Below are 56,369 nucleotides of genomic sequence, written 5' to 3' on the forward strand. Positions count from 1 at the left end.
TGGCCGTCGGGGAGGCGGTGCGAGGGGCAGCCGTAAGAGGCTGACGTGGGGGCGGCCGTCAGAGGCTGACGCCCACCGTCACCGGCTCGTTGACCAGCGTGATCCCGAACGCCTCGCGGACCCCGGCGACCACCTCGCGGGCGAGGGCGAGCAGGTCCTCCGTGGTCGCGTCGCCGCGGTTGGTGAGGGCGAGGGTGTGCTTGGTGGAGATGCGGGCCGGTCCGGTGCCGTAGCCCTTGGTGAAGCCCGCCTTGTCGATCAGCCAGGCCGCGGAGGTCTTGGTGTGCCCCTCCCCCGCCGGGTACGCGGGCGGCTCCGCGCCGTCGCCCAGCCGCTCCCGCACGCGCGCGTGGAAGGCGGCGAACTGCGCGTCCGTGAGGATCGGGTTGGTGAAGAACGAGCCGGCGGACCAGGTGTCGTGGTCCTCGGGGTCGAGGACCATGCCCTTGCCCGCGCGCAGCTTCAGCACCGTCTCGCGGGCGTCCGCGAGCGGCACCCGGTCGCCGGGCTCGACGCCGAGGGCGCGGGCCGTCTCGGCGTACTTGATCGGCGCGGAGAGGCCGTCGGCGTCCTCCAGCCGGAAGCGGACGCGCAGCACGACATAGCGCTCGGGGTCGGACTTGAAGCGGCTGTGGCGGTAGCTGAAGGCGCACTCCTCGTTCGCCAGCGTCACCGTCTCGCCGTTCCGCCGGTCGTAGGCGATCACCTCGGTGATCGTCGAGGACACCTCCTGGCCGTACGCCCCCACGTTCTGGATCGGCGTCGCGCCCGCCGAGCCGGGGATGCCGGCGAGGCATTCGATGCCCGCGAGGCCGGCCTCCACGGTGCGGGCGACCGCGTCGGTCCAGACCTCGCCCGCGGCCAGCTCCAGGCTGGTGCCGTCGAGTGTGAGGCCGCGCGTGGCGATGCGCAGGGCGGTGCCGTCGAAGCCCTTGTCGCCGATGACCAGGTTGGAGCCGCCGCCGATCAGCAGCAGGGGCGTCCCGGTGGCGTCGGCCTCGCGGACGGCGGCGATCACCTCGGCGTCGGTCTCCGCGGTGACCAGGCGGGTGGCGGGGCCGCCCAGCCGGAAGGTGGTCAGCGGGGCGAGGGGGGCGTCGTGGAGTTCCAGCACGGGCTCAAGACTACGAGACGGCACTGACAGCCCCGGCGCGTGTCCGGCATCCGCCTCACGCGCGCGCGTACGGCCCCGCCGGGATGGGCGGGGCCGTACGCGCGCGTGCGTCTCAGGTCAGGCGACGGGACGCTTCGGTCCAGTCGAGCGGGAGTTCGTCACCGGGCACCGCCCAAGTCGCGAACTTCACGTCCTTCATCTCGGCGGCGAGGCTCCGGGAGGTCGGGCCGTGGGTGCCGGAGCGGGCGAAGTTCTTGAGGGCGGCGGGCGACTCCCAGGCGGAGAGCGTCCAGAAGGTCCGCTTCAGCGGCTCGGCCTTCAGGGTGGCCCCGTAGGCGCCGGGCGCGCGGCTCACCTGCCGCCACACTCCCGGCGTACGGAGGAGGAACTTGAGCGCTCCCCACAGGGTGCGGGTCTCGAAGCGGGAGGCGAAGACGTGGGCCTCGGCGCCCTGCGGCGCGGTGCCGGCCACGGTCCAGGGAAGGGTGGGCATGCCGGACTCCTCTCGGCGGGTCAGCGGGACGCGGTCTGGAGGGTCTTGGCCGGGGCGGATTCGGCCGGGGCGGCCGCCTGCGGGACGGCCCGGCGGCGGGACGGCACCAGCAGCGCCGCGACACCGGCCAGCGCCACCGCGCCCGCGCCGACGGCGACCGCGGGCCGCAGTCCGTCGACGAAGGCCTGCGCGGACTCGTAGCCGCCCTGGGCGGTGAAGACGGACGACATGACCGCGATGCCGAGCGCCCCGCCGACCTCGCGCAGCGCGTTGTTGGCGCCGGAGGCGATGCCCTGCTCCTTGACGGCCACGCTGGACATGACCAGGGCGGAGGCGGGGGCGAAGTACAGGGCCATGCCGATGCCGCCGAGGATCAGTCCGGGCAGCTGGGAGGCGTAGGACGCGTCGGCGGTCGCCACGGCGGCGAGGTAGCCGAGGCCGGCCGCCTGGAGGAAGAGTCCGACGGCGACGATCGGGCGGCCGCCGATCCGGTCGGAGAGGACGCCGGCGATCGGCGCGACCACCATCGGCATGGCGGTCCACGGCAGCATCCGCAGCCCGGCCTCGGTGGGCGAGTAGCCGAGCACGCCCTGCATGTACTGGCTGAGCAGGAAGATCGAGCCGAACATGCCCAGGAACATCAGCAGGCCGGCCGCGTTGATGCCGGCGAAGGCGCGGGAGCGGAACAGCCGCATCGGCAGCATGGGGTTGCGGGCGCGGATGCCGTGCGCGACGAACGCGGCGAGCAGGACGGCGCCCCCGACCAGGGCGGCCAGGACGGGCGCGCCGCTCCAGCCGTCGACCGGACCGCGCACCAGCCCGTAGACGATCCCGAAGAGTCCGCCGCTGGCCAGCAGGGTGCCGGGGATGTCGAGCGGGGTGCCGGCGCCGTACGACTCGGACAGGCGCAGGCGGGCCAGCGGGATCAGCGCGATGCCGAGCGGCACGTTCAGCCAGAAGATCCACTGCCAGGAGATGTGCTCGGTGAGGGTGCCGCCGATCAGCGGTCCGGAGGCGACCGCGAGCCCGTTGACGGCTCCCCAGATGCCGTACGCCATCCCGCGCTTCTCGGCGGGGACGGCGGCCGTCAGCAGGGTCAGCGTCAGCGGCATCATGACGGCCGCTCCGACGCCCTGCACCGCGCGGGCGGCGATCAGGGAGTCGATGCCGGGCGCCAGGGCCGCGGCGGCGGACGCTGCGGTGAAGACGGCGAGACCGGCGACGAAGAGCCGGCGGCGGCCGAAGCGGTCGCCGAGTGCCGCACCGGACATCAGGAGCACGGCGAAGGTGAGCGTGTAGGCGCTCACAGTCCACTCCAGATCGTGCAGCGCGCCGCCGAGGTCCTGGCGGATGGAGGGCAGTGCGGTGGTGACGACGAGGTTGTCGAGAGCCGCCATGAATCCGGCGACCCCGGTGATCAGGAGGGCCCAGAGGGCTCCCCCGCGCGGTGCGGTCTGCTGTGACATCGCTCCCCCAAGCGTGATGTGAGCATGTGCTGTGACATTGGTTAGTTATTGCTGACTAACTTTCGCGGGCATGAAACGGCACCGCAGAGACGGGCGACGCCCCTAGTCGGTCGCTTCCTTGACCTTGGCGGAGTCGTAGAACCCCTCCCACACCCGGTGTCCGGGCGGAAAGCCCATCGCCGTGAGGGTGTTGACGAGCATTCCGTACGCCAGGAAGGTGGTGGTCTCGCTGACGTCCGCCCCCAGGGGCAGATGCACGGTGTCCCACAGCTCCATCCAGCCGCGGCGGACCATCTCGCCGAACTCGTGGTCCCCGGCCGCCTCGGCGGCGGCCACCGCGACATAGGTCTGCAACTGCATCCGCAGCCGCTCCGGCTCCTCGGCGAGCAGCCGGGTGTACGCCTCGGCCATGGCGTGCAGGGCCTCTTCGCCCTTCAGGTCGCCCGCAGCGTCCCCGAAGAGCCGGCACATGTCCTCCAGGCAGCGCTGGGCCGCCGCGAGGAAGATCGCCTTCTTGCCGGGGAAAAGCCGGAAGAGGTACGGCTGCGAGACACCCACACGCTTGGCGATCGCCTCGGTGGAGGTGCCGTGGTAGCCGCTCCGCGCGAACTCGGTGATCGCCGCGCGGATGACGCTTTCGCGCCGCTCTTCTGCGCTCATCCTGGCCATGCAATGAAGTTAGTGCCCAATCACTAACTTCGTCAAGGGGATGGCACGGGTAAGGAGCGCACGAGTGAGGGGCGCCCCACGGGTAAGGGGCGCCCGTCCTGGCGAGCGCCCCTTACACCGTCACACCTGCCTACCCGGGTGGTCAGGCCAGCCGTACGACCGCGCGCGACATGCCGAGCACCTTCTGCCCGGCGCTGGTCGCGGTCAGGTCGACGCGCACCGTGTTGTCGTCGAGCTTGGCGGCGACCTTGCCGCTGACCTCGATGGTCGCGCCCTGGTCGTCGTTCGGGACGACGACGGGCTTGGTGAAGCGGACGCCGTACTCGACGACCGCGCCCGGGTCGCCGACCCAGTCGGTGACCACGCGGATCGCCTCGGCCATGGTGAACATGCCGTGCGCGATCACGTCCGGCAGGCCGACCTCCTTGGCGAACTTCTCGTTCCAGTGGATCGGGTTGAAGTCGCCGGAGGCGCCCGCGTACTGCACGAGTGTGGCGCGGGTCACCGGGAAGGTCCGCGCGGGCAGTTCGGTGCCGACCTCGACGTCGGCGTACGCGATGGTCGCGGTCATCTTGCTCACGCCTCCTCGGCCGCGCGGGCCACGAGCTTGGTCCAGGCGGTCACGACGTGCTCACCGGCCTCGTCGTGGACCTCGCCGCGGATGTCCAGGATGTCGTTGCCCGCCATCGACTTGATCGACTCGATGGTCGAGGTGACGGACAGCCGGTCGCCGGCGCGCACCGGGCGGCTGTAGGCGAACTTCTGGTCGCCGTGCACCACGCGGCTGTAGTCCAGGCCCAGCTGGGGGTCGGCGACGACCTGTCCCGCGGCCTTGAAAGTGATGGCGAACACAAAGGTCGGCGGGGCGATCACATCGGGGTGGCCGAGCGCCTTGGCGGCCTCCTGGTCCGTGTAGGCCGGGTTGGCGTCTCCCACCGCCTCCGCGAACTCCCGGATCTTCTCTCGGCCCACCTCGTAGGGCTCGGTGGGCGGGTAGGTCCGCCCCACGAAGGACTGGTCGAGCGCCATGGCTCGGCACCTCCTGGTGTCTGCTGTGGTTGACCGGTGAAACGGATCGGCCCGGGCGGCCGAAAACGCCACGAGGCCGCCCCCCGGAACTGCGGGGGCGGCCTCGTGAACGAGCCTTTTTATCGCGTCTCGCGGTGCGCGGTGTGCGCGTTGCAACGCGGGCAGTGCTTCTTCATCTCCAGACGATCCGGGTTGTTACGCCGGTTCTTCTTGGTGATGTAGTTCCGCTCCTTGCACTCCACGCAGGCCAGCGTGATCTTCGGGCGGACGTCGGTGGCAGCCACGTGAGTGCTCCTAAGACGAACGGGTGGACTAATTCAACGCAAGAAAGAGTAGCCGATCGAAGGACCGACCCCGCAATCGGCTACTGTCAGTAGCGGTGACCGGACTTGAACCGGTGACACAGCGATTATGAGCCGCTTGCTCTACCGACTGAGCTACACCGCTGCGATGCGATCGGGCCCCGCCTTGCGGCGGGAACCTCTCACATCAGAGCCCCAAAACGGAATCGAACCGTTGACCTTCTCCTTACCATGGAGACGCTCTGCCGACTGAGCTATTGGGGCGAGCGATGAAGACATTACACGGTTGCCCGCCGTTCGCCCAAATCCGTTTCCGGACCCCCGCCCGGGGGCATGCCGCAGGCCTCCCCGAGGCCCCGCGCGGCGCTCCCGTCCGAGGGACCACACCGGTACGACTATTGCGCTCCTCCCTGCCCGAGCAGGGCCGCCGTCCTACGCTCGACTCACTCTGTGTGATCTTGTGCCGCCCCGGGCACAGCCCTCGAGCCACTGGAGCGCGATGCCCGACAGCCAGCCGCAGCCGCCCCGTTCGTCGTCGTCCCCCCTGGACTCCCCGGGACCGGCCGACGGGGCCCTGCTGCTGTGCGGGGCGCGGCTGACCGACGGCCGCACGGTCGACGTACGGCTGAGCGGCGGGCGTATCGAGGCGGTCGGCACGGCCGGCAGCCTGGGCGGCACGCGCGTGTGTGGCGCCCGCGTGGACCTGGACGGGTATCTGCTGGTGCCGGCCCCCGCCGAGCCGCACGCCCACGCGGACACCGCGCTCTCCGCCGACGGCGGCGGACCGGTCTCCCACGACCCCCGGGACGTCCAGCGCCGGGCCACGGAGGCCGCTCTGCTGCAACTCGGGCACGGGGCGACCGCGCTGCGGGCACACGTCCGCGTGGGGGACGTCCAGGGGCTGGGCTCGCTCGGTGCGGTGCTGGGCGCGCGGCGTGCGCTGCGGGGATTCGCCGAGCTGACGACAGTGGCGATGCCCCGGGTGCTGACCGGGGTGGCCGGGGCGGACGGGCTCGCCATGCTGCGCGACGCCATGAAAATGGGCGCCTCCGTGGTCGGCGGCTGTCCCGACGCGGACCCCGACCCCACGGGCTATGTGGAGGCCGTCCTGGAGGTCGCCTCGGAGCACGGCTGCCCCGTCGACCTGCACACCGACGCCACGGACCCGGCGCGCCTGGCCCGGCTGGCCGCCATGGCGGGCGGCCTGCGCCCCGGCGTGACCATCGGGCCGTGCGCCGGTCTCGCGCGCCTCCCCGCCCACCTGGCCTCCCGCACGGCGGACCAGCTCGCCGCGGCGGGAGTGACGGTCGTGTGCCTGCCCCAGGGCGGCTGCGGGGGCGTGGACGGGCGCGGCACGGCGCCGGTACGGCTGCTGCGCTCCGCCGGCGTACGGGTCGCCGCCGGGAGCGGCGCGCTGCGGGACGTGTCCAACCCCGTCGGCCGCGGGGACCCCCTGGAGGCGGCCTACCTCCTGGCCTCCCGCCACGGCCTGACCCCCGAGGACGCCTACGACGCCGTCAGCGCGTCCGCGCGCGCGGCGCTGGGCCTGCCCGCGGTCCGCGTGGAGGCCGGTTTCCCGGCGGAGCTCCTGGCGCTGCGCGGCGAACGGCTGGCCGCCGCCCTCTCGCTGGCGTACAGCCGCATCGTGGTGCACCAGGGGCGCGTGGTGGCGCGGACGAGCGCGGTGCGGGAGTACCGCGACTCGGCGGCGGCCGCGGAGCTGGGGCTGCCGCGGCAGGGGCGGGGGGAGCTTTCCTGAGCTGCGGGGCCCGAGGTCGGGATGTGAGCCGACGCGGCGCGCGGCTTACACCCCGGGGCGCGCACCGGCGCGCGCGGCGCCCGCACCGGCGCTCACCGCACACAGCACGCCCCCCTCATCCGGCGTAGCCAGGTCGTGCGGCGCGGGCGGCCGTTCGGGCGTACGGTCGAAGGCATGCGCATTGTCATCGCTGGTGGTCATGGACAGATCGCGCTGCGGCTGGAGCGGCTGCTCGCCGCGCGCGGCTACGAGGCGGCGGGCATCATCCGCCGCGAGGAACAGGGCGACGACCTGCGGGAGGCAGGCGCCGAACCGGTGCTGCTGGACCTGGAGTCGGCCGCGGTCGAGGAGGTCGCGGCGCATCTGCAGGGCGCGGACGCGGCGGTGTTCGCGGCGGGTGCCGGACCCGGCAGCGGGGCGGCCCGCAAGGAAACCGTGGACAAGGGCGCGGCGGTGCTGTTCGCGGACGCCGCGGTCCGCGCGCGCGTACGGCGCTTCCTGGTCGTGTCCTCGATGGGCGCGAATCCCCGGCACGAGGGCAACGAGGTCTTCGACGTCTACCTGCGCGCCAAGGGCGAGGCCGACGCGTACGTCCGGGGTCTGGACGCCCTGGACTGGACGATCCTGCGCCCCGGTTCGCTGACGAACGACGCCGGCACCGGTCTCGTCCGCCTGGAGGCGCACACGGGCCGTGGCACGATCCCGCGCGACGACGTGGCCGCCGTGCTGGCCGAGTTGCTGGAGACCTCCGCGACGGCCGGTCTGACGCTCGAACTGGTCAGCGGGTCCACGCCGGTGTCGGTGGCGGTGAAGTCGGTCGCCGGGGAGTGAGCGTGCCGCCGGGCCGGCTGGTCAGAACAGCGGCAGCTGGCCCGGAATCTCAGGCACGACGTAGCCGTCCAACGACGGCTGGACGGCCCCCAGTTGCGCATGCCTGCGCGACCCGGGGCAGGAGACCAGTCGCCCGTTCTCGCGGGCGCCGGGCGGGTCATGCCGGGCGAACCGCCCGGCGACGACGGCGATCTCACGGCGGCACTCGGGGCAGGTTCTGCGACGGGAGGACATGGCACCAGTGTGCCGAAACGAAGAGACCCCCTTCCTCTGCGTTTCCGCAGAGGAAGGGGGTCTTCCCCAGTGTGGCGGCGCCAGGATTCGAACCTGGGAAGGCTGAGCCGGCAGATTTACAGTCTGCTCCCTTTGGCCGCTCGGGCACACCGCCGGGGTTGCTGCCGTTCGAACCGCTTTTCGGCGGTGCTCCCTGGCAACGACGTAAACAATACCCGATGAGCGGGGGTGCTTCGCCACCCGATTGATCGGCACCTGGGGGACGGGGGGTGGCTAGGCTTGTCCGGATGCGGCCCGGCACCTCGCGGGGCCCGGCCGCCGACCCGCGTACGCCGCTACGCACCCCGATTCGCACCCGATACAAGGAGCCACAGGACATGGCCGACTCCAGTTTCGACATCGTCTCGAAGGTCGAGCGGCAGGAGGTCGACAACGCCCTCAACCAGGCCGCCAAGGAGATCTCGCAGCGCTACGACTTCAAGGGCGTGGGCGCCTCGATCTCGTGGTCCGGTGACAAGATCCTCATGGAGGCGAACTCCGAGGACCGGGTGAAGGCTGTCCTCGACGTCTTCCAGTCCAAGCTGATCAAGCGCGGGATCTCGCTGAAGGCGCTGGACGCGGGTGAGCCGCAGCTCTCCGGCAAGGAGTACAAGATCTTCGCGTCGATCCAGGAGGGCATCTCCCAGGAGAACGCGAAGAAGGTCGCCAAGATCATCCGCGACGAGGGCCCGAAGGGCGTGAAGGCCCAGGTCCAGGGTGACGAGCTGCGGGTCAGCTCGAAGAGCCGCGACGACCTCCAGGCCGTCATCGCCCTGCTGAAGGGCAAGGACTTCGACTTCGCACTGCAGTTCGTGAACTACCGGTAGGTCGCGGAGACCGGCAGATGTCGGGAGGGCGGGCGTCCGGTGCCCGCCCTCTCCCGTGTGCGGGGGCGTCCGGCCCGGTCAGTAGGGTGCAGCCATGACGACGCCCGCCTCCGCACTGCGACGCACGCTCGGCGTCGGTGACGCCGTGGTCATCGGGCTCGGCTCGATGGTGGGAGCCGGGATCTTCGCCGCGCTCGCGCCGGCGGCCCGCGCGGCCGGCACGGGGCTGCTGCTCGGGCTCGCGGTGGCCGCCGTGGTCGCCTACTGCAACGCCATGTCGTCGGCGCGGCTGGCGGCCCGCTATCCCGCCTCCGGCGGCACCTACGTGTACGGACGGGAGCGGCTGGGGCCCTTCTGGGGCTATCTGGCGGGCTGGGCCTTCGTGGTCGGCAAGACGGCCTCCTGCGCGGCCATGGCGCTCACCGTGGGGGCGTATGTCTGGCCGGGGCAGGCCCACGCGGTGGCGGTGGCGGCCGTGGTGGCGCTGACCGCGGTGAACTACGGCGGCGTGCAGAAGTCCGCCTGGCTCACGCGGGCGATCGTGGCCGTGGTGCTGGCCGTGCTCGCCGCCGTGGTGGTGGTGTGCCTGGGGTCGGCCGAGTCCGATGCCGGGCGGCTGGACATCGGCGTCTCCGGCGGCGCGGGCGGGGTGCTTCAGGCGGCCGGCCTGCTGTTCTTTGCCTTCGCGGGCTACGCGCGGATCGCCACCCTCGGCGAGGAGGTACGCGATCCGGCCCGCACCATTCCCCGCGCGATCCCCCTGGCGCTCGGCATCGCTCTCGCGGTGTACGCGTGCGTGGCGGTCGCCGTGCTGTCCGTGCTGGGGTCCGGCGGGCTGGGGGCGGCGACCGCTCCGCTGGCCGACGCCGTCCGCGCGGCCGGGATGCCGGGGCTGGTGCCGGTCGTGCGCGTCGGGGCCGCCGTGGCGGCTCTGGGCTCGCTGCTCGCCCTGATCCTGGGTGTCTCCCGGACCACGCTGGCCATGGCGCGGGACCGGCATCTGCCGGGCGTCCTGGCGGCCGTCCATCCGCGCTTCCAGGTGCCGCACCGGGCCGAGCTGGCCGTGGGCGCGGTGGTCGCCGTCCTGGCCGCCACGGTGGACGTCCGGGGCGCGATCGGCTTCTCGTCGTTCGGCGTGCTGGCGTACTACGCCGTGGCCAACGCCTCGGCCTGGACGCTGGACGCCGCCGCGAAGGCCCGGCTGGTGCCGGCCGTGGGGCTGCTCGGGTGCGTCGTCCTGGCGTTCTCCCTGCCCGGTGCGTCGGTCGCGGTGGGCGCGGGAGTGCTGGCGGTGGGCGTGGCCGCGTACGGCGTACGGCGGCGGTGGGCCTCCGCGCGGTGACGCGCCGGGGCGGTCTCCGGTCGGCGGCTACCAGCCCGTCGACGCGAACGGACGGTCCGTCCGGACGATCTCACGGCCCAGGGGCACCAGCGACACGGGTATCAGCTTGAAATTGGCGATGCCGAACGGGATGCCGATGATCGTGAGGCAGAGCATGATGCCGGTGGCGATGTGGGCGAGGGCCAGCCACCAGCCCGCGAGGATCAGCCACAGGACGTTGCCGACGAGGGACGGGGCGCCGGCGCCGCGGCGCTCGACCGTGGTGTACCCGAAGGGCCACAGGGCGTAGATGCCGATGCGGAAGGCTGCTATGCCGAACGGGATGCCGATGATCGTGATGCACAGCAGCACGCCGGCCACGAGGTAGCCGAGACACAGCCAGAGGCCGCTCAGCACGAGCCAGATGACGTTCAGGATCGTCTTCACCGGTGGGGACCTGCCATCTGTTCGAGGCGGCGGATGCGCTCCGCCATTGGCGGGTGGGTCGAGAACATCCTGGAGAACCCCTGGCCGGGCCGGAACGGGTTCGCGATCATCATGTGGCTCGCGGTCTCGATCCGGGGCTCGGGGGGCAGCGGAAGCTGCTTGGTGCCCGCCTCGAGCTTGCGCAGGGCGTTGGCGAGGGCCTGCGGGTCGCCGGTGAGCTGGGCGCCGGAGGCGTCCGCCTCGTACTCCCGGGAGCGGCTGATGGCCAGTTGGATGAGGGAGGCCGCGAGCGGTCCCAGGATCATGATCAGCAGCATGCCGAGGAGGCCGGGGCCGTCGTCGTCGTCCGAGCGGCCGATGGGGATCAGCCAGGCGAAGTTGACCAGGAACATGATCACCGAGGCGAGGGCGCCGGCGACCGACGAGATCAGGATGTCGCGGTTGTAGACATGGCTCAGTTCGTGGCCGATGACGCCGCGCAGCTCTCTTTCGTCGAGGAGGCGCAGGATGCCCTCGGTGCAGCACACGGCGGCGTTGCGCGGGTTGCGGCCGGTCGCGAAGGCGTTGGGCGCCTCCGTCGGGGAGATGTACAGGCGGGGCATGGGCTGGCGGGCCTGGGTGGAGAGCTCGCGGACCATGCGGTACAGCCCCGGCGCCTCGAACTCGCTGACCGGGCGGGCGCGCATCGCGCGGAGGGCCAGCTTGTCGCTGTTCCAGTACGCGTACGCGTTGGTGCCGAGCGCGACCAGGACGGCGACGACGAGCCCGGTACGGCCGAAGAAGCTGCCGATGACGATGATGAGTGCGGACAGTCCCCCGAGGAGTACTGCGGTCCTGAGCCCGTTGTGCCGGCGGTGCACGGTACGCCCTCCAAGTGGTGCGGCAGGGGAACCCTTTGCTTGCTGTGATCTCTCGTCTCACCGGAGTCGTGGTGTCACGTCCAGTGGACCCTCCCGTACTGGTCAACGCCAGGCGGGGAGCACTAGTTCCCTTGTGCGTGCGGGGGCGCGGCGGGGCCGTCCGGGTGACGGCGGCCCGGACGGCCCTGGAGGTGGACGGCGTGGGAAAAGGCGGGTGCCGGTTGCTAGAAGAGACCGGTGTCCGTGAAGCGCAGCACCAGCTGCGGGGCGCCGGACAGGGCGATGCCGAGGACGGCGGTGACGGCGATCGCGGCGGTGACGGGCGCGGGGACGCGGTACCGCGCGGGCGCCCCCTCGGGGGCGCGGAAGAGCAGGGCCGTCCACTGAAGGTAGTAGAACAGCGCGATCACGACGTTCACGGCCATGACCACGGCCAGCCAGCCCAGGCCCGCGTCGACGGCCACAGAGAAGACGGTGACCTTCGCGAAGAGGCCGATGATGCCCGGCGGCAGTCCTGCGAGGCACAGCAGGAAGAAGGCCAGGAGGAGGGCGGTCACCGGGTTCGCGGCGTACAGGCCGCGGTAGTCGGCCACACGGTTCAGGTTCTTCGTACGACCCACCAGTGCGGCCACCGCGAAGGCGCCGAGGTTCACCACGCCGTACATGAGCGCGTAGGCGATCGTGGAGCCGATGGACCGCTCGGCGTCCTCGGACCACGCGGCCGCGGCGATCGGCACCAGGAGGTAGCCGGCCTGGCCGACGGAGGACCAGGCGAGCAGGCGGACCGCGCTGTACGCGCGCGTGGACTGCTGCCTCAGGGCGCCGACGTTGCCGACGGTCATGGTGAGGGCGGCGAGCGCGGCGAGCGCCGGGCCCCAGACGTCGGCGTACGACGGGAGGGCGATGACGGTGACGAGGATCAGCCCGGAGAAGCCGACCGCCTTGCCGACCACCGACAGATAGGCGGCGACCGGCAGCGGGGCGCCCACATAGGTGTCGGGCACCCAGAAGTGGAAGGGCACGGCGGCCGTCTTGAAGGCGAAGCCGATCAGGGTGAGGACCACGCCGGTCTGGGCGAGGGTGTGCAGCTGTCCGTCGACGCCCTGGATGCGCTCGGCGATCTGGGTGAGGTAGAGGCTGCCGGTGGCGGCGTAGAGGAAGCTGATGCCCATCAGGCTGACCGCGGTGGCGGTGACCGAGGACAGGAAGAACTTCAGGGCCGCCTCGGAGGACCTGCGGTCGCCGTGCCGCAGGCCCACGAGGGCGAAGGCGGGCAGGGAGGCGACTTCGAGGGCGACGATCAGGGTCGCCAGGTCGCGGGAGGCCGGCAGGAGGGCGGCGCCGGCCGCGGAGGACAGCAGCAGGAACCAGAACTCCCCTTCGGGGAGTCCTCCGCGCGCGTCCTTCAGGCCGGTGACGGACAGCAGGGCGGCGACCAGGGCGCCGCCGAGGACCAGCAGCTGGAGGACGAGGGTGAAGCGGTCCGCCATGTAGCTGCACACGGCGGGATCGCCGGGCACGCAGAAGGTGGAGCGGTCGCCGTCCAGGAGGGGCAGCAGCATCAGCGTGGCGGCGGCCAGGCCGGCGACGGAGATCCAGCCGAGGAGCGGCTTGCGGTGCTTCTCCAGGAACAGGTCGGCGACGAGGACGACGAGGCCGACCACGGCCGCGATGGTGGGCGGCGCGATGGCGAGCCAGTCGACGGACTGGATCAGCGACTCGGCCGACGGCTGGGCCAGGGAGCTCATCGGGTGCCTCCTGCGAGGAGCTGCTGCACGGCCGGGTCGGTCAGGCCGAGGAGGGTCTTCGGCCAGAGTCCGGCGACGACGGTGAGGGCGACGAGCGGCGTCCAGGCCGCGAATTCGTACGTCTGTACGTCGGCGAGCTTCGGCGCGTCCTGCGGTGCGGCGCCCATGCAGACCCGGCGGACCACGACCAGCAGGTACGCGGCGGTGAGCAGGGTGCCGAACGCGGCGATCGCCATGAAGGTGAGGAAGGCGGGGCGGCTGAGTCCGTCGGCGGGGTCGAACGCGCCGAACAGCGCGAGCATCTCGCCCCAGAACCCGGCGAGGCCCGGCAGTCCGAGCGAGGCGACCGCGCCGAACGCGAGCAGCCCGCCCAGGCGCGGGGCCTTGCCGTACAGCGCGGCGCCGGTCTCCTCGGCGAGGGTGTCGAGGTCGGTGCTGCCGGTGCGCTCCTTCAGCGCGCCGACCAGGAAGAAGAGCAGGCCGGTGATGAGGCCGTGGGCGATGTTGGCGAACAGGGCGCCGTTCACGCCGGTCGGGGTCATCGTCGCGATGCCGAGCAGGACGAAGCCCATGTGGCCGACGGAGGAGTAGGCGATCAGCCGCTTCAGATCGCCCTTCGCGCCCCGCTTGGCGAGGGCCAGGCAGGCGAGCGATCCGTAGATGATCCCGACGACGGCGAAGGCGGCGAGGTACGGCGCGAAGGTGCGGAAGCCGTCCGGCGCGACCGGGAGGAGGATCCGGACGAAACCGTACGTACCCATCTTCAGCAGCACGCCCGCCAGCAGCACCGAGCCGACGGTCGGCGCGGCGGTGTGGGCGTCGGGCAGCCAGCTGTGCAGCGGCCACATCGGCGTCTTCACGGCGAGCCCGATCCCGATCGCCAGAACGGCGATGACCTGCACGGATGTGCTCAGCGACCGGCCGTTGTCAGTGGCGAGTGCCACCATGTCGAATGTGCCCGCTCGCAGGCCGATCAGGAGCAGGCCGAGCAGCATGACCACGGAGCCGAGCAGCGTGTAGAGGATGAACCTCCAGGCGGCCTCGGCCCGGCCCTCGCCGCCCCAGCGGGCGATGAGGAAGTACATCGGGATCAGGACCATCTCGAAGGCGAGGAAGAACAGCAGCAGGTCGAGGACGGCGAAGGTGGCGAGGGTGCCGGACTCCAGGACGAGCAGCAGGGCGACGAAGGCCTTCGGGGACGGGCCCGCGGGCATCTTGAAGTAGCTGTAGAGCGCGCAGAGGAAGGTCAGCAGCGCGGTCAGCACCAGAAGGGGGAGGGAGATGCCGTCGATGCCGAGGTGGATGCGCACGTCGAGTGCGGGGATCCAGCTGATGTCGGTGCCGGCCTGCATCTTCGACGGCTGGTCGTGGTCGAAGCCGAGCGCCAGGACGATCGCGGCGATGAGAACGGCACCGGTCACCGTCACGCCGTGCCGGAGCACGGCCTGCTCGGGTGACTTCCCCTTCAGTCCGGGCGGGGCGGGCAGGAGAGCGGCGGCGGCGCCGAGGAGCGGGCCGACGACGACGAACGCCAGAAGGAACTGCATCACGGACTCGCTGATATCGATCACGCCTGCTCACGCTCCCGTGGCGACGAGGACGGCGGCCACCACCAGGACGACGGTGCCGGCGAGCAGCGCGCTCACATAGGTCTGCACATTGCCGGTCTGGGCGCGCCGTACGGCGACGCCGAGCCAGCGGGGAAGAGCTCCCGCGCCGCGTACGTAGGTCTCGACGACCTCGCGGTCGAGGAACCGTACGAGGCTCGCGCCGGCCCGCACCGGGCGGACGAACAGCGCGGAGTACACGGCGTCGAGGTGGAAGCCGACGGCCGCGTGGCGGTGCAGCGGACCGAGCAGCAGCCGTCCGGGGTCGGCGGGGTCGGGGGCCTGGGCGACGTCGCCGTAAGCGGGCGCGTGGCTGGCGATCGCCTCCGCCTCGACCAGCCCGGCGTCGCCCTCCGGATGGGCGGCGACGGCACCGAGCGGGACGCGGGTGGCGAGTGCGCTGGTGTGCCGCCAGGCGGCGTAGGTGACGATGCCGCCGACCAGGGCCAGGCCCGTGCCGAGCACGGAGGTGGTCAGGGTCGGGCCGAGGTCGCCGCCGTCGAACCAGCCGGGGAAGGACTGGTACGCCAGTCCGCCCAGGGCGAGGGACGGGGCGGCGAGCACCCACAGCACGACGGTCATGGCGACGGGCTGCCGGCCGTGGTCGGGGGCCTCGGTGCCGTGGCCGCGGAAGGCGAGCAGCCACAGGCGCATCGCGTACGCGGCGGTGAGCAGCGCGGTCAGCAGGCCGACGACCAGGACGATCCAGCCCGCGGCGGCGGGCGCGTGCTCGGTGTGGCCGGCGGTGATGTGCTCGGCGGCGCCGAGGACGGACTCCTTGGAGAAGAAGCCGCTGAACGGCGGGATCGCGGCGAGCGCCAGGAGCGCCACGGTCATCGTCCAGTAGGCGTCAGGGACGCGGTCGCGCAGGTTCCCCATGCGGGACATGGCGGCCAGCGAGTTGGTGCCGGTGGCGTGGATGATCACGCCGGCGGCGAGGAACAGCAGCGCCTTGAAGGCACCGTGCGACAGGAGGTGGAAGACGGCGGCGCCGCGGTCGGCGACGGCGAGGGCGCCGGTCATGTAGCCGAGCTGGCCGATCGTCGAGTAGGCGAGGACGCGCTTGATGTCGTCCTGGGCGAGCGCGGCGAGCGCCGAGCCCGCCATGGTGACGGCGGCCATCACGGCGAGGACGACCATCGCGGCCTGCGAGGCCTCGAAGACCGGGAGGAGCCGGGCGATGAAGTAGACACCGGCGGCGACCATCGTCGCGGCGTGGATCAGCGCGGAGACGGGCGTCGGGCCGGCCATCGCGTCGGGAAGCCAGGTGTGCAGCGGGAACTGCGCCGACTTGCCGGCCACACCGGCCAGGAGCAGCAGGGCGATCAGCGTCGGATGGTCGATCCCGCCGTTCGCGACGGCGCCGAGGATCCGGGTGATCCGGAACGACCCGGCGTCGCCGGCCAGCGCGAACAGGCCGATCAGGAAGGGGACGTCGCCGAGCTTGGTGACCAGGAAGGCCTTGAGGGAGGCGGCGCGGGCCTCCGGGGTCTCCCAGTAGTGGCCGACCAGGAAGTAGGAGCAGATGCCCATGATCTCCCAGCCGACCAGCAGCACCATCAGGTCGCCCGAGTAGACGACGAGGAGCATCGCGGAGGTGAACAGGGAGACGAGCGCGGCGTACGAGGGGTAGCGCGGGTCGTCGCGCAGATAGCCCGTCGAGTAGGTCTGCACACAGGTCGCGACGAAGGCGACCAGGACGGCGACGAGCGCGGCGAAGCCGTCGATGTGCAGGGCGAGCTCGATCGGCACCGAGCCGGTGGGGGTCAGTTCCGTGGCGGCGTCGATGGCGTCGTCGCCGCCCTGGTGCACGGCGACGACCACGGCGAGGGCGAGCGCGGCGAGCGTCGGCAGGACCGCCACCGGGCGGACGAAGCCGGGGGCGGTGCGGCCCAGCGCGAGGCCCGCGGCGGCGCCCAGGAACGGCAGGAGGGGGACGAGTACGGCGAGGGTGGTCGTGGTCACGCGGTGGCCTCAGCCTTCTCGGCGCCCGTCTCGGTCGCGGGGGTGTCGGTCTCGTGGCCCTCGGGCTCGTGCCCCTCGGCGGTGTCGCGGAGCCTGTCGATGTCGGAGGTGCCGCGGTTGCGGTAGACGGCGAGGACGATCGCCAGGCCGATGCCGATCTCGGCGGCGGCGATGGCGATGGTGAACAGGGTCAGCGCCTGGCCGGAGTGCAGGGTCTCCTCGGCGGCCCGGCTGAGCCAGACGTCGAAGGCGACCAGGTTGAGGTTGACGGCGTTGAGCATCAGCTCGACCGACATCAGCACGAGGATCGCGTTGCGGCGGGCGAGGACGCCGTAGAGGCCGGTGCAGAAGAGGAGGGCGGAGAGGACGGCGGGATAGGCGAGGTGCATCAGCGGGCGCCTTCCTTCCCGTCGGCCGCGGGCGTGGCGTCGGCCTTCGCCTTGCGGGACAGGACGATCGCGCCGACCAGCGCGGCGAGGAGGAGGACGGACAGGGCCTCGAAGGGGAGCACCCAGTTCTGGAACAGGCTCTCACCGGTGACCCTGGTGGATCCGGCGGCGGGGCCGTCCAGGTCGATCCAGGTCGTCCGGAAGGCGTCGACCACGACCCAGATCAGGGCGGCGGCCGCGGCGACGGCCACGACGAGGGCGGCCCAGCGGTTGCCGGAGTCGGCGTCCGGTGAGCGGCCGATGGGGGCCTTGGTGAGCATCAGACCGAACAGGAGGAGGACGACGACGGAGCCGACGTAGATGAGGACCTGCACCCAGGCGATGAACTCGGCGGTGAGCAGGAGGTACTCGACGGCGAGGCCGCCGAGGGTCACCACCAGCCACAGGGCGGCGTGCACCAGCTGCCGGGTGGTGACGGTGACGAGGGCGGCGCCGAAGGTGACCAGGCCGACGAGGAGGAAGGCGATCTCGACGCCGTTCGGGGACAGGAAGCCGTTGGTTTCGGCTGCGAGGGTCATTCCTTGCCCTCCTGCTTCGGCCTCGGCTGGTCGGTCTGCTGCTTCGAGTCGCCCTGTGGGCGAGTGGGCCGCTCGGCGGCGCGGGCCTGCTCGTCGGCGTGGGCCTCGGTGGCCGGGGGCTGCTGCTGGGCGGCCAGCTTCTCCGCCGTCTTGCGGGCCGCGGCCAGCTCCTTCGGCTCCTCCGCGCCCGGGTCGAGGGCGGGCGGGGCCGGGACGGTCCACATCCACTCGCGGAGCTTGTCCCGCTCGTGGGTGAGGTCGCGGATGTCGGTCTCGGCGTACTCGAACTCCGGAGACCAGAACAGGGCGTCGAAAGGACAGACCTCGATGCAGATACCGCAGTACATGCAGAGCGAGAAGTCGATGGCGAAACGGTCGAGGACGTTGCGGCTGCGTTCGCGGCCGCCGGGGGTCGCCGCCGGGATCGTCTCCTTGTGGGAGTCGATGTAGATGCACCAGTCCGGGCACTCGCGGGCGCAGAGCATGCAGACCGTGCAGTTCTCCTCGAACAGGCCGATCACGCCGCGGGTGCGCGGCGGGAGGTCGGGCTGGACGTCCGGGTACTGCTCGGTGACGGACTTCCTCGTCATCGTGCGCAGGGTGACGGCCAGGCCCTTGGCCAGGCCGGAGCCGGGGAAGGGAGCCATAGCTACTGGATCACCACCTTGACGATGCCGGTGAGGGCGATCTGGGCGAGGGAGAGGGGGACGAGGAGGGTCCAGGAGAGCTTCTGGAGCTGGTCCTCGCGCAGCCGGGGGTAGGTGACGCGGAGCCAGATCACGATGAAGGCGAGGACGGCCGTCTTCAGCAGGGTCCAGACCCAGCCGAGGCCTTCGGCGCCCCACGGGCCGTGCCAGCCGCCCAGGAAGAGGACGGTGGTCAGGCCGCACAGGACCACGATCCCCGCGTACTCGGCGAGGAGGAAGAGGGCGAAGCGCAGGCCGGTGTACTCGGTGTACGCGCCGAAGATGATCTCGGAGTCGGCGACGGGCATGTCGAAGGGCGGGCGCTGGAGTTCCGCGAGGCCCGCCACGAAGAACACGATCGCGCCGACGATCTGCCAGGGCAGCCACCACCACTCGAACGCGTTCACGATGCCCGGCAGGGAGACCGTGCCGGCGGCCATCGCCACGGACGCGGCCGCGAGCAGCATCGGCAGCTCGTAGGCGAGGAGCTGGGCGGCGGTGCGCAGGCCGCCGAGGAGGGAGAACTTGTTGGCGCTGGCCCAGCCGGCCATGAGGGAGCCGAGGACACCGACGCCCATCACGGCGAGCACGAAGAAGACGCCCGCGTCGATCACCTCGCCGACGGCGCCTTCGCTGGGGCCGATCGGGATGGCGAGCAGGACGAGCAGGTACGGCAGGAGGGCGACCGCGGGGGCGAGCTGGAAGATACGGCGGTCCGCGCCCGCGGGGACCACGTCCTCCTTCTGCGCGAACTTGACCCCGTCCGCGACGAGCTGGGCCCAGCCGTGGAAGCCGCCGGCGTACATGGGTCCGAGGCGGCCCTGCATGTGGGCCATCACCTTGTGCTCGGTCTGGCCGATGAGCAGCGGGAAGGTGAGGAAGACGCCGAAGACGATCAGAAGTCGCAGGGCGACGTCGAGCACGTCGTTCACCGCGGGCCTCCTGAGGGGTCTTCGGGGGTGGGGGGGTCGGTCGGTTCAGTCGGTTCGGCCGGCTTGGCCGGCTTGGCTGGTTCGGTGGGCTCTGTGGGCTCTGTGGGCTGCTGCTCGTCCTGCGGCTGCGGCTGCGGCTCGTCGAACGCCGGGCGGGCGTGGTGCCACGGGGCGTCCGGGCTGCGGGGCGCGGCGGCGGGACGGGGCGTCGGGGCCTCCGGTGCAGGGCTCTCCTGCGCGGTGCTCTCAGGTGCAGGGGTCTCAGATGCCGGGGTCTCGCCGCGCTGGGAAGCGGAGCCCTCGCTCGCGCTGCGCGCGCGCCGGGCGCCCGGCGCCGTGGCGCGCTGGCTCGCCGAGCCCTCCGAAGCGCTCCGGGCGCGCCGCGGACCAGCAGCGGGCGTCTCCGGTGCCGCGGGCGTCTCCGGTGCCGTCGGCTCCGCCGACTCCTCGGCCGCCGCGCGCTGGGACGCCGAACCCTGGCTCACGCTCCGGGCCCGGCGCGGCCCGGTGGCGGCCGGCGCCTCGGTGCCGGGCCCCCCGGCACCCCCAGCCGCACCTGCGGCACCAGCCGCTGCCGCCGTCTGGCTCGCCGAGCCCTCCCCGGCCGTACGCGTACGGCGTACCGGACGCTCCCCGGCGGCGGCGCGGGCGGCGCCGCGGGCCGGGCGGGCGGGGGCGGGCGGGAGCTGGCCCTTCAGGGGGCCCCACTCGTTGGGGTCGGGGACGCCCGGTGGCAGCATCTGGCGGCGCTTCGGGCCGCCGTGCTCCGACTCCCCCGGCTCCTTGGCGCCCGGCCATGCCTTGGCGACGCGGGCGGCGAGGACGAAGTCCTTGCGGAGGGGGTGCCCCTCGAAGGTCTCGGGGAGGAGGAGGTGGTCCAGGGCGGGGTGGCCCTCGAAGGAGACGCCGAACATCTCGTGGGTCTCGCGCTCGTGCCAGGCCGCGCCCGCGTAGACGTCGACGGCGGAGGCGAGCACGGGCGCCGTGTGCGCCACCGTGGTCCGCAGCAGCAGGCGCCGTACCGGGGACAGCGCGACGACGTGCGCCGAGACGCGGAAGCCCGTGCCGGGTTCGTCGACCGCGCTCAGCCAGTCGAAGTAGGTGCAGCCCAGCTCGTCGCGGGCCGTGCGCAGCGCCTCGGTCCAGGAGGACGGCGGGACGTCGACGGTCAGGACCTCGTACGACTCCTCGGCGGTGGCCTCGGCTCCGAAGAGTTCCTCGGCGGGGGCGGGCAACCAGCCGACCGCGCTCATCGGGACTCCCCCTCGATGGCCGAGCCGGCCGGGGGCCGGACCAACCCGCTCTGGAGCGCAGCCGTGGACGGACGCGCAGGCGTGGTGCCGTACCGCTCCCCCAGCGACTCGCGGGCGATCTTCTCCTGGAGCTTGAGGATGCCCTGGAGCAGCGCCTCGGGGCGGGGCGGGCAGCCGGGGACGTAGACGTCGACCGGGATGATCTGGTCGACGCCCTTGGTGACGGAGTAGGAGTCCCAGTAGGGGCCGCCGCAGTTGCTGCACGCGCCGAAGGAGATGACGTACTTCGGCTCGGGCATCTGCTCGTAGAGCCGCTTGACGGCGGGGGCCATCTTGTCCGTGACCGTGCCGGACACGACCATGAGGTCGGCCTGGCGCGGGCCCGGCGCGAACGGGATCACGCCGAGGCGGATGAAGTCGTGGCGGGCCATCGACGCGGCGATGAACTCGATCGCACAGCAGGCGAGGCCGAAGTTGAAGACCCACAGCGAGTAGCGGCGGCCCCAGTTCAGGACCACCTTCATCGGCTCCGGGGCGAGGCGCGCGAGGGCGCCCAGGCGCTTCGGCTCCGGGAGCAGTACGGGCTCCGGGTGCGGAACAGGCTCCGGGTTCTGAGCGGGCTCTCGGGTCACGTCCATGCCAGGACGCCCTTCTTGTATGCGTACAGCAGGCCCACGGCGAGGAAGCCGAGGAAGAGGAACATCTCCACCAGGGTGGCGGCGCCGTAGCCGGGGTCGGCGAAGACGGTCGCCCAGGGGAAGAGGAAGATCGAGTCGACGGCGAAGATCACGTACAGGAAGGCGTAGACGTAGTAGCGGACCTGGGTGTGGGCCCAGCCCTCGCCGACGGGGTCGACGCCACACTCGTACGTCAGCAGCTTCTCGTGCGTGGGCACCACGGGGCGCAGCAGCCGGCCCGCCCCGAAGGCCACGGCGACGAACAGCACGCCGATGGCGGCGAGCAGCCCGACGACGGAATAGGACTGGAAGTAGTCCGCCGCGACGACCACAGCCGGTTCCACGGTCGGTTCCCTCACGTCCGTCCCCTCGCTCCCTGACCTCGACGCGACCTCGACGCTCTTCGAACAACCTAGAACAAATCCTGCACCTTGTTCGAACGGTGTTCGATCCTGAACGATCTGTACGCAGGCGAGTCTAGGGCCTGTTAAAGGGGCGGTAAGCAGCCCGTCACACGTTGAGATGCGGGGGTGGGGTTTTCCCCCGGCCGGGCTCGGCGGCGCACCTCATGGCGCGACCGGGCGCCGCCCGGCACGCTAGCCGATATGACCGAACACGACGACGACCACCGCCCGCCACGGGCCCGTCTCGCCTACGACGTTCACACCTGGAAGGAGATCGCGCATCTCCTGGCCAACCTGCCGATGTCCCTGCTGGGCTTCGTCTATGTGGCCACGGTGCTGTTCACCAGCGCTTTCCTGACCGTCACGGTGATCGGGTTCCCGCTGCTCGCGGCCGGTCTGATGGGTGCGCGGCAGATCGGCAAGGCGGAGCGGGCGCGGGCCCGGGCGCTACTCGGGGTGCGGATCGACGAGCCGAGCCCGCTGCCGCTGCGCAGCCGGAGCGCCAAGGGAAGCGGCGGGTTCTTCGCCCAGCTGTGGATGATGCTGAAGGACCCGGTCGGCTGGCGGACCGTGCTGTACGACTTCATCCGGCTGCCCTGGGGTGTCGTCACGTTCACCATCACGCTGACCTCGCTGTTCGTGCTGTGGCCGGTGCTGCCGTTCATCGCGCGGGGGCTGGCCAACGCCGACCGCGCGATGGTGCGCGGGCTGCTGTCGCCGTCCGACGAGCTGGAGCGGCGTATCGCCGAACTGGAGTCCGACCGGGGGGTCGTGGTGGACACCGCCGCGGCCGATCTGCGGCGCATCGAACGCGATCTGCACGACGGCGCGCAGGCCCGGCTGGTCGCGCTGGCCATGGGGCTGGGCCTGGCGAAGGAGAAGCTCCTGGAGGACCCGGACGCGGCGGCGGCGATGGTCGAGGAGGCGCACGGCGAGGTGAAGCTGGCGCTCCAGGAGCTACGGGACCTCGCGCGCGGGATCCACCCGGCGGTCCTCACCGACCGCGGCCTCGACGCGGCGCTCTCCGCGGTCGCCTCCCGCTGCACGGTGCCCGTGAAGGTGACCGTCGACCTGGCCGAGCGGCCCGCCGAGGCCATCGAGGGCATCGCCTACTTCACCGTCTCCGAGCTGCTGCAGAACATCAGCAAGCACAGCGGGGCTGCCTCCGCGTCCGTCGAGGTGTGGCGGTCGGCGGACCGGCTGCTCATCCAGGTCGGGGACAACGGCCGCGGCGGCGCGCGGCCGGACGGCGGGAGCGGTCTGCGCGGGCTGGCGGAGCGGCTGGACGCCGTGGACGGGCTGTTCGTCGTCGACTCCCCGGAGGGCGGGCCGACGCTGATCACGGCCGAGCTGCCGTGGCGGGACCGGCCGCAAGAAAGGTAGCCACACGCCACAGGAAGGTAGGGAAAACCCCCGTTCCAAAACGCCGACGGACTCCATGGTTCCCCCGGCCGCCGCCCAGCAGGGTGGAGGTACGACACGCGAAGACCGCTACGGGACGAGCAGAACGGGACGGCGCCGATGGCCACGGAGTACGGGCAGGGGTACGGATACGGACAGGAGGACCGGCGGCACCGCGGGACGTGGCTGCCGGCCGGGCTCCGGGCGCCGTTCGAGGCACGCACCTGGCGGGAGCTCGCGTATGTGCTGCTCGGCCTGCCGATCGGCGTGCTGCTCTTCACCTACGCCGTCACGATGCTCTCCCTCGGCGCGGGGCTGCTGGTGACCTTCCTCGGCGTTCCCGTGCTGGCGGCGGGCCTGGCCGGATGCCGGGGCCTCGGAGCGCTGGAGCGGACGCGGGCACGGGCGCTGCTCGGTGTTCGGGTGGCCGACCCGGAGCCGCTGCGGGCGCGGAGGAACGGCCTGATGGCGTGGATGGGGGCGGTGCTCAAGAGCGGCACGTCCTGGCGGCACCTGCTGTACGCGGTGCTGCACTTCCCGTGGGCGGTGTTCTCGTTCGTCGTCGCGGTGAGCTTCTGGGCGTACGGGTGGTCACTGCTGACGTATCCGCTGTGGTTCTGGGTCTTCCCGATGTACGCCGGGCAGGACGGGCTCCAGCTGTACGGCGACGAGACCCACCGGATCTATCTCGACAACCCGTTCGAGATCACCGTGACGGCGCTGATCGGGCTGCTGTTCACGCTGGCCACGCCGTGGATCGTACGGGGGCTGACGACGGTCGACCGGCTGCTGGTGCGCGGGTTGCTCGGGCCGTCGCGGCTGGCGTCGCGGGTCGTCGAGCTGGAGTCCGACCGGGGGGTCGTGGTGGACACCGCCGCGGCCGATCTGCGGCGCATCGAACGCGATCTGCACGACGGGGCACAGGCCCGGCTGGTCGCGCTGGCCATGGATCTGGGGCTGGCGAAGGAGAAGCTGGCGCGGGATCCGCAGGCGGCGGCGCGGATGGTGGACGAGGCGCACGGCGAGGTGAAGACGGCGCTCCGGGAGCTGCGGGCCCTGGCGCGCGGCATCCACCCGGCGATCCTCACCGACCGCGGCCTCGACGCGGCGCTCTCCGCGGTCGCCTCCCGCTGCGCGGTGCCGGTGCGGGTGGAGGTCGATCTGGCGTCGCGCCCCTCGCCGGCGATCGAGGGGATCGCGTACTTCACCGTCTCCGAGCTGCTGCAGAACGTCGGCAAGCACAGCGGGGCCCGGTCGGCGTCGGTGGATGTGTGGCGGTCGGCGAACCGGCTGATGGTCCAGGTCACCGACGACGGGGTGGGCGGGGCGGACGCGGCCGCCGGATCCGGCCTGGCGGGCCTCACGGAACGCCTCGACGCGGTGGACGGCATCCTGGTCGTGGACTCCCCGGCCGGCGGGCCGACCCGGGTGACGGCGGAACTGCCCTGGCGGGACTGAGAGATCTTCACGTCCGTATCCTCACCGCCCGCGCCGCCGGAAACTCCCCGCTCCACCCGCACTCCGCCCCGATTGCTGGAATGCTGGACCCGTACGGGATCACTGCGGGTCGGCTGGGGGGCCAAGGGCGTGGAGGACAGGGTGCGGGTGGTCATCGCCGAGGATTCGGTGCTGCTCAGGGAGGGGCTGACCCGGTTGCTGACCGACCGTGGGCACGAGGTCGTCGCCGGGGTCGCGGACGCCGACGCGTTGATCAAGACCATGGCCGAGCTGGACGCGGAGGGGGCGTTGCCCGACGTCGTCGTCGCCGACGTACGGATGCCGCCGACCCACACCGACGAGGGCGTGCGCGCGGCCGTGCAGTTGCGCAAGGCGCATCCGGGGCTCGGCGTGCTCGTGCTGTCGCAGTACGTGGAGGAGCGCTACGCCACGGAGCTGCTGGCCGGGTCCAGCCGCGGGGTGGGGTATCTGCTGAAGGACCGGGTCGCCGAGGTGCGCGAGTTCGTGGACGCGGTGGTGCGGGTGGCGCGGGGCGGCACGGCGCTCGACCCGGAGGTCGTGGCGCAGCTGCTCGGCCGCAGCCGCAAGCAGGACGTGCTCGCGGGGCTCACCCCGCGGGAGCGGGAGGTGCTGGGCCTGATGGCCGAGGGGCGCACCAACTCCGCCATCGCCCGGCAGCTGGTGGTCAGCGACGGGGCCGTCGAGAAGCACGTCAGCAACATCTTCCTGAAGCTGGGCCTGTCCCCGAGCGAGGGCGATCACCGGCGGGTACTCGCCGTACTGACGTACCTGAATTCCTGAACATCTGACACCCTGTCAGTAACTCGGCGGTCATCGGGGCCCGTGCCCCCGGAGCCGCCCGGGAAGCGTGATCACGTGGCACGGCAGTCGATGAAACGCCTGGTGGGGGCGGTGACAGGCAAGTGACAGGTGGCGCCCGAAGGGGTCGTGCGGCCGTACGCGCCGATGGTCTTCGGTCGAATTACCGACGGCACGCGCCGCTCCCGGTCGTAGGGTTGATCCTGGGAACGCCTGTGGGAAGGCCGCTCCCCGACAGCCGCCTCTAGGGAGGTCCAGAGCAGTGACGAGCCAGGTCAGTAGCCCAGCGGAGCAGGCCGACGGAGCCGTCGTGGGAGAGCAGCGCAAACCGGCGGCGGGGACCAAGGACGTCCGCCGCCTCGACCGAGTGATCATCAGGTTCGCGGGGGACTCGGGTGACGGTATGCAGCTCACCGGTGACCGCTTCACCTCGGAGACCGCGTCCTTCGGCAACGACCTGTCCACGCTGCCGAACTTCCCGGCCGAGATCCGGGCGCCCGCCGGCACGCTGCCGGGCGTCTCGTCGTTCCAGCTGCACTTCGCCGACCACGACATCCTGACCCCGGGCGACGCGCCGAACGTGCTGGTCGCGATGAACCCGGCGGCCCTGAAGGCCAACGTGGGCGATCTGCCGCGCGGCGCGGAGATCATCGTCAACACCGACGAGTTCACCAAACGGGCGCTGCAGAAGGTCGGCTACGACACCAGCCCGCTGGACGACGGGTCGCTGGACGGCTACAGCCTGCATCCGGTGCCGCTGACCACGCTGACCGTGGAGGCCCTGAAGGACTTCGACCTCACCCGTAAAGAGGCCGAGCGCAGCAAGAACATGTTCGCGCTCGGCCTCTTGTCGTGGATGTACCACCGGCCGACCGAGGGCACCGAGAAGTTCCTGCGCAGCAAGTTCGCGAAGAAGCCGGACATCGCGGAGGCCAACATCGCCGCGTTCCGGGCGGGCTGGAACTTCGGCGAGACGACCGAGGACTTCGCCGTCTCCTACGAGGTGGCACCGGCGACGAAGGCCTTCCCGGTGGGCACCTACCGCAACATTTCCGGGAACCTGGCCCTGTCGTACGGCCTGATCGCCGCCTCCCGGCAGGCGGATCTGCCGCTGTTCCTGGGCTCGTACCCGATCACCCCGGCCAGCGACATCCTGCACGAGCTGAGCAAGCACAAGAACTTCGGCGTCCGCACCTTCCAGGCGGAGGACGAGATCGCCGGCATCGGTGCCGCGCTGGGCGCCGCCTTCGGCGGGTCGCTGGCGGTGACGACGACGAGCGGCCCGGGTGTGGCCCTGAAGTCGGAGACGATCGGGCTCGCCGTCTCGCTGGAGCTGCCGCTGCTGATCGTGGACATCCAGCGCGGTGGGCCGTCCACCGGCCTGCCCACCAAGACCGAGCAGGCCGACCTGCTGCAGGCGATGTACGGCCGCAACGGCGAGGCACCGGTCCCGGTGGTCGCGCCGCGCACCCCGGCGGACTGCTTCGACGCCGCCCTGGAGGCGGCCCGGATCGCCCTGACGTACCGCACTCCGGTCTTCCTGCTCTCCGACGGCTACCTGGCCAACGGCTCCGAGCCATGGCGGATCCCGGAGCTGGACGAGCTGCCGGACCTCCAGGTGCAGTTCGCCCAGGGCCCGAACCACACCCTGGACGACGGCACCGAGGTCTTCTGGCCGTACAAGCGCGACCCGCGGACCCTCGCCCGCCCGTGGGCGGTCCCCGGCACCCCGGGCCTGGAGCACCGGATCGGCGGCATCGAGAAGCAGGACGGCACGGGCAACATCTCCTACGACCCGGCCAACCACGACTTCATGGTCCGCACCCGGCAGGCCAAGGTCGACGGGATCGACGTCCCGGACATGGAGGTCGACGACCCGACCGGCGCGAGGACGCTGGTCCTCGGCTGGGGTTCCACCTACGGGCCGATCACCGCGGCCGTCCGCCGGCTGCGCGCGGGCGGGGCCGAGATCGCCCAGGCCCACCTGCGCCACCTCAACCCCTTCCCGAACAACCTCGGCGAGGTGCTGAAGCGCTACGACAAGGTCGTCGTCCCCGAGATGAACCTCGGCCAGCTCGCCACCCTGATCCGGGCGAAGTACCTGGTCGACGCCCGCTCCTACAACCAGGTCAACGGCATGCCGTTCAAGGCCGAGCAGCTGGCCACGGCCCTGAAGGAGGCCATCGATGACTGAGGCACTGAAGCTGGTCCCCAAGGCCGAGGCCAAGCAGTCCATGAAGGACTTCAAGTCCGATCAGGAAGTGCGCTGGTGCCCCGGGTGCGGTGACTACGCGATCCTCGCCGCCGTGCAGGGCTTCATGCCGGAGCTCGGCCTGGCGCGCGAGAACATCGTCTTCGTCTCCGGCATCGGCTGCTCCTCCCGCTTCCCGTACTACATGAACACCTACGGGATGCACTCCATCCACGGCCGTGCCCCCGCCATCGCCACCGGCCTGGCGTCCTCCCGCCGCGATCTGAGCGTGTGGGTGGTCACCGGCGACGGCGACGCGCTGTCCATCGGCGGCAACCATCTGATCCACGCCCTGCGCCGCAACGTCAACCTCAAGATCCTGCTGTTCAACAACCGGATCTACGGTCTGACGAAGGGCCAGTACTCCCCCACCTCCGAGGTCGGGAAGATCACCAAGTCGACGCCGATGGGATCCCTGGACGCGCCCTTCAACCCGGTGTCGCTGGCGCTGGGCGCGGAGGCCTCCTTCGTGGCCCGTACGGTCGACTCCGACCGCAAGCACCTCACCGAGGTGCTGCGCCAGGCCTCCGCCCACCCGGGCACGGCGCTGATCGAGATCTACCAGAACTGCAACATCTTCAACGACGGCGCCTTCGACGCCCTCAAGGACAAGCAGACGGCCGAGGACGCGGTGATCCGGCTGGAGCACGGGCAGCCGATCCGGTTCGGCCGCGACCTGGCCAAGGGCGTCGTACGGGACCCGGCCACCGCGGATCTCAAGGTCGTCGCCGTGACCCCGGAGAACGAGGCGGACATCCTGGTCCACGACGCTCACGCGGCCTCCCCGACCACCGCGTTCGCGCTGTCCCGGCTGGCCGACCCGGACACCCTGCACAACACCCCGATCGGTGTCTTCCGCTCGGTCGAGCGGCCGGTCTACGACACACAGATGGCGGACCAGCTGGACACGGCCATCGAGCAGAACGGCAAGGGCGACCTGGCCGCGCTGCTGGCGGGCGGCGACACGTGGACGGTCGTCGGCTGAGTCACGTACGAGACGCGGTGAGGCCCGGGCTCAGGCCCGGGCCTCGTCGTATGCCCGGCGGGCTCGCTCGACCTCGGCCATCCGCTGCTCGGTCCATGCCGCCAGCGCGCGCACCTGCTCGGCGGCCTCGCGGCCCAGCCCGGTCAGGGAGTAGTCGACGCGGGGCGGGATGACCGGCTTGGCGTCGCGATGGACCAGGCCGTCGCGCTCCAGTGTCTGGAGGGTCTGGGTGAGCATCTTCTCGCTGACCCGTCCGATCGCCCGCCGCAGCTCGCTGAACCGGTGCGGGCGTTCCAGCAGCTGGATCAGTACCAGGACGCCCCAGCGGCTGGTGACGTGCTCCAGCACCAGTCGATAGGGGCACATCGCCTCGCCGTCGCTCCGCCATTCACTTACCGCCATGCCAGTACCTTACTTCAAAGTGGGTACTTTCGCATAGTTAGCGCTCTTCCTAGGGTTAGTGCCAGAGGCAATCAATCCCCCAAGGAGTTGTGCACCATGAGCATCGTCGTCACCGGAGCCACCGGAAAGCTCGGCCGTCACGTCGTCGGGCAGCTGCTGGAGAAGGTCCCCGCCGAGCAGATCACCGCGGTCGTGCGGGACGAGGCGAAGGCCGCCGACCTCGCGGCGCGCGGCGTGCGCCTCGCGGTCGCCGACTACAACGCGCCCGAGACCTTCGACGGGCTCTTCGCCGCGGGCGACAAGGTGCTGCTGATCTCCGGCAACGAGTTCGACAAGGGCCGCCCCGCCCAGCACAAGGTCGTCATCGACGCCGCCAAGGCGGCCGGTGTCGCGCTTCTCGCCTACACCAGCGCCCCCGGCAGCCTGACCGCCGCGCTCGCCGACGACCACCGCGCCACCGAGGAGATCCTGCTGGCCTCCGGCGTGCCCTACGCGCTGCTGCGCAACGGCTGGTACTTCGAGAACTACACCGAGAACCTGGCCCCGGTGCTGGCGCACGGCGCAGTCGTCCAGGCCGCGGGCGACGGCCGCATCTCGGCGGCGTCCCGCGCCGACTACGCGGCCGCCGCGGTGGCCGTGCTGACCGGTGAGGGGCACGAGAACCAGACGTACGAGCTGGGCGGCGACACGTCGTTCGGCTTCGCGGAGTACGCCGCCGAGCTGAGCCGGCGGACCGGCAAGGAGATCGTCTACAACGCCGTCTCCGCCGACGTCCTCACGGGCATCCTGACCGGCGCCGGCGTGCCCGAGCCGCTGGCCGCCATCCTGGCCGGCGTGGACGTCTCCATCGAGAAGGGCGAGCTGGAGATCACCACCGGCGACCTCTCCCGGCTGACCGGCCGCCCGACCACCCCGCTCGCCGAGGCCGTCGCCGCCGCGCTCGAGAGCTGAGGCCTCACCCCGCGTGCCTGTCATGACCGTATGGCGATACGGGCATGACAGGCAGGGGTGCCGGGCGCTACCTTCGTGCAGTCGAGGCGCATGCACGAAGGAGGAGCCGTGGCCGGGAAGTCCAGGGGCGAGCAGCGGACAGGCCTGCTGAACGGCTTCGCGGCGTACGGGATGTGGGGGCTGTTCCCCCTCTTCTTCCCCCTGCTCAAGCCCGCCGGGGCGGCCGAGGTGCTCGCCCACCGGATGGTGTGGTCCCTCGTCGTCGTCGCCGCGGTGCTGCTCGTGCTGCGTCGCTTCCGGTGGGCCGGTGAGCTGCTGCGGCAGCCGCGCCGCCTCGCGCTCATCGCGGCCGCCGCGGCCGTCATCGCCGTCAACTGGGGCGTCTACATCTGGGCCGTGAACAACGACCGGGTCGTCGAGGCCTCGCTCGGCTACTTCATCAACCCGCTGGTCACCATCGCGCTGGGCGTACTGCTGCTGAAGGAACGGCTGCGGCCTGTGCAGTGGGTGGCGGTGGGGATCGGCCTCGTGGCGGTCCTCGTGCTGGCCGTCGGCTACGGCCGCCCGCCGTGGATCTCGCTCGCCCTCGCCTTCTCCTTCGGCACCTACGGCCTGATCAAGAAGAAGGTCAACCTCGGCGGCCTGGAGTCGCTGGGCGCCGAGACCGCGATCCAGTTCCTGCCCGCCCTCGGCTATCTGCTGTGGCTGACCGCGCAGGGCGACTCCACCTTCACCACCGAGGGCCCGGGGCACGCGGCGCTGCTCGCCACCACCGGCATCGTCACCGCGCTGCCGCTGGTCTGCTTCGGCGCGGCCGCGATCCGCGTGCCCCTGTCCACCATCGGCCTGCTGCAGTACCTGGCCCCGGTGTTCCAGTTCCTGTGCGGCGTCCTCTACTTCAACGAGGCCATGCCGCCCGAGCGCTGGGCCGGGTTCGCACTGGTCTGGCTGGCGCTGTCGCTGCTCACCTGGGACGCGCTGCGCACCGCGCGCCGGGCGGCGCGCACGCTCAGGAACGCGACCAGCGTGCCCAGCACCACCATCACGACCGGCACCACCAGCGCCGTGCGGAACGCCGACAGCGCGTCCCCGTCGCCGGTCGACGCCAAGCCGTAGACCGCGGTCACCGCCGAGATCCCGATCGCCGACCCGAACTGGGTCGCGGTGTTCAGCAGCCCGCCGGCCAGGCCCTGCTCCTCCTCCGCGACCCCGTCGGTCGCCGCGATCGTCAGCGGCCCGTAGGCCAGCGCGAACGCCGTACCCGCGATGATCAGCGTCGGGAACATGGCGGCGTACGACCAGTCCGGGCCGACCGGCAGGAACAGCGCGTAGGCGAGCACCGCCAGCGCGAAGCCGCCGAGGATGACGCGCGCGTTGCCGTAGCGGGCGACCAGCCTCGGGGTCAGGGTCGGCGCCAGGATCGCGTCGCAGCCCATCACCACCAGCGCGACCGCCGTCTGCAGCGCCGACCAGCCGCGCAGCTCCTGCAGGTACAGCGTCACCACGAACTGGAAGCCGAAGAACGCGCCCACGAAGAGCAGCGCTCCGAGGTCGGCGCGCACCACGGAGCCCTGCCGCAGCAGGCCGAGCCGGACCAGCGGCGCGGCCGCCCGCCGCTCCACCGCGACGAAGACGCCGGCCAGCAGCAGCGCGGCGGCCCCGGCTGCGGCGGTCAGCGGCCAGTCGTGCAGCCCGTGCTCCAGGCGCACGACCGTGTAGGCGGCCAGCAGCATGGCGCCCGCTGCGGTGACCGCGCCGAGCAGATCGAAGCCGCCCTCGCGGCGGGGTGTGCCGTCCTCGCGGCTCGGCGTGCCGTCCTGCCGGGGGACCAGCCGCACCGCGGCGACCAGCAGCGCGCCCGCCAGCAGCACCGGCGCGAAGAACACCCAGCGCCAGCCGAGGCCCGCGGTGAGCAGTCCGCCGATGACCAGGCCCAGCGAGAAGCCGCCGGCCGCCGTGCCCGCGAAGACCAGCAGGGCCTTGTTGCGCTGCGGGCCCTCTTCGTAGGAGGTGGTGATCAGGGACAGCGCGGCCGGGGTCATGAAGGCCGCCGCGACGCCGGTGACGAACCGGGCGACGACCAGCATCCAGCCCTCGGTGGCGAATCCGCCGAGCCCGGAGAAGAGCAGGAAGACCGCCAGCCACGCCAGGAACATCCGGCGGCGGCCGAGCAGGTCGGCGGCGCGTCCGCCGAGCAGGGTGAAGCCGGCGTACCCGAGGACGTACGCGCTCATCACCCAGGCCGCGGTTCCGGTCGACAGCGCCAGATCGGCTCTGATCGACGGGATCGCGACGGCCATCATCGCGACGTCGATGCCCTCCAGGAAGATCGTTCCGCACAGCACGAGCAACAGGGCCCAGGCGCGGGTGCCCATGACAACACTCCAGGGAGTAGGGGGAGTTACGGGAGTGAGGGTCGGTTCCCTCTTGTAACCACCGCCAGCCTCCGGCAGTATCGACGAACATGGAAGTAGGCACTTCTAAGTCACCGAGTAACTGCGCGAGCACCGTGGACCACGGGGACAGCGATCCCTTCCAGTGGGACACCCGGGAGGGCTGCGAGGTCCGGCAGATCCTCGACCGGATCGCCGACAAGTGGTCCCTGCTGGTCATCGCCCTGCTGGAGAACCGGCGGCTGCGCTTCACCGAACTGCGCCGCGAGATCGACGGCGTGAGCCAGCGCATGCTGACCGTCACCCTGCGCCAGCTGGAGCGCGACGGCCTGGTCCGGCGGACCGTCCACCCGGTGGTGCCGCCGCGCGTCGAGTACGAACTCACCCCGCTCGGCGCCACCCTGCACACCACCATCCGGTCCCTGGTGACCTGGACCGAGGAGCACCAGCAGGAGATCGCCGCCGCCCGCGCCGCCTACGACGCCCGCGAGACGGCACCGGCGCGGGCGTCCTAACCGGAGCCCGGCGGGCGGCAGCGGACGGCGCGGCTGACGATCTCACCCGAACTGCCGTTGCACTCCTGCCAATTGACGCAACGAAGCCCTCACAGGGCGCTATCGTTGCGGTGAACGCACTGTGCAGACACATCGTCGTATGGGGCCGGGAACAGTCCCGGAGGCCATCGCCGGGGCATGCCCCGGCACCGGCTTCCGCTGGCGGGGGTGGCGCTTCCCACGAAGCCTGATCGTCCGTCGAGCGGTGACCGCCGCGGTGGGATGGACGGGGCGTGGCGCGTGGTGAAGGAGTCCCCCACGCCCTGCTCCGGCGGACTGCCGCCGTACAGGACGGGTCCGGCGATGGCGCCGGAAGCGGCCCGAATGTGGCTTCCGCGGAGTTGGTCGCACCTATGACCATCACGGCAGCAGCGGCACCGCTGCGGCTCTACTACGTCGACGATTCCGGCGACGGCAGACGGCTCGTGTCCTTCGCCGCCCTCGGGATCGACCTCGCGCACAGTGCAGACGCGCTGACCGGCTGGCTCGGCTTCCGCGCCGAACTCGCCGCCGACGCCCGCCTGTTGATACCGGCCACCGCAGCCCTGCACTCCCACGAACTGGCCGGCGCCCGCGGCCGGTACGTCCACCGCGCCCGCAGCAGCGACCGCGAACAGCACCGCCGGCACGCCCGCGAGGTGATCCTCCGCGGCCTGCACACCGTCGCCCGCTTCACCGGCGTCCGGGTCCTTGCGGTCTACCGGGAGACCGACGACTACGCCCGCGACCGGCCCGGCCTGTACGCCGCCCTGCTGCGGCAGATCCAGGCCGAACTGGAGGCGACCGGCCACCACGGCGTGCTGATCGTGGACGGCGACGGGACCGAGGACTCCCTGCGCCGCGCGCACCGGGACCTGCCCGACGCCGGCCGCCGTGTCCTCGGGGACCCGCTGTTCCTGCCCGCCCGCGAGAACCATCTGCTCCAGGCGGCCGACATGGTGGCCTACGCCGCCCACCAGAACATCGCCAAGAAGGAGAACCGGCGCTTCATGTGGGACTGGTTCGGCACCGTGCTGCCCGGCGCCGACGGCCCGCGCGCGCTGTAGCGGCGCGCCGCGCCCGAAGAAGGGGCTGGACCCCAGCACGCGGCCGGGGTCCAGCCGGGCCGGACCTGGACCCGGTTCCCCGGGCCAGAACCGCACGTCCAGTCTTCCACACCTACCACCCACCACGGAGGGTCCATGTCGAAGCCCACCAGCCGCCCGATCACAGTGGGGTGGGGCAAGGAGACGGTCGTCGTCTCCGACTTCCCGCGCATCCTGCCCGCGGCCTCCGCCGTCGACGACCGCGCCAAACTCGTCCGCGCGGGGGCCGCCAACCCGCTCGCCGGACTCACCGAGGACGCCTGGCACGCGGTGGCCCGGGCCAGCACCGCCCCCGCCCTCGTCGCCCACCAGCTGCGCCCGCCCACCAGCGACGGATCCGGTCTGCTGCTGGAGGAACACGTCGACGGGGCCACCCTGCGGTCCGTGCACTCCCGGGTGTGGCTGAGCGAGCTGTTCCCCGGCATCCAGCCGCGCACCAGCCAGGAGAAGCTGGACATCGACGACCCGAAGGTGATCGGCGAGGCCGACGGCGACCGCCCGCTCGCCCTGCTGCGCTACCGCTACCGCAACCGGGACCACCTGTGGGAACACGTCCGGCAGACCCTCTCCGTCACCCTGCACCGCAACTCCTACGCCGAGTCGATCCTGGCCCGCCGGGTCACCCGGGCGCTGATCGTGCACCCGGTGGTGTTCGAGTTCGAGGACCACAGCGAGCCGGTGACCGCCCTGGTCGCGCGCGACGGCATCACCCGGCTGGCGAGCGCCTGGAAGGTGCTCGGCGGCGCCGGACTGAGCAACGACGAGGTCGCCGAGGAAGCCGCGAACGCCCTGCTCACCGAGCGCCGGCAGTCGGCGGGCGAGCCCCGCAAGCCGCTCACCCAGCGGCTCGCGCTCGGCCGGGAGGAGTACCGCAGGCGGCTGCACGAGGAGTTCAGCACGGCGATCGACGCCGCGGGGGCCACCGGCGCGGTCGCCGACCGGACCGTCCGGATCGCCCAGACGTACCTGGTTCCCGCGCACATCGCCGTCGGCATCGAGGGACACGAGCTGAGCGCGCTCCGGGTCGAGGACGTCTTCGACGACGCTCTGCGCTCGATCCTCGCCTCCGTGCACGTCGAGTTCAAACCCTGGGACGACGCCGCCCAGAACGTCGAGGTCGCCACCCGGGCGCTCAAGCTCGTCGCCCAGACCCGGTCCGCCGAATGGGGCATGGAGAAGCTGCTCCAGGACGTGCACGCGCTGGCCACCGGACGACTCCACGAGACCGCCGTGCCCGACGTCTTCGACGACCCGCGCATCCCCGGCACGGCCCTGTGGCGGGCGGTCTACCTGGTGCACGCGCTCACCCGCCCCCCGCTGCACGAGGAGCTGAAGGCCCGCGCCAAGGACATCAAGAACGACCGCCGTATGTCGACCAAGGGCTACGCCGGGCTCCTCGGCCCCGTCATCGACCTGCCCTGGCGCTCCGAGAAGGGCTCCGCGCTCGCCCAGGCCCGCAACGCCTGGAGCAACGGCGGTGTGCTCTGCGCGGACGTCCTCGCCGACGGCTGGCATCCGGTGCCGACCGACGACTTCACCAGCCTGGTGGAACCCGCGCTCAAGGGGGACGCCGACGCCCGCTGCACCCTCGCCGTCGCCGGGGGCATCGCCCTGATCGCGGACAAGCTGCTCACCCGGAACGTGGGCTCGGCGGTGGCGGCCGTCCGGCAGACGGGCAAGGTGCCGTTCCGGGCCGACGTCTCCGTCGTCATCGGCGGGCTCGCCGGGCGGGACAACGCGGCCGGCCTGTGGCTGCTCGCCCACGCGGCCCAGCGGTTCCGGTCCGGGACCATGCCGGGCAACACCAGCGCCCGCCCCCGGCTCGGCCCCGGCGCCGTCACCCCGCCCTACCAGCACGTCGCCGTCGACCTCGACGCCCCCGACCGCATCGCCCGCGACGGGGGCGCCGAGCGGGCGCTGACCACGTGGGACGTGGTGTACGCCGCGGATCCCGAGCGCGCGGACCAGAAGATCCAGGACATGCTGCGGCAGTCGGGCGCGGTGAGCTCGGGCGGCGCGTTCCCGCCGCCGATGACCGCGCTCCCCGCCCAGCCGGCCGGCCCGGCCCTGCCGCCGCCGGCGCCGGTGCGGCCGCCGTCCCCCGCACGCCTCATCGAGGAGGAGCGGCGGCAGCTGGCCCGGCAGCTGGACGGGGCGCTGGAATCACTGCGGGTCCTGGAGGGCCTGGGCACCCAGCGGACCTTCCCCCCGCTGCTCGGGGACACCGAGGAGTGGTCGAAGCTGATGGACACGGCGGTGGACATCCTGGCCGCGCTCCGCCACCACAATCCGGAGACCTCGGAGGACACGGAGGACCACGACGACGAGGAGGCCGAGGCGGCGGAGCACGCCGACGACCTGGCGGACACGGACGCCTGAGCCGACAGGCCGGGCCGTTGTCAGTGCCCGGCTCTATAACTGAGGGCATGACAGATGAGTCAGCCGAGGCGCCCGCACCCGCGCCCGCACCCGTGCACTGGAAGCTCGTCATCGACGCCCACGACCCCCACGCCCAGGCCGACTTCTGGGCCGCCGCGCTCGGTTACCTGGCCGAGGACAACAGCGCGCTCGTCCGGCGGCTGCTGGACCTCGGCGCGCTGCCCGCCGAGGCCACGGTGGACTTCCACGGCCGCCCCGCCTTCCGCGATCTGATCGCCGTACGGCACCCCGACGACCCGTACGACGAGGACAGCGGCACCGGCCTCGGCCGCCGCCTGCTGTTCCAGCGCGTCCCCGAGCCGAAGACCGGCAAGAACCGGCTCCACCTGGACCTGCACCCGGGCGAGGGCCGCCGAGAGGCCGAGGTGGAACGCCTGAGAGCGCTGGGCGCGGGCGTGCTGCGCGAGGTGAAGGAACCGTCCGGGCAGTGGGTGGTGATGGCGGACCCGGAGGGCAACGAGTTCTGCGTGCACTAGCGGGACCTGACGGGCCTCGGATCACTCCGCGGGCTGCTGACCGGCCGCCTTGCGGGCGCGTGCCGTCAAGCGGGTCATACGGCTGTGCGCCGACTCCAGCTGCTCGGCGTCCTCGGCGGCCGGTCCGGGCTCGGCGGCGAGACCCGTCCACAGGGCGATCAGCTCGTGCCCGAGATCCAGGCCGAGCAGCGGGTCGCGTACGGCGCGCCAGGCCGTCGCCGCGCTCTGGACGTTGCCGTACGCCGCCTCCGCGTCGCCCGTACGGCGCCGAGCGTGCACCAGGTCGACGGAGAGCCGGAAGGCACGGAGCGGATCACCGGCCAAGTAGGCGACGTAAGCGGCCAGTTCACCCAGCCGCAGCACCTCCGGGTGGTCCGGACCCAGCATCGCCGCGCCATCCCCCAGGGCCTGCTCGGCGAGCGCGGACGCGACGTCTATCCGCCCCTCCTTCACGGCCTCACCGATGCGGGCCAGGGGCTCGGTGAGGGGGGTCTGCGCGGCGGGCTCGGGAGTGTCGTCGCCGAGCACCGCTTCGGCCACGGCGTCGAAGCCTCGGGGAGGGGTGGGCTTGGGGTCGGGGTCTGCGGGGGCGGGGGTGGGGAGGGGGGCGGGGGCGAGGACAGGAACGGGCGGTTCGGCGCGCGGCGGAATGCCGGGCCCCGGCTGCGGCTCGGCGTCCATGACCGGGGGCGGGCCGAAGGCACCGGTGGGGGGCATGACCATGCCCGGGGTGGGGGTGACGGTGGGGGCGGGCTGAGGGGTGGGCTCGGGGACGGCGCTCAGCCGGAAGGTGGGCGCGGAGTCCTGCGCGACCTGGGGCGTCACCTGGAGCCGGGGCTGCCGTGCGGCCTGGGGACCGGGCTGCGCGTGGTCCAGTGGCTCGGGGGCCCTCGTCGGCTCGGCCTGGGGCGACCGCTCCTGCGGCAGCCGCAGCACCTGGGTCGCCCCGTCCAGGGCGGGGGCGGCACCGCCGGGCTCCTGCGCCGGGTGGGTCGGAGCCGGGCGGGCGGTGAAGTGGCTGGAGCCGTCGGGGTCGACCTGGAGCGGGACGACGTAGCCGATGCGCTCGTCGTGGATTGTGGCGAGGACGGGCCGGCCGGTGGCGGCGGCGATGCGGTGGAGGTGGTTGAGGACGGCCTGCTGCGGTTCCTCGCCGGGCGCGGGGACGAGCGGCGCCCCGCCGACCGTCACCGCGCCGGCGCCCGCACCGCTGCCGTCTCCGGTGAAGACACGGACGTCGATCGGCATCGCCGGAGGTGCGCCGTGGCGCTGCGGTTCCGGCTGCTTCTCGCGGCTGAGTCGAGACATCGGTTCCCTCAATCGAAACGCGTCCGCGAGTCGGCGGACCCTGGACCCTATCGTCGAGTCTCTCCGCTTCCCCACGGTGCTCCGGTCACCACGGCGTCACAGCCTCGTCCCAAGAGAAGCGGCTGGGCGTCGAGCAGCGGGTGGATCAGCCGAGAACGTCACCCTGTTCCCGCAGCGGGGCCGAGCCTCAGGCGGTGATGTCCTTCGCCGTGAACCGCGCCCACGCCGCCGAGCCGAACACGGCCGCGTACAGCGCCTGGAGGCCGAGGTTCCGCACCAGGTCGTCCCAGTAGACCGGCTCGCGCATCAGGTCGGCGAAGGACAGCCAGTAGTGGGAGAAGAAGTACGGGTGCAGGGCGTCCAGCTGGGGTATCTGGTCGAGGATCTGCACCGTGATGAGCAGGCCGACGGTCGTCGCCATGGCCGCGATGCCGCTGTTGGTCAGCGTCGAGACGAACAGGCCGAGCGCCGCGATGCCGGTCAGGGAGGCGGCGACGGTCAGCGCGATCAGCAGGGCCCGGCCCAGCCCCTCGGCGAAGCCGATCCGGGTGCCGGAGATGGTGGTGAGGTCGCCGAGCGGGAAGAGCAGCGCCCCGACCGTCAGCGCCGACAGCGCGACCACGAGCGTGGCGGCCAGGCAGAAGGCCATGGTGGTGGCGTACTTGGTGAGCAGCAGCCGGGTCCGGCCGGCCGGGGCGACCAGCAGATAGCGCAGGGTGCCCGCGTTCGCCTCCCCGGCGAGCGCGTCGCCCGCCACCACGCCCACCGCCATCGGCAGGAAGAACGGCAGGGTCGCGGCGAGCGCGGTAAAGACCAGGAACAGGCCGTTGTTGGTGATCTGGGTGATGAACGCCGGGCCCTCGCCGCCTCCGCCGCCGACCGACGAGCCGTCGCTGGTCTCGATCTTCACGGCGATCCCGACCAGCACGGGCACGGCGGCCAGCACCCCGAGCAGGGCGAGGGTGCGCCAGCGCCGGAAGGTGGTGAGCAGTTCGCTGCGGAACAGCCCGAGGGTCCACAGCGGGCCGGGCGTCCGCACTCCGGGCGGGACCTCAGCCCGAGACGCCGAGTCCGCGACCTCAGCCCGCGACATCGAACCCCTCCCCCGTCAGCGCCACGAACGCGTCCTCCAGCGAGGCCCGTTCGACCCCGAAGCCGCGTACCCGGACCCCTGCCCCGACCAACGCGGCGTTGAGGTCGGCGAGTTCCCCCTCGGGCACCTCCCCGCTCACCCCGCCCTCCTCGACGACCACGTCACCGACGCCCTTCTCCTTCAGCACCCGGGCCGCGTCCCCGGTGTCCGGCGTGGTCACGACCAGTCGGCCGCGCAGCCCCGCCGCGAGATCGGCGACCGTGCCCTGGGTGATCAGACGTCCCTTGGCCATCACCGCGGCATGGGTGCAGACCTGCTCGATCTCGTCGAGCAGGTGGGAGGAGAGGAACACGGTGGTGCCGTCGTCGGCCAGCTCCCGCACCAGGGTGCGGATCTCCCGCATGCCCTGCGGGTCGAGGCCGTTGGTCGGCTCGTCGAGGACGAGCAGCCTGCGGGGCTGGAGCAGGGCCGCGGCGAGACCGAGGCGCTGTTTCATACCGAGGGAGTACGCCTTCGCCTTCTTGCCGGCCGCCGCCGTGAGACCCACCCGGTCCAGCGCCGCGGCGACCCGGGTCCGCCGGGTGCGCGGGTCGGCGGTCGGGTCGGCGGCGTCGTAGCGCAGGAGGTTGTCGCGGCCGGAGAGGAAGCCGTACAGGGCCGGGCCCTCGATGAGGGCGCCGACCTGCGGCAGTACGGCGCGGGCGGCCCGGGGCATGGGGCGGCCGAGCACCCGCGCCGTGCCGGAGGTCGGCTCGATCAGGCCCATCAGCATGCGGATGGTGGTGGTCTTGCCGGAGCCGTTCGGGCCGAGGAAGCCGAAGACGCTGCCCGCCGGGACGGTCAGATCCAGACCGTCGACGGCGAGCTGCCCGCCGCGGTAGCGCTTGGTGAGCGCACGGGTGACGATGACGCCGTCACCGTCTCCGTCGCCGTCCGGTGCCGTGGCGGGCGGTTCGTGCATGGACTCCCTCACTCAGGCCGAGTTGCTCCGTGGTGCCGGTCTACTGCCCCGCGTCGGCCGCCTTCACCAGCGCCTCCTTGGTGACCGCACCGGCGTAGACCTTGCCGTCGTCCGTGATCAGGGCGTTGATCAGGCGGGTCTTGAAGACCGTGCCCAAGCCGAAGTCGCCCTTCACCGGGTCGCCGAGGGAGCCGAGGAAGCCGCCCAGGTCACCGCCGACCTCCTCACCGGTGGGCAGGCCCTCGCCGCCGGTGTCGAACACGGCGACGGAGTTCCACCCCTCGCCTATCACCTTCAGCCCCTCGGAGCCCTTGCCGAAGCCCTCTTCGAAGCCCTTGGCCAGATCCGCTTCGTCCTTACGGGTGACCGGCTGCTCGGCCTCGCCCTCCTCGGTGATCTTCGCTCCCTTGGGCGGGGTGAAGTCGAAGGTGGAGGCGGCGGGCCTGGCGTAGCTGATCTGGGTGAAGCCCGCGTCGACGACGGCGGCGCCGCCGCTCGCCGGGGTGAGGGTGAACTTGAGCGGCAGGCCGGTCTTCGCGTCCACCGCGATGCTGATCGCGCCGACCGTGGAGCCGGACTGCCTGGGCTCGATGAGCAGCTTGTAGGCGTCCCGCCCGGCGACCTGCGCGGTCCCGTCGACGGTGACCGAGGTGGTCTCGTCGACCGCCTTCAGCGCCTGCTCGGCGAAGTCCTTCGGCGTGGCGGGGGGTTCCGCGGTGTGCTCGCCGGAGTCCTCCGCGGTGCCGTGGAACACCTCGTTGGACGCGCTGTCGTAGCCCCAGACGTCCTTGCCGTTGTGGATGAGGCTGTACTCGGCGGCGTTCTCCATCACCGACAGCTTCTGCCGCTCGGGGCCGTCGGCCGCGACGCGCAGGGTGTGGGTGCCGGTCGCCAGTTCGGTGAGCTTGGCCGAGGGGTCGGCGGCGGAGCCGTCTCCCTCGCCGCCGGGCGCGGTCGCGCCGGAGCCGCCGAGGGCTCCCTCGAGGCCGCCGAGGTCGGGCAGCCCCAGATCCGTGGTGATCTTCACCGTGCCGGACAGCTGCTGTACGTCCGACTCGGCGATCTTCTGGATGAGCTGCTCCGCGGTGATCTTCGGCAGGTCGGGGCTGCCGGAGTCGGCGATGGCGGGGACGAGCCCGATGGTCCCGGCCGCCACCCCCACCACCGCGACCGGAACGACGTACCGGACGGCCTTGCGCCGCCGTGCGGTCGTGCTGTCGTCGGATTCGTACGGTGCCATGTGTGCCCTACCTCCGTCGTCGCCGCCCATTCTCACCCGAACGGGTGAGGAGTGGATGTTTTTCCGTGCTTCCCATCTGACCAAAAGCGGGCACGGCTTTCGTCAGCCCGCGGAATCAACTCCGCGTACTGCTGCGGTATGACACGGCGGGCCGGGATGTCCCCCGACCCGTAGGGGATGGACGACCCAACTCACTCGGGAGAGGGCGGCGTTCGGGGGACTCAGCCGGCGCGGTGGACCACCGCGTCGCACAGCTCCTGCAGCGCTCGCTTGGCGTCGCACTCGGGCAGCGGGGCCAGCGCGGCCCGCGCCTCCTCGGCGTACCGCACGGTGTCCCGCCGCGCCTGCTCCAGCGCGGGGTGCACCCGCAGGGCCGCCAGCGCCCGGGCGTGCCGGGCGTCGTCGCTGAGGTCGGACTCCAGCAGCTCGCACAGGGCGATGTCCTCGGCGAGCCCGCTGCGCGCGGCCTGCTCGCGCAGCCGCAGCACGGGAAGCGTGGCGATGCCCTCGCGCAGGTCGGTGCCCGGCGTCTTGCCGGACTCGTGCGAGTCCGAGGCGATGTCCAGCACGTCGTCGGCGAGCTGGAAGGCGACGCCGAGCCGCTCGCCGTACTGCGTGAGGACGCTCACGACGGACTCGTCGGCGCCGGACATCATGGCCCCGAACCGGCAGGACACGGCCACCAGCGAGCCGGTCTTGCCGCCGAGCACGTCCAGGTAGTGGTCGACCGGGTCGCGGCCGTCCTGGGGGCCCGCGGTCTCCAGGATCTGCCCGGTGACCAGCCGCTCGAACGCCTCCGCCTGGACGCGGACCGCCTCCGGGCCCAGGTCGGCGAGGATGTGCGAGGCCCGGGCGAAGAGGAAGTCGCCGGTGAGGACCGCGACGGAGTTGCCCCAGCGGGTGTTGGCGCTGGGCACACCGCGCCGGACGGCGGCCTCGTCCATCACGTCGTCGTGGTACAGCGTCGCCAGGTGGGTCAGCTCGACGACGACGGCGGAGGGCACCACGCCCGGCGCGTAGGGGTCGCCGAACTGCGCGGCGAGCATCACGAGCAGCGGCCGGAACCGCTTCCCGCCGGCCCGCACCAGATGCTGCGCGGCCTCCGTGATGAACGGGACCTCGCTCTTGGTGGCTTCGAGCAACCCTTCCTCGACAGCCGCCAATCCGGCCTGGACATCGGCTTCCAGAGCCTGGTCCCGCACGCTCAGCCCGAACGGCCCGACGACGGTCACGAGGGGTCTCCTGTCTGCTGGTGTCTACTGGCGATTACGCGGTTTGTCGATACGTCGCTGCCCTCACTCAAGTCAGCGTATCCGGTCACGTTTCGATCACCGATGCCGCCCACGGTTACAGCACGGGCGGTATCGGATCACGCCCGGTATGTTTTTGATCAGCCGATAAGAAGGGATATCTATCGACTTCGCCTCAGCCACCCCGGCCCCCGGCCCCCGAGGTCTCCCCGATGAGCATGCACATCCGTACGTCCTTCCCCTACGAGACGACTCACGAGGACCTCCGCATCCCGCTGTCGGACGGCACCCTCCTGTACGCACGCGTGTGGCGCCCGCTGACCGACGAGCCCGTACCGGCGCTCCTCGAATACCTGCCGTACCGCCTGACCGACTGGACCGCGCCCCGCGACGCCCAGCGCCACCCCTGGTACGCGGGCCACGGCTATGCCTCCGTCCGGGTCGACATCCGCGGGCACGGCAACAGCGAGGGGCTGCCCACGGACGCGCACTCGGAGCGGGAGCTGGCCGACGGGGTCGAGGTGGTGCACTGGCTGGCGGACCGGCCCTGGTGTGACGGCAGGGTCGGCATGTTCGGCATCTCCTGGGGCGGCCTCACCTCCCTCCGGATCGCGGCCCTCGCGCCCGAGCCGCTCAAGGCGGTCGTCACGGTGTGCGCCACGGACGACCGATACGACAACGACGTGCACTACCTGGGAGGTTCCGTCCTCGCGGTGGACATGCACGCCTGGGCGGCGACGCTGCTCGGCTTCGTCACCCGCCCGCCGGACCCGCGGTACGCCGGCGAGGCCTGGCGGGAGCTGTGGCTGCGGCGCCTGGAGGAGGTCGAACCCTTTCTGCACACCTGGCTGGACCACCAGCAGCGGGACGAGTACTGGCGGCGCGGCGGCGTCCGCGAGGACTACGGCGCGATCCGGGCCGCCGTGCTCGCGGTGGGCGGCTGGCACGACCCGTATCGCGACACCGTGCTCCGTCTGGTCGAACACCTGCCCGCCGACCGCGTGCGCGGCCTGATCGGCCCCTGGTCCCACCAGTACCCCGACCGCGGTCTGCCGCCCGGCCCGGCCATCGGCTTCCTCCAGGAGACCCTGCGCTGGTGGGACCACTGGCTGAAGGACACCGACACCGGCGTCCTGAGGGAGCCCCTGCTGCGCGCCTACGTCACCGACACGCACCGCCCGGCCACCACGTACGCCACGCTGCCGGGCCGCTGGGTCGGCGAGCCCGCCTGGCCGTCGCCGAACGTGACGCCGCTCACGTACGCCCTCCAGGGCGCACCCGTCCTCGTCCGGTCCCCCATGCACACCGGCCTCGACGCCGGCCGCTTCCGCCCCTTCGGCGGCGACGCCGACCTGCCGCCCGACCAGCGGGCGGAGGACGCGCGGTCGGCCTGCTTCGACTTCCCGGTGCCGGAGGAGACCTGGGTGCTGGGCCGGCCGCGGGTGCGGCTGCGGCTGACCTGTGAGGTGCCGCGCGGCCAGGTGATCGCCCGGCTGTGCGACGTGGCGCCGGACGGCGCCTCCACCCTGATCACCCGGGGTGCGCTGAACCTGTCGGCGCGCCGGGGGCGGGACCGGGCGGTCCCGTGGGAGCCGGGGGCGACGGAGGACGTGACGTTCGAGCTGAGCGGCATCGGCCACGCCTTCCCACCCGGCCATCGCATCCGGCTCGCCGTCTCCTCGGCGTACTGGCCGTGGATCTGGCCCCAGCCCGAGTCGGCGGCCGGGTTCACCCTGGACCCGGCGGGCAGCACGCTCGAACTGCCGGTCCGCGCGCGTGAGGCCGAGCGGACGATCACCTTCGAGGAGCCCGAGCAGGCCCCGCCGCTGGGCGTCGGCATCCCCGTCACGCTGGACGAGCCCCGCCCCGAGCGGCTGGTGGTGCGGGACGTGGCCACGGGCGAGTGGCGCCTGGAGGTCGACCCGCGCTGCGGCGGCACCCGTATGTACCCCGACGGGCTGGAGTTCACCGAGGACGCGCTGGAGACGTACACCATCCACGAGGACGACCCGCTCTCCGCGCGCACCCGCTCGGACTGGTCGATCCGGCTGCACCGGCCGGAGCTGGCCTGGGACACGACCGTGCGGACCCGCTCGGAGATCGGCTGTGACGCGGAGCACTTTCTGTCCGTCAACGAGGTGATGTGCACGGCGGGCGAAGAGGTGGTCTTCCACCGGACCTGGGAGAGGCGGATTCCACGCACCGCGGGCTGACGGGCAGTTGAGCACACCTTGGGACTATTGCCCGATTTGCCGCTCTTGCGCTCGCACGTGAGTTGACTCACGACCGCGCACCCACAGACTTCCCGCCACCTTCGGCGACATCCCCATGTTCTCTTGCCAGTTGACCCTTGGCGGTCGCAAAGGATCAAGTACCCCATACGCCCTGATCATGGTCAACGGGCGCGATATGTGAATCCGCTACTTGTTCCGGACACCGCCTCTCGCATAACTTCCCGGTCCGTCGGGCGGACGCCGAATCCTGCCACCGCCCGCACCACCGAACCTCGAACTCATTCGTATGGCAGGAGCGGGGGACCCAGGTAAGTCGCCGGTCCGGGCATAGCCCCGGGACGGCTTGGGGTGAAGCCGTGCGCTGTGGCGCGCGGCCGGGCACCTCCCCGCCCGAACCCGACAGCTCACCTCGCAGGCGACGGAGAGGACATTCGCCATGCCTGCAAAGGGTCTGCCCGCAAACAACCAGTCGGCCAAGGGCCGCCGCCGCGCCCGGCTCGCCCGCACGCTCGCCGTCGCCGGCACCGGTGCCGCCGTGCTCGCGCTGCCGCTGCTCGGCGCGACCACCGCCTCGGCGGCCACCCCGACCGCGACGACCGCCGCCACGGTGTACCCCAACAACCTCGACGGCTGGATCCGCCAGTCCCTGTCGATCATGGCCCAGCACGGCATCCCCGGCACCTACGACGGCATCCACCGCAACGTGATGCGCGAGTCCTCCGGCAACCCGCTGGCCATCAACCTCTGGGACTCCAACGCCGCCAAGGGCACCCCGTCCAAGGGCCTGCTCCAGGTCATCGACCCGACCTTCGCCGCGTACCACGTGCCCGGCACCAAGTACGACCCGTACGACCCGGTCGCGAACATCGTGGCGGCCTGCAACTACGCGGCCGACCGCTACGGCTCCATCGACAACGTCTTCGGCGCGTACTGAGCCACGGGCTCCATCCGAGCGCGGCTCCCTGCCTGAGCCGCGCTCACCGTTTCACCAAAAAGTCGTTCGAGGACGGCGGCGATGCCGTCGTCCTCGTTCGACAGGGTGATCTCGTCGGCCACCGCCTTGAGTTCGGGATGAGCGTTGGCCATGGCCACGCCGTATCCGGCCCAGTCGAACATGGGGATGTCGTTGGGCATGTCCCCGAAGGCGAGGGTCCCCTCCGGGCGCAGCCCCAGATGCTCGGCGGCCAGCGCCAGCCCGGTCGCCTTGGTGATGCCGCACGGCTGCAGCTCGACCGTGCCCGGCCCCGACATGGTGACGGTCGCGAGCGAGCCGACCACCGAACGGGCCACCGCCGCCAACTCGTCGTCGGACAGCGTGGGATGGCGCAGCAGCACCTTGCTGATGGGCTCGCCCCACAGGTCGTCGCGCCGCCCGACCCGCACCGCGGGCAGGGTGGGGTGCGGCATCCGGTAGCCCGGCTCGATCAGGGTCAGCCCGTCGACCCCGTCCTGGTCGACCGCCGCGTACACCTGCCCCACCTCGGCCTCGATCTTGCCGAGCGCGTGCTCCGCCAGCTCCCGGTCCAGGGTCACCGACCACAGCAGCCGGTCGGCGCCGACGTCGTACAGCTGCGCTCCCTGCCCGCACACCGCCAGGCCCGTGCCGCCCAGATCCTCCAGCAGCGGGCGCACCCGTGGTGCCGGCCGTCCGGTCACCACCAGGTGCCGGGCGCCGGCCGCCGCCACCCGAGCGAGCGCGGCGCGCGACCGGTCGGAGACCGTGTCGTCGCCGCGCAGCAAGGTGCCGTCGAGGTCGGTGGCGATGAGGGAGTACGCGGTGCGCGCGGCATATGCGGTGGGTGCGGCCATGATCAGAGAATACGGACACCGCGCCCACCCCGCTCATCCTCAACTTCCTTTCCGCCGTCCGGTTTTCACCCCCACGTGGTGCCCGCGGGCTCCCGGGTCGCGGTGCCGAGCGACCGGGACGCGGATCTGCCGGCACTCCCAAACCGGGGATCACCGCCGTAACGTGTGGCGCGACCGCATGGACCGCGCGTACGAAAGTGAGGCAGCACCCCATGCCCCCCTTCGATGTCCCCGAGGGCGACCCCTTCGGTCCGCACAACCTTCCGTACGGCGTGTTCTCCCCCGCCGGTTCCGACCGGCGGACCGTCGGCGTCCGGCTCGGCGACCATGTGCTCGACGCCGGCGCGGCCGCCCTGGCGCTCGGTTCCCCGTACGCCTCGCTGCTCGACCGGCCGACGCTGGGCCCGCTGCTCGCGGCCGGCCGCACCGCCTGGTCGGACGTACGGCGCGCGCTCACCGCGTGGGTGACCGTGCCGTCCCACCGCGAGACCGTCGCCCCGCTGATGCACCCCCTGTCGTCGGTGACCCTCCATCTGCCCTTCGAGGTCGCCGACTACGTCGACTTCTACGCCTCGGAGAACCACGCCCGCAACGTCGGCCGGATGTTCCGCCCGGACGCCCCCGACTCCCTCACCCCGAACTGGAAGCACCTGCCGATCGGCTACCACGGCCGCGCCGGCACGGTCGTGGTCTCCGGCACCGACGTCGTCCGCCCGGCGGGCCAGCGCAAGGCGGCCGGCGACCCGGCGCCGGTGTTCGGCCCGTCCGTCCGGCTGGACATCGAGGCCGAGGTCGGCTTCGTGGTCGGGACGCCGTCACCGATGGGCAGCCCGGTGCCGCTGCGCGACTTCCGGGAACACGTCTTCGGGCTGTGCCTGCTCAACGACTGGTCGGCGCGGGACATCCAGGCCTGGGAGTACGTGCCCCTCGGGCCGTTCCTCGGCAAGTCCTTCGCCACCTCCGTCTCGGCGTGGATCACCCCGCTGGACGCGCTGGAGGACGCCCGGGTGGCGCCCCCGGAGCGCACCCACGAGCTGCTTCCCTACCTCGACGACGCCGACGAGGAGCCCGGCGGCTACGACCTGCGCATCTCCGTCGCCGTCAACGGCCACGTCGTCTCCGAGCCGCCCTTCTCCACCATGTACTGGACCGCGGCCCAGCAGCTCGCCCACATGACCGTGAACGGCGCCTCCCTGCGCACCGGCGACCTCTACGGCTCCGGTACGGTCAGCGGCCCCGAGCCCGCCCAGCGCGGCTCCCTGCTGGAACTGACCTGGAACGGCCGCGACCCGCTCGAACTGCCCGACGGCAAGCGCACCTTCCTGGAGGACGGCGACACGGTGACCCTGACGGCCTGGGCCCCGGGTCCGGGCGGCGCCCGGGTGGGTCTCGGCGAGGTGACGGGGACGATCGTGCCCGCGTGAACCGCCGTGCCGGGCACGGTGGTTGGGCCCTGGAGGGGTGTCTTCCGGTAACGCGTCGGTTCCGGCGCTGACTGCGGGCCCCGCCCGCCGTCATACTGGCGGCGGGCGGAGTGCGCGATGCCGGGTGCGGGATGCGGACGGCGCGCGCCCCTCGCCCGCACCGCACGACCCGAAGCCGCCCTCTCGACTCCAGGATCCGGAGCCCTTGGCATGACCGTCTGCCTGCTCCTGCTGAGCGTCCTCGGCCTGACGGCCGCCGTGCCGGTCCCCCGTGCGCTGACCCGCGCCGCCTGGCCCGAACGGGAGCCGGTGGTGGCGCTGTGGGTGTGGCAGTGCCTGGTCGCCACCGTCCTGCTGTGCTGTCTGACCGCGCTGACGCTCGGCGCGGCGGCGGTCTTCCAGACCGTCCGCGACCATGTCTTCGCCCCGGCCCCGCCGGCCGTCACCGCCGCGTACGACCTGTCCGCCGCGCCGCCCTGGGCCGCCGCGCTCACCCTGCTGCTGGCCTGCGGCGCCGCCTGGACCACCGCGATGCTCGCCCGCGAACTGGTCGAGGCCCGCCGCCGGCGCGGCCAGGCCCGCGCCCACCTGCGCGAGCGCGCCCCCGACCTGCCGGCCGGGCTGCCGGCCGCCCGTGGGCCGCTGCTGGTCCTGGAGGACGAATACCCGGACGCCTGGTGGCTGCCGGGCCACCCGCCGCAGCTGGTCGTCACCACCGGCGCCCTGCACCGCCTCACCGACCACCAGCTCGACGCCGTCCTGACCCATGAGCGCGGCCACGCCCGGGCCCACCACGACTGGCTGCTGCACCTCTCCACCGCACTGGCCACCGGCTTCCCCCGCATCCCGCTGTTCGCGCACTTCTGCGACCAGACCCACCGTCTGGTCGAACTGGCCGCCGACGACACCGCCTCCCGCCGCTGCGGTCACCTCACCACCGCGCTCGCCCTGATCGAGCTGAACCAGCACCGGGGCGTGCTGTCCTGTGCCTCCAGCCACCGGCTGCTCGGCGAGCGCGTCGACCGGCTGCTGGAACCGCCGCCCCGGCTGGGCCGCCGCCACCGGGCGCTGACCACGACGGTGGCGGCGCTGGTGCCGCTGCTGCCGCTGCTGATCACCTTCGCGCCGGGGTTGACGGCGCTGGGCTGAGCGACGCGCGCGGGGTGCGGCCAGGGGGCGAGTGGCGCGCGCGGCGTGTGGCCAGGGGACGAGTGGCGCGCGGGGCGCGGCCAAGGGACAGGTGGCCGTGGCTCGGCGGCTACGCCCAGTCGGGCTCCGGCTCCGGCTCCGCCTCCAGCTCGGGCCAGTCGTCCGGGCCGAAGGGGTCGGCGTCGCTCCCGGCATCGCCCCCGGCGTCGGCTCCCGTACCGGCGGACGGAGCCGGTGCCGCGCCGGGCGGGCCGCCCAGCCCGGCGAGCACCGCCAGGACACCCTCCCCGTACGTCGCCAGCTTCTTCTCGCCGACTCCGCTGATCCCGCCGAGCTCCCGCACCGAGGTGGGCCACACCGTGGCGATCTCCCGGAGTGTCGCGTCGTGGAAGATCACATACGCCGGGACGCCCTGTTCGCGTGCCTGTTCGGCCCGCCAGGCGCGCAGCGCCTCGAAGGCCGGCGCCAGCTCCTCGGGCAGCTCGGCGGCGGCCGCTCTGGGCTTGCGCTCGCCCCGCGAGGAGGACGCCGACTTCGCCGCCGCAGGCTTCTTCGGCTCCTTGCGCAGCGGCACCTCCCGCTCCCGCCGCAGCACCGCCCCGCTGGCCTCGGTCAGCACCAGCGTGCCGTACTCCCCCTCGACCGCGAGCAGCCCCTGGGCCAGCAACTGCCGGATGACGCCCCGCCATTCGCCCTCGGTCAGCTCCTCGCCGATGCCGAACACGGACAGCTGGTCGTGGTCGAACTGGATCACCTTGCCGGTCCGCTTGCCCAGCAGGATGTCGACGATCTGCACCGCGCCGAACTTCTGCCCCCGCTCCCGCTGCAGCCGCACCACCGTCGACAGCACCTTCTGCGCGGCGACCGTGCCGTCCCAGGTCTCCGGCGGCGTCAGGCAGGTGTCGCAGTTGCCGCAGCCCGCGGGGTCCGGCTCCTGGCCGAAGTAGGCGAGGAGCTGGCCGCGCCGGCACTGGGCGGTCTCGCACAGCGCGAGCATCGAGTCCAGGTGCGCCTGCGCCCGCCGTCGGAAGGCCTCGTCGCCCTCGCCGGACTGGATCAGCTTGCGCTGCTGGATGACGTCGTTGAGGCCGTACGCCATCCACGCCGTGGACGGCAGTCCGTCGCGGCCGGCGCGGCCCGTCTCCTGGTAGTACCCCTCCACCGACTTGGGCAGGTCCAGGTGGGCGACGAACCGTACGTCCGGCTTGTCGATGCCCATGCCGAAGGCGATGGTCGCGACCACGACCAGGCCGTCCTCCCGCAGGAAGCGGGACTGGTGGGCGGCGCGGGTGCCCGCGTCCAGGCCCGCGTGGTACGGCACCGCCTCGATGCCGTTGCGGGAGAGGAACTCGGCGGTCTTCTCGACCGAGTTGCGCGAGAGGCAGTACACGATGCCCGCGTCGCCCGCGTGCTCCTCGCGCAGGAAGCTCAGCAGCTGCTTCTTGGGGTCGGCCTTCGGCACGATCCGGTACTGGATGTTCGGCCGGTCGAAGCTCGCCACGAAGTGCCGGGCCGTCGGCATGTTCAGCCGCTGGGTGATCTCCTGGTGCGTGGCACGCGTGGCGGTCGCCGTGAGCGCGATCCGGGGGACGTCCGGCCAGCGCTCGCCGAGCAGCGAGAGGGTCAGGTAGTCGGGGCGGAAGTCGTGGCCCCACTGGGAGACGCAGTGGGCCTCGTCGATCGCGAAGACGGAGATCTTGCCGCGGGAGAGCAGGTCCAGCGTGGCGTCCAGCCGGAGCCGCTCCGGCGCCAGGTAGAGCAGGTCCAGCTCGCCGGCCAGGAACTCGGCCTCGACGACGCGCCGCTCGTCGAAGTCCTGCGTGGAGTTGACGAACCCGGCCCGCACGCCGAGCGCCCGCAGCGCGTCCACCTGGTCCTGCATCAGCGCGATGAGCGGGGAGACGACGACGCCCGTGCCGGGTCTGACCAGGGCCGGGATCTGGTAGCACAGCGACTTGCCGCCGCCGGTCGGCATGAGCACCACGGCGTCCCCGCCGGCCACCACATGCTCGATGACGGATTCCTGCTCGCCGCGGAAGGCCTCGTATCCGAAGACCCTGTGCAGCGCGGCCAGCGCCTCACTCTGCGTCACTGCCATCTCGGCGATACCGCCCGTCCCGCCCATCGTCGTGCCCCCCGTACGTCGTCCCTCGACCACTGCTTCCACGATAGGGGGCCGCACCGACAGCCCCGGGAGTTATCCACAGGCTCCCGCTCGCACGGAGGCCCGGCATCCCGCGGGGGATGCCGGGCCTCGGCCGTATGTGCGAGCGGAGCGTCAGCGCACGAACACGCCCGCCTGACCCGCCAGATCCAGGAAGTACTGCGGCGCCACACCGAGCGCCAGCGTCACCGCCACGCCCGCCGTGATCGCCGTGATCGTCAGCGGTGACGGCACGGCGACGGTCGGGCCCTCCGGCTTGGGCTCGCTGAAGAACATCAGCACGATCACGCGGATGTAGAAGAAGGCCGCGATCGCCGACGAGATCACACCGATGACGACCAGCGGTGCCGCGCCGCCCTCCGCCGCCGCCTTGAACACGGCGAACTTGCCCGCGAAGCCGGAGGTCAGCGGAATGCCCGCGAAGGCCAGCAGGAACACCGCGAACACGGCCGCGACCAGGGGCGACCTGCGGCCCAGCCCGGCCCACTTCGACAGGTGCGTCGCCTCGCCGCCCGCGTCCCTCACCAGGGTGACGACCGCGAAGGCGCCGATCGTCACGAAGGAGTAGGCACCGAGGTAGAAGAGGACCGAGGAGACACCGTCCGGCGTGGTCGCGATGACACCCGCGAGGATGAATCCCGCGTGCGCGATCGACGAGTACGCCAGCAGCCGCTTGATGTCGGTCTGGGTGATCGCGACGATCGCGCCGCCCAGCATGGTGACGATCGCCACGCCCCACATGACCGGCCGCCAGTCCCAGCGCAGGCCGGGCAGGACGACGTAGAGGATGCGCAGCAGCGCGCCGAACGCGGCCACCTTCGTCGCCGCCGCCATGAAGCCCGTCACCGGGGTCGGCGCGCCCTGGTAGACGTCCGGCGTCCACATGTGGAACGGCACCGCGCCCACCTTGAACAGCAGGCCCATCACGATCAGCGCGGCACCGACCAGCAGCAGCGCGTCGTTGCCCATGGTGTTCGCGAGGGCGGGGGTCACGTCGGTGATCGTGCCGTCGACGACCTGCGCGATCGTGCCGTACGACATCGAGCCGGCGTAGCCGTACAGCAGCGCGATGCCGAACAGGGTGAACGCGGAGGCGAACGCTCCGAGCAGGAAGTACTTCACCGCGGCCTCCTGCGACATCAGCCGCTTGCGGCGGGCCAGCGCGCACATCAGGTACAGCGGCAGCGAGAAGACCTCCAGGGCCACGAACAGCGTCAGCAGGTCGTTGGCCGCCGGGAAGAGCAGCATGCCGCTGACCGCGAAGAGCAGCAGCGGGAACACCTCGGTGGTGGTGAACCCGGCCTTCACCGCGGCCTTCTCGCTGTCGCTGCCCGGCACGGAGGCGGCCTGCGCGGCGAAGGAGTCCACCGGCTTGCCGTGCGCCGCCGGGTCCAGGCGCCGCTCGGCGAAGGTGAAGAGGCTGACCAGCGCGGCCAGCAGAATGGTGCCCTGCAGGAACAGGGCCGGACCGTCGACCGCGATCGCGCCCATGGCCGCGATCCGCGCCTTGGTCGTGCCGTATCCGTCGGCGGCGAGCGCGACGACCGCGGCGAAGGCGGCGGCGAGGCCGACGACGGAGACGAACATCTGCGCGTAGTACCGGGACTTGCGCGGGACGAACGCCTCGACGAGCACCCCGGCGATCGCCGCGCCGATGACGATCAGCAGGGGCGCCAGCTGCCCGTACTCGATCTTCGGTGCGTCGATCTTCGAGATCGGTTCGGCCGCGGTGGCCGCCGTTGTCCACAGGCTGTGGACGGCTGATGCGCTCACTTGGCCGCCTCCACCTCGGGCTGGGGGTCCTTCTTCTGTACGTCCGACATGGTCTGCTCGACCGCCGGGTTGACGATGTCCGTGACCGGCTTCGGGTAGACCCCGAGCACGATCAGCAGCGCGACGAGCGGGGCGACGACCACCAGCTCACGCACCCTGAGGTCGGGCATCTTGGAGACCTCCGGCCTCACCGGGCCCGTCATCGTCCGCTGGTAGAGGACGAGGGTGTAGAGCGCGGCGAGCACGATGCCGAAGGTGGCGATGATGCCGATCACCGGATAGCGCGCGAAGGTGCCGACCAGGACCAGGAACTCGCTGACGAACGGGGCGAGTCCGGGCAGCGACAGGGTCGCGAGGCCGCCGATCAGGAAGGTGCCGGCGAGCACCGGGGCGACCTTCTGCACCCCGCCGTAGTCGGCGATGAGCCGCGAGCCGCGCCGGGAGATCAGGAACCCGGCCACCAGCATCAGCGCGGCCGTCGAGATCCCGTGGTTGACCATGTAGAGGGTCGCGCCGGACTGGCCCTGGCTGGTCATCGCGAAGATGCCCATGATGATGAAGCCGAAGTGCGAGATCGACGCGTACGCGATCAGGCGCTTCATGTCGCGCTGGCCGACCGCGAGCAGCGCGCCGTACACGATGCTGATGAGCGCCAGCACGAGGATGGCCGGCGTCGCCCATTTGCTGGCCTCCGGGAACAGCTGGAGGCAGAAGCGGAGCATCGCGAAGGTGCCCACCTTGTCCACGACCGCGGTGATCAGCACCGCGACCGGCGCGGTGGACTCCTGCATGGCGTTGGGCAGCCAGGTGTGCAGCGGCCACAGTGGGGCCTTCACCGCGAAGGCGAAGAAGAACCCGAGGAACAGCCAGCGTTCGGTGCTGGTGGCCATCTCCAGCTCGCCGCTCGCGCGGGCCTGCGCGATCTCCGTGAGCGAGAAGTTCCCGGCGACCACGTACAGCCCGATCACCGCGGCCAGCATGATCAGCCCGCCGACCAGGTTGTAGAGCAGGAACTTCACGGCCGCGTACGACCGTTGCGTGGACGCCGCCGCCTCGCCGTGCTCGTGGGCACGGTCCCCGAAGCCGCCGATGAGGAAGTACATCGGGATGAGCATGGCTTCGAAGAAGATGTAGAAGAGGAAGACGTCGGTGGCCTCGAAGGAGAGGATCACCATCGCCTCGACGGCCAGGATCAGGGCGAAGAAGCCCTGCGTCGGCCGCCACCGCTTGCTCCCGGTCTCCAGCGGGTCGGCGTCGTGCCAGCCCGCGAGGATGATGAACGGGATCAGCAGGGCGGTCAGCGCGATCAGGGCGACCGCGATGCCGTCCACGCCCAGTTCGTAGCGGACTCCGAAGTCCGCGATCCAGGAGTGCGATTCGGTGAGCTGGTAGCGGTCGCCGTCCGGGTCGAAGCGGACCACCACGGCGATCGCCAGCGCGAGGGTGGCGAGCGAGACGAGCAGCGCCAGCCACTTGGCGGCGGTGCGCCGCGCGGCCGGGACGGCGGCCGTGGCGACCGCCCCGAGGGCCGGGAGCACCGCCGTCGCTGTCAGCAGGGGAAAGGACATCGGTATCAGACCGCCCTCATCAGCAGGGTCGCGGCGATCAGGATCGCCGCACCGCCGAACATCGAGACCGCGTACGACCGCGCGAAGCCGTTCTGCAGCCGGCGCAGCCGTCCGGAGAGGCCGCCGACCGAGGCCGCCGTGCCGTTGACGACTCCGTCGACCAGGGTGTGGTCGACGTACACCAGGGACCGGGTCAGGTGCTCGCCGCCGCGGACCAGGACGACGTGGTTGAAGTCGTCCTGGAGCAGGTCGCGGCGGGCGGCCCGGGTGAGCAGGGACCCGCGCGGGGCGACGGCCGGGACCGGGCGGCGGCCGTACTGCGCCCAGGCGATGGCGACGCCGATGACCATGCACGCCACGGTCGCCGCGGTGACCGTTCCGGCGCTGATCGGCGGGTGGCCGTGTTCGTGCCCGGTGACGGGCTCCAGCCAGTGGATGAAGCGGTCGCCGATGCTGAAGAACGCGCCGCCCGCCACCGATCCGACGGCCAGCAGGATCATCGGGATCGTCATGACCTTGGGCGACTCGTGCGGGTGCGGCATCTCGCCGGGGTGCACCTCGATGCCGGGCTCGACGCTGGGCGCCTTGTCTGGGTCGGGCGCCGGCTGCCACCGCTCCTCGCCGAAGAACGTCATCAGCATCACGCGCGTCATGTAGAACGCCGTGATGGCCGCGCCGAGCAGGGCGCAGCCGCCGAGGATCCAGCCCTCGGTGCCGCCCTTGGCGAACGCCGCCTCGATGATCTTGTCCTTGGAGAAGAAGCCGGACAGGCCCGGGAAGCCGATGATCGCGAGGTAGCCGAGGCCGAAGGTGACGAAGGTGACCGGCATGTACTTGCGCAGGCCGCCGTACTTGCGCATGTCGACCTCGTCGTTCATGCCGTGCATGACGGAACCGGCGCCGAGGAACAGGCCGGCCTTGAAGAAGCCGTGCGTCACCAGGTGCATGATCGCGAAGACGTAGCCAATCGGGCCGAGGCCCGCGGCCAGGATCATGTAGCCGATCTGCGACATGGTCGAGCCGGCCAGCGCCTTCTTGATGTCGTCCTTCGCGCAACCGACGATCGCACCGAAGAGGAGCGTGACCGCGCCGACGATGGTGACGACCAACTGTGCGTCGGGCGCCGCGTTGAAGATGGCGCCGGAGCGGACGATCAGATAGACGCCCGCGGTCACCATGGTCGCGGCGTGGATGAGGGCGGAGACCGGGGTCGGGCCCTCCATCGCGTCGCCGAGCCAGGACTGGAGCGGCACCTGGGCCGACTTGCCGCAGGCGGCGAGCAGCAGCATCAGGCCGATCGCGGTGAGCATGCCCTCGGAGGTGTCCCCCACGCTGTCGAGCACCGGACCGAAGGCGAAGGTGCCGAACGTGGTGAACATCAGCATGATCGCGATCGACAGGCCCATGTCGCCGACCCGGTTGACCAGGAAGGCCTTCTTCGCGGCCGTCGCGGCGCTGGGCTTGTGCTGCCAGAAGCCGATCAGCAGGTAGGAGGCGAGACCGACGCCCTCCCAGCCGACGTACAGCAGCAGGTAGTTGTCGGCCAGGACGA

50 protein-coding genes, 3 tRNA genes, 1 pseudogene and 1 riboswitch (1 of these 55 only partly in view) are annotated in these 56,369 nt (G+C 72.0%); of the genes and pseudogenes, 19 read left to right on the top strand and 35 right to left on the bottom strand.

What is annotated here, in order from left to right; translation table 11 throughout:
- Positions 1–58: 58 nt before the first annotated feature.
- The 9 genes from ACZ42A_RS09660 to ACZ42A_RS09700 all read right to left on the bottom strand — a co-directional run bounded on the left by ACZ42A_RS09660 (position 59) and on the right by ACZ42A_RS09700 (position 5,337).
- Positions 59–1,114 (bottom strand): UDP-N-acetylmuramate dehydrogenase, encoded by a 1,056-nt coding sequence (locus ACZ42A_RS09660; RefSeq protein ID WP_468526601.1) that lies wholly within the window; start codon positions 1,112–1,114, stop codon positions 59–61.
- A gap of 112 nt (positions 1,115–1,226) precedes the next feature.
- On the bottom strand, positions 1,227–1,607 hold the full coding sequence (locus ACZ42A_RS09665) for a DUF3291 domain-containing protein (protein WP_468526602.1): 381 nt from the start codon (positions 1,605–1,607) through the stop codon (positions 1,227–1,229).
- Positions 1,608–1,627: 20 nt separating this feature from the next.
- The gene (locus ACZ42A_RS09670; protein ID WP_468526603.1) at positions 1,628–3,073 is read right to left on the bottom strand and encodes a DHA2 family efflux MFS transporter permease subunit; all 1,446 of its coding nucleotides are present in this window, start codon (positions 3,071–3,073) and stop codon (positions 1,628–1,630) included.
- A gap of 102 nt (positions 3,074–3,175) precedes the next feature.
- Positions 3,176–3,742, bottom strand: coding sequence for a TetR/AcrR family transcriptional regulator (locus ACZ42A_RS09675; RefSeq protein WP_468526604.1), 567 nt, complete (start codon positions 3,740–3,742; stop codon positions 3,176–3,178).
- A gap of 142 nt (positions 3,743–3,884) precedes the next feature.
- On the bottom strand, positions 3,885–4,313 hold the full coding sequence (locus tag ACZ42A_RS09680; RefSeq protein WP_468526780.1) for a MaoC family dehydratase: 429 nt from the start codon (positions 4,311–4,313) through the stop codon (positions 3,885–3,887).
- A gap of 5 nt (positions 4,314–4,318) precedes the next feature.
- Positions 4,319–4,771, bottom strand: a complete 453-nt coding sequence (locus tag ACZ42A_RS09685; protein WP_468526605.1) for an FAS1-like dehydratase domain-containing protein — start codon at positions 4,769–4,771, stop codon at positions 4,319–4,321.
- Between the two features lie 119 nt (positions 4,772–4,890).
- Entirely contained in the window at positions 4,891–5,055 is a 165-nt protein-coding gene (gene rpmG, locus ACZ42A_RS09690; RefSeq protein WP_003948671.1) for a 50S ribosomal protein L33, read from the bottom strand.
- Positions 5,056–5,145: 90 nt separating this feature from the next.
- Positions 5,146–5,218: transfer RNA gene (locus ACZ42A_RS09695), tRNA-Met, on the bottom strand.
- A gap of 46 nt (positions 5,219–5,264) precedes the next feature.
- Positions 5,265–5,337, bottom strand: a tRNA-Thr gene (locus tag ACZ42A_RS09700).
- A gap of 235 nt (positions 5,338–5,572) precedes the next feature.
- Here ACZ42A_RS09700 and ACZ42A_RS09705 point away from each other — a divergent pair.
- Together ACZ42A_RS09705 and ACZ42A_RS09710 are read left to right on the top strand one after the other, a co-directional pair.
- Entirely contained in the window at positions 5,573–6,832 is a 1,260-nt protein-coding gene (locus ACZ42A_RS09705) for an amidohydrolase family protein (RefSeq protein ID WP_468526606.1), read from the top strand.
- Between the two features lie 174 nt (positions 6,833–7,006).
- A complete protein-coding gene (locus ACZ42A_RS09710; protein WP_468526607.1) occupies positions 7,007–7,663 on the top strand; it encodes an SDR family oxidoreductase in 657 nt (218 codons plus the stop codon).
- A gap of 21 nt (positions 7,664–7,684) precedes the next feature.
- On the opposite strand, the gene ACZ42A_RS09715 is transcribed toward ACZ42A_RS09710, so the two are convergent.
- Positions 7,685–7,897, bottom strand: a complete 213-nt coding sequence (locus ACZ42A_RS09715; protein ID WP_468526608.1) for a hypothetical protein — start codon at positions 7,895–7,897, stop codon at positions 7,685–7,687.
- Between the two features lie 72 nt (positions 7,898–7,969).
- Positions 7,970–8,051 (bottom strand) — tRNA-Tyr (locus tag ACZ42A_RS09720).
- Positions 8,052–8,274: 223 nt separating this feature from the next.
- Here ACZ42A_RS09720 and ACZ42A_RS09725 point away from each other — a divergent pair.
- Together ACZ42A_RS09725 and ACZ42A_RS09730 are read left to right on the top strand one after the other, a co-directional pair.
- Positions 8,275–8,763, top strand: coding sequence for a YajQ family cyclic di-GMP-binding protein (locus ACZ42A_RS09725; RefSeq protein WP_166001462.1), 489 nt, complete (start codon positions 8,275–8,277; stop codon positions 8,761–8,763).
- A gap of 94 nt (positions 8,764–8,857) precedes the next feature.
- Positions 8,858–10,105: an APC family permease gene (locus ACZ42A_RS09730; RefSeq protein ID WP_468526609.1), complete on the top strand. Its 1,248-nt coding sequence runs from the start codon at positions 8,858–8,860 to the stop codon at positions 10,103–10,105.
- A gap of 27 nt (positions 10,106–10,132) precedes the next feature.
- Here the strand turns inward: ACZ42A_RS09730 and ACZ42A_RS09735 are convergent, their stop codons facing one another.
- From ACZ42A_RS09735 to ACZ42A_RS09790, 12 genes are all read right to left on the bottom strand, one after another.
- Positions 10,133–10,531 (bottom strand): YccF domain-containing protein, encoded by a 399-nt coding sequence (locus tag ACZ42A_RS09735; RefSeq protein WP_468526610.1) that lies wholly within the window; start codon positions 10,529–10,531, stop codon positions 10,133–10,135.
- Entirely contained in the window at positions 10,528–11,391 is an 864-nt protein-coding gene (gene htpX / locus ACZ42A_RS09740; protein WP_468526611.1) for a zinc metalloprotease HtpX, read from the bottom strand. The genes ACZ42A_RS09735 and htpX overlap by 4 nt, the downstream gene beginning before the upstream one ends.
- 224 nt (positions 11,392–11,615) lie before the next feature.
- Positions 11,616–13,139: an NADH-quinone oxidoreductase subunit N gene (locus tag ACZ42A_RS09745; RefSeq protein WP_468526612.1), complete on the bottom strand. Its 1,524-nt coding sequence runs from the start codon at positions 13,137–13,139 to the stop codon at positions 11,616–11,618.
- The gene (locus tag ACZ42A_RS09750; RefSeq protein WP_468526613.1) at positions 13,136–14,710 is read right to left on the bottom strand and encodes an NADH-quinone oxidoreductase subunit M; all 1,575 of its coding nucleotides are present in this window, start codon (positions 14,708–14,710) and stop codon (positions 13,136–13,138) included. The genes ACZ42A_RS09745 and ACZ42A_RS09750 overlap by 4 nt, the downstream gene beginning before the upstream one ends.
- Before the next feature lie 6 nt (positions 14,711–14,716).
- Positions 14,717–16,711 (bottom strand): NADH-quinone oxidoreductase subunit 5 family protein, encoded by a 1,995-nt coding sequence (locus tag ACZ42A_RS09755; protein WP_468526614.1) that lies wholly within the window; start codon positions 16,709–16,711, stop codon positions 14,717–14,719.
- Positions 16,708–17,100 carry an NADH-quinone oxidoreductase subunit NuoK gene (nuoK, locus tag ACZ42A_RS09760; RefSeq protein WP_468526615.1) on the bottom strand — a complete coding sequence of 131 codons (393 nt, stop codon included), beginning with the start codon at positions 17,098–17,100 and terminating at the stop codon, positions 16,708–16,710. The genes ACZ42A_RS09755 and nuoK overlap by 4 nt, the downstream gene beginning before the upstream one ends.
- Positions 17,100–17,678: an NADH-quinone oxidoreductase subunit J family protein gene (locus tag ACZ42A_RS09765; protein WP_468526616.1), complete on the bottom strand. Its 579-nt coding sequence runs from the start codon at positions 17,676–17,678 to the stop codon at positions 17,100–17,102. Before ACZ42A_RS09765 ends, nuoK begins: the two co-directional genes overlap by 1 nt.
- The gene (locus ACZ42A_RS09770; protein ID WP_468526617.1) at positions 17,675–18,325 is read right to left on the bottom strand and encodes a NuoI/complex I 23 kDa subunit family protein; all 651 of its coding nucleotides are present in this window, start codon (positions 18,323–18,325) and stop codon (positions 17,675–17,677) included. The genes ACZ42A_RS09765 and ACZ42A_RS09770 overlap by 4 nt, the downstream gene beginning before the upstream one ends.
- Before the next feature lie 2 nt (positions 18,326–18,327).
- Positions 18,328–19,296: a complex I subunit 1/NuoH family protein gene (locus ACZ42A_RS09775; protein WP_468526618.1), complete on the bottom strand. Its 969-nt coding sequence runs from the start codon at positions 19,294–19,296 to the stop codon at positions 18,328–18,330.
- Positions 19,293–20,549, bottom strand: a complete 1,257-nt coding sequence (locus ACZ42A_RS09780; RefSeq protein ID WP_468526619.1) for an NADH-quinone oxidoreductase subunit C — start codon at positions 20,547–20,549, stop codon at positions 19,293–19,295. The genes ACZ42A_RS09775 and ACZ42A_RS09780 overlap by 4 nt, the downstream gene beginning before the upstream one ends.
- Positions 20,546–21,187 (bottom strand): NADH-quinone oxidoreductase subunit B, encoded by a 642-nt coding sequence (locus ACZ42A_RS09785; RefSeq protein ID WP_468526620.1) that lies wholly within the window; start codon positions 21,185–21,187, stop codon positions 20,546–20,548. Before ACZ42A_RS09785 ends, ACZ42A_RS09780 begins: the two co-directional genes overlap by 4 nt.
- Complete coding sequence (locus ACZ42A_RS09790) at positions 21,178–21,585, bottom strand: NADH-quinone oxidoreductase subunit A (RefSeq protein ID WP_468526621.1); 408 nt, start codon at positions 21,583–21,585, stop codon at positions 21,178–21,180. Before ACZ42A_RS09790 ends, ACZ42A_RS09785 begins: the two co-directional genes overlap by 10 nt.
- 246 nt (positions 21,586–21,831) lie before the next feature.
- Between ACZ42A_RS09790 and ACZ42A_RS09795 the strand changes: the two genes are divergently transcribed.
- The 5 genes from ACZ42A_RS09795 (at position 21,832) to ACZ42A_RS09815 (ending at position 28,544) form a co-directional block, all read left to right on the top strand.
- Positions 21,832–23,013 carry a sensor histidine kinase gene (locus ACZ42A_RS09795; RefSeq protein ID WP_468526622.1) on the top strand — a complete coding sequence of 394 codons (1,182 nt, stop codon included), beginning with the start codon at positions 21,832–21,834 and terminating at the stop codon, positions 23,011–23,013.
- Between the two features lie 138 nt (positions 23,014–23,151).
- On the top strand, positions 23,152–24,489 hold the full coding sequence (locus tag ACZ42A_RS09800; RefSeq protein WP_468526623.1) for a sensor histidine kinase: 1,338 nt from the start codon (positions 23,152–23,154) through the stop codon (positions 24,487–24,489).
- A 129-nt stretch (positions 24,490–24,618) separates the two neighbouring features.
- Positions 24,619–25,290 (top strand): LuxR C-terminal-related transcriptional regulator, encoded by a 672-nt coding sequence (locus tag ACZ42A_RS09805; RefSeq protein WP_468526624.1) that lies wholly within the window; start codon positions 24,619–24,621, stop codon positions 25,288–25,290.
- A 280-nt stretch (positions 25,291–25,570) separates the two neighbouring features.
- Positions 25,571–27,502, top strand: coding sequence for a 2-oxoacid:acceptor oxidoreductase subunit alpha (locus ACZ42A_RS09810; RefSeq protein WP_468526625.1), 1,932 nt, complete (start codon positions 25,571–25,573; stop codon positions 27,500–27,502).
- Positions 27,495–28,544: a 2-oxoacid:ferredoxin oxidoreductase subunit beta gene (locus tag ACZ42A_RS09815; RefSeq protein ID WP_468526626.1), complete on the top strand. Its 1,050-nt coding sequence runs from the start codon at positions 27,495–27,497 to the stop codon at positions 28,542–28,544. Before ACZ42A_RS09810 ends, ACZ42A_RS09815 begins: the two co-directional genes overlap by 8 nt.
- 30 nt (positions 28,545–28,574) lie before the next feature.
- Here the strand turns inward: ACZ42A_RS09815 and ACZ42A_RS09820 are convergent, their stop codons facing one another.
- Entirely contained in the window at positions 28,575–28,946 is a 372-nt protein-coding gene (locus ACZ42A_RS09820; protein WP_468526627.1) for a winged helix-turn-helix transcriptional regulator, read from the bottom strand.
- Positions 28,947–29,042: 96 nt separating this feature from the next.
- Here ACZ42A_RS09820 and ACZ42A_RS09825 point away from each other — a divergent pair, with 96 nt between their 5' ends.
- Both ACZ42A_RS09825 and rarD read left to right on the top strand, forming a co-directional pair.
- Entirely contained in the window at positions 29,043–29,897 is an 855-nt protein-coding gene (locus ACZ42A_RS09825; RefSeq protein WP_468526628.1) for an SDR family oxidoreductase, read from the top strand.
- Between the two features lie 108 nt (positions 29,898–30,005).
- On the top strand, positions 30,006–31,013 hold the full coding sequence (gene rarD / locus ACZ42A_RS09830; protein ID WP_468526629.1) for an EamA family transporter RarD: 1,008 nt from the start codon (positions 30,006–30,008) through the stop codon (positions 31,011–31,013).
- A gap of 32 nt (positions 31,014–31,045) precedes the next feature.
- Here rarD and ACZ42A_RS09835 read toward each other — a convergent pair.
- Positions 31,046–32,272: pseudogene (locus ACZ42A_RS09835) on the bottom strand (MFS transporter); the annotation flags it as partial.
- Positions 32,273–32,361: 89 nt separating this feature from the next.
- Here ACZ42A_RS09835 and ACZ42A_RS09840 point away from each other — a divergent pair.
- The 4 genes from ACZ42A_RS09840 (at position 32,362) to ACZ42A_RS09855 (ending at position 36,844) form a co-directional block, all read left to right on the top strand.
- Complete coding sequence (locus tag ACZ42A_RS09840; RefSeq protein ID WP_468526630.1) at positions 32,362–32,805, top strand: winged helix-turn-helix transcriptional regulator; 444 nt, start codon at positions 32,362–32,364, stop codon at positions 32,803–32,805.
- Positions 32,806–33,197: 392 nt separating this feature from the next.
- Positions 33,198–33,890 carry a DUF3800 domain-containing protein gene (locus tag ACZ42A_RS09845; RefSeq protein ID WP_468526631.1) on the top strand — a complete coding sequence of 231 codons (693 nt, stop codon included), beginning with the start codon at positions 33,198–33,200 and terminating at the stop codon, positions 33,888–33,890.
- A 135-nt stretch (positions 33,891–34,025) separates the two neighbouring features.
- The gene (locus tag ACZ42A_RS09850) at positions 34,026–36,308 is read left to right on the top strand and encodes a hypothetical protein (RefSeq protein ID WP_468526632.1); all 2,283 of its coding nucleotides are present in this window, start codon (positions 34,026–34,028) and stop codon (positions 36,306–36,308) included.
- 47 nt (positions 36,309–36,355) lie between these two features.
- Positions 36,356–36,844 (top strand): VOC family protein, encoded by a 489-nt coding sequence (locus ACZ42A_RS09855; RefSeq protein WP_468526633.1) that lies wholly within the window; start codon positions 36,356–36,358, stop codon positions 36,842–36,844.
- Between the two features lie 21 nt (positions 36,845–36,865).
- On the opposite strand, the gene ACZ42A_RS09860 is transcribed toward ACZ42A_RS09855, so the two are convergent.
- The 5 genes from ACZ42A_RS09860 to ACZ42A_RS09880 all read right to left on the bottom strand — a co-directional run bounded on the left by ACZ42A_RS09860 (position 36,866) and on the right by ACZ42A_RS09880 (position 42,678).
- The gene (locus ACZ42A_RS09860) at positions 36,866–38,152 is read right to left on the bottom strand and encodes a tetratricopeptide repeat protein (protein WP_468526634.1); all 1,287 of its coding nucleotides are present in this window, start codon (positions 38,150–38,152) and stop codon (positions 36,866–36,868) included.
- A 187-nt stretch (positions 38,153–38,339) separates the two neighbouring features.
- Positions 38,340–39,245, bottom strand: coding sequence for an ABC transporter permease (locus ACZ42A_RS09865; protein WP_468526635.1), 906 nt, complete (start codon positions 39,243–39,245; stop codon positions 38,340–38,342).
- On the bottom strand, positions 39,232–40,206 hold the full coding sequence (locus tag ACZ42A_RS09870) for an ABC transporter ATP-binding protein (RefSeq protein WP_468526636.1): 975 nt from the start codon (positions 40,204–40,206) through the stop codon (positions 39,232–39,234). Before ACZ42A_RS09870 ends, ACZ42A_RS09865 begins: the two co-directional genes overlap by 14 nt.
- Positions 40,207–40,246: 40 nt before the next feature.
- Positions 40,247–41,446, bottom strand: a complete 1,200-nt coding sequence (locus ACZ42A_RS09875; protein WP_468526637.1) for a LolA family protein — start codon at positions 41,444–41,446, stop codon at positions 40,247–40,249.
- A gap of 221 nt (positions 41,447–41,667) precedes the next feature.
- Complete coding sequence (locus ACZ42A_RS09880) at positions 41,668–42,678, bottom strand: polyprenyl synthetase family protein (protein WP_468526638.1); 1,011 nt, start codon at positions 42,676–42,678, stop codon at positions 41,668–41,670.
- 236 nt (positions 42,679–42,914) lie between these two features.
- Here ACZ42A_RS09880 and ACZ42A_RS09885 point away from each other — a divergent pair, with 236 nt between their 5' ends.
- Together ACZ42A_RS09885 and ACZ42A_RS09890 are read left to right on the top strand one after the other, a co-directional pair.
- Positions 42,915–44,909, top strand: a complete 1,995-nt coding sequence (locus tag ACZ42A_RS09885; protein ID WP_468526781.1) for a CocE/NonD family hydrolase — start codon at positions 42,915–42,917, stop codon at positions 44,907–44,909.
- A 274-nt stretch (positions 44,910–45,183) separates the two neighbouring features.
- Positions 45,184–45,363: riboswitch (cyclic di-AMP (ydaO/yuaA leader) on the top strand.
- 3 nt (positions 45,364–45,366) lie between these two features.
- Positions 45,367–45,864 (top strand): transglycosylase SLT domain-containing protein, encoded by a 498-nt coding sequence (locus ACZ42A_RS09890; RefSeq protein WP_468526639.1) that lies wholly within the window; start codon positions 45,367–45,369, stop codon positions 45,862–45,864.
- Here ACZ42A_RS09890 and ACZ42A_RS09895 read toward each other — a convergent pair.
- On the bottom strand, positions 45,828–46,739 hold the full coding sequence (locus ACZ42A_RS09895) for an HAD family hydrolase (RefSeq protein ID WP_468526640.1): 912 nt from the start codon (positions 46,737–46,739) through the stop codon (positions 45,828–45,830). The genes ACZ42A_RS09890 and ACZ42A_RS09895 overlap by 37 nt on opposite strands.
- 212 nt (positions 46,740–46,951) lie before the next feature.
- On the opposite strand from ACZ42A_RS09895, the gene fahA reads away from it, so the two are divergent.
- Positions 46,952–48,163 (top strand): fumarylacetoacetase, encoded by a 1,212-nt coding sequence (gene fahA / locus ACZ42A_RS09900; protein ID WP_468526641.1) that lies wholly within the window; start codon positions 46,952–46,954, stop codon positions 48,161–48,163.
- Between the two features lie 210 nt (positions 48,164–48,373).
- Positions 48,374–49,312, top strand: a complete 939-nt coding sequence (locus tag ACZ42A_RS09905) for a M56 family metallopeptidase (protein ID WP_468526642.1) — start codon at positions 48,374–48,376, stop codon at positions 49,310–49,312.
- A 109-nt stretch (positions 49,313–49,421) separates the two neighbouring features.
- Here ACZ42A_RS09905 and recQ read toward each other — a convergent pair whose 3' ends face one another.
- The 4 genes from recQ to nuoL all read right to left on the bottom strand — a co-directional run.
- Positions 49,422–51,437: a DNA helicase RecQ gene (gene recQ, locus ACZ42A_RS09910; RefSeq protein WP_468526782.1), complete on the bottom strand. Its 2,016-nt coding sequence runs from the start codon at positions 51,435–51,437 to the stop codon at positions 49,422–49,424.
- A gap of 153 nt (positions 51,438–51,590) precedes the next feature.
- Positions 51,591–53,249, bottom strand: a complete 1,659-nt coding sequence (gene nuoN / locus ACZ42A_RS09915) for an NADH-quinone oxidoreductase subunit NuoN (RefSeq protein ID WP_468526643.1) — start codon at positions 53,247–53,249, stop codon at positions 51,591–51,593.
- Complete coding sequence (locus ACZ42A_RS09920; protein WP_468526644.1) at positions 53,246–54,817, bottom strand: NADH-quinone oxidoreductase subunit M; 1,572 nt, start codon at positions 54,815–54,817, stop codon at positions 53,246–53,248. The genes nuoN and ACZ42A_RS09920 overlap by 4 nt, the downstream gene beginning before the upstream one ends.
- Before the next feature lie 5 nt (positions 54,818–54,822).
- Positions 54,823–56,369, bottom strand: partial view of an NADH-quinone oxidoreductase subunit L gene (gene nuoL / locus ACZ42A_RS09925; RefSeq protein ID WP_468526645.1) — the 3' portion only. Its footprint extends 394 nt past the window's final position; the window shows 1,547 of its 1,941 coding nt (coding positions 395–1,941); the start codon falls outside the window, past its right edge; its stop codon occupies positions 54,823–54,825.

It is taken from the genome of Streptomyces sp. NPDC030838 (assembly GCF_055572035.1).

Coding starts and splice junctions, on each gene's coding strand:
- ACZ42A_RS09895 (WP_468526640.1), bottom strand. CDS start 46,739: ATGGCCGCACCCACCGCATATGCCGCGCGCACCGCGTACTCCCTCATC.
- ACZ42A_RS09765 (WP_468526616.1), bottom strand. CDS start 17,678: ATGACCCTCGCAGCCGAAACCAACGGCTTCCTGTCCCCGAACGGCGTC.
- ACZ42A_RS09870 (WP_468526636.1), bottom strand. CDS start 40,206: ATGCACGAACCGCCCGCCACGGCACCGGACGGCGACGGAGACGGTGAC.
- ACZ42A_RS09725 (WP_166001462.1), top strand. CDS start 8,275: ATGGCCGACTCCAGTTTCGACATCGTCTCGAAGGTCGAGCGGCAGGAG.
- ACZ42A_RS09850 (WP_468526632.1), top strand. CDS start 34,026: ATGTCGAAGCCCACCAGCCGCCCGATCACAGTGGGGTGGGGCAAGGAG.
- ACZ42A_RS09885 (WP_468526781.1), top strand. CDS start 42,915: ATGCACATCCGTACGTCCTTCCCCTACGAGACGACTCACGAGGACCTC.
- ACZ42A_RS09820 (WP_468526627.1), bottom strand. CDS start 28,946: ATGGCGGTAAGTGAATGGCGGAGCGACGGCGAGGCGATGTGCCCCTAT.
- ACZ42A_RS09780 (WP_468526619.1), bottom strand. CDS start 20,549: ATGAGCGCGGTCGGCTGGTTGCCCGCCCCCGCCGAGGAACTCTTCGGA.
- ACZ42A_RS09815 (WP_468526626.1), top strand. CDS start 27,495: ATGACTGAGGCACTGAAGCTGGTCCCCAAGGCCGAGGCCAAGCAGTCC.
- ACZ42A_RS09905 (WP_468526642.1), top strand. CDS start 48,374: ATGACCGTCTGCCTGCTCCTGCTGAGCGTCCTCGGCCTGACGGCCGCC.
- ACZ42A_RS09705 (WP_468526606.1), top strand. CDS start 5,573: ATGCCCGACAGCCAGCCGCAGCCGCCCCGTTCGTCGTCGTCCCCCCTG.
- ACZ42A_RS09865 (WP_468526635.1), bottom strand. CDS start 39,245: ATGTCGCGGGCTGAGGTCGCGGACTCGGCGTCTCGGGCTGAGGTCCCG.
- ACZ42A_RS09855 (WP_468526633.1), top strand. CDS start 36,356: ATGACAGATGAGTCAGCCGAGGCGCCCGCACCCGCGCCCGCACCCGTG.
- nuoK (WP_468526615.1), bottom strand. CDS start 17,100: ATGCACCTCGCCTATCCCGCCGTCCTCTCCGCCCTCCTCTTCTGCACC.
- ACZ42A_RS09875 (WP_468526637.1), bottom strand. CDS start 41,446: ATGGCACCGTACGAATCCGACGACAGCACGACCGCACGGCGGCGCAAG.
- ACZ42A_RS09825 (WP_468526628.1), top strand. CDS start 29,043: ATGAGCATCGTCGTCACCGGAGCCACCGGAAAGCTCGGCCGTCACGTC.
- recQ (WP_468526782.1), bottom strand. CDS start 51,437: ATGGGCGGGACGGGCGGTATCGCCGAGATGGCAGTGACGCAGAGTGAG.
- ACZ42A_RS09745 (WP_468526612.1), bottom strand. CDS start 13,139: ATGAGCTCCCTGGCCCAGCCGTCGGCCGAGTCGCTGATCCAGTCCGTC.
- fahA (WP_468526641.1), top strand. CDS start 46,952: ATGCCCCCCTTCGATGTCCCCGAGGGCGACCCCTTCGGTCCGCACAAC.
- ACZ42A_RS09710 (WP_468526607.1), top strand. CDS start 7,007: ATGCGCATTGTCATCGCTGGTGGTCATGGACAGATCGCGCTGCGGCTG.
- ACZ42A_RS09665 (WP_468526602.1), bottom strand. CDS start 1,607: ATGCCCACCCTTCCCTGGACCGTGGCCGGCACCGCGCCGCAGGGCGCC.
- ACZ42A_RS09890 (WP_468526639.1), top strand. CDS start 45,367: ATGCCTGCAAAGGGTCTGCCCGCAAACAACCAGTCGGCCAAGGGCCGC.
- ACZ42A_RS09685 (WP_468526605.1), bottom strand. CDS start 4,771: ATGGCGCTCGACCAGTCCTTCGTGGGGCGGACCTACCCGCCCACCGAG.
- ACZ42A_RS09840 (WP_468526630.1), top strand. CDS start 32,362: ATGGAAGTAGGCACTTCTAAGTCACCGAGTAACTGCGCGAGCACCGTG.
- ACZ42A_RS09860 (WP_468526634.1), bottom strand. CDS start 38,152: ATGTCTCGACTCAGCCGCGAGAAGCAGCCGGAACCGCAGCGCCACGGC.
- ACZ42A_RS09670 (WP_468526603.1), bottom strand. CDS start 3,073: ATGTCACAGCAGACCGCACCGCGCGGGGGAGCCCTCTGGGCCCTCCTG.
- ACZ42A_RS09680 (WP_468526780.1), bottom strand. CDS start 4,313: ATGACCGCGACCATCGCGTACGCCGACGTCGAGGTCGGCACCGAACTG.
- ACZ42A_RS09800 (WP_468526623.1), top strand. CDS start 23,152: ATGGCCACGGAGTACGGGCAGGGGTACGGATACGGACAGGAGGACCGG.
- ACZ42A_RS09675 (WP_468526604.1), bottom strand. CDS start 3,742: ATGGCCAGGATGAGCGCAGAAGAGCGGCGCGAAAGCGTCATCCGCGCG.
- ACZ42A_RS09920 (WP_468526644.1), bottom strand. CDS start 54,817: ATGTCCTTTCCCCTGCTGACAGCGACGGCGGTGCTCCCGGCCCTCGGG.
- ACZ42A_RS09845 (WP_468526631.1), top strand. CDS start 33,198: ATGACCATCACGGCAGCAGCGGCACCGCTGCGGCTCTACTACGTCGAC.
- ACZ42A_RS09785 (WP_468526620.1), bottom strand. CDS start 21,187: ATGGACGTGACCCGAGAGCCCGCTCAGAACCCGGAGCCTGTTCCGCAC.
- ACZ42A_RS09795 (WP_468526622.1), top strand. CDS start 21,832: ATGACCGAACACGACGACGACCACCGCCCGCCACGGGCCCGTCTCGCC.
- ACZ42A_RS09770 (WP_468526617.1), bottom strand. CDS start 18,325: ATGGCTCCCTTCCCCGGCTCCGGCCTGGCCAAGGGCCTGGCCGTCACC.
- ACZ42A_RS09715 (WP_468526608.1), bottom strand. CDS start 7,897: ATGTCCTCCCGTCGCAGAACCTGCCCCGAGTGCCGCCGTGAGATCGCC.
- ACZ42A_RS09730 (WP_468526609.1), top strand. CDS start 8,858: ATGACGACGCCCGCCTCCGCACTGCGACGCACGCTCGGCGTCGGTGAC.